This window comes from Marinobacterium sp. xm-d-564 (genome assembly GCF_013283345.1).
Taxonomy (GTDB): Bacteria; Pseudomonadota; Gammaproteobacteria; order Pseudomonadales; family Balneatricaceae; genus Marinobacterium_E.
Genome location: NZ_WBYO01000002.1, coordinates 1 through 57,293, shown reverse-complemented (window position 1 = coordinate 57,293; position 57,293 = coordinate 1). Strand labels below are relative to the sequence as shown.

61 protein-coding genes (1 of these 61 running past the window's edge) are annotated in these 57,293 nt (G+C 48.4%); 18 read left to right on the top strand and 43 right to left on the bottom strand.

Translation table 11 applies throughout. The annotated features are described in order from the left end of the window. Positions 1-362 carry the start of an insulinase family protein gene (locus tag XMD564_RS02635; protein ID WP_371740243.1) on the bottom strand. The gene continues 2,545 nt to the left of window position 1, outside the view, so the window shows 362 of its 2,907 coding nt (coding positions 1-362); its start codon is at positions 360-362; its stop codon lies off the left edge, out of view. Between the two features lie 240 nt (positions 363-602). Here XMD564_RS02635 and XMD564_RS02630 point away from each other — a divergent pair, with 240 nt between their 5' ends. The 5 genes from XMD564_RS02630 (at position 603) to XMD564_RS02610 (ending at position 3,107) form a co-directional block, all read left to right on the top strand. Then, positions 603-1,283, top strand: coding sequence for a Bax inhibitor-1/YccA family protein (locus XMD564_RS02630; RefSeq protein WP_173481588.1), 681 nt, complete (start codon positions 603-605; stop codon positions 1,281-1,283). A gap of 433 nt (positions 1,284-1,716) precedes the next feature. Next, complete coding sequence (tusD, locus tag XMD564_RS02625) at positions 1,717-2,115, top strand: sulfurtransferase complex subunit TusD (protein WP_173495395.1); 399 nt, start codon at positions 1,717-1,719, stop codon at positions 2,113-2,115. Next, positions 2,112-2,468, top strand: a complete 357-nt coding sequence (gene tusC / locus XMD564_RS02620; protein WP_173481590.1) for a sulfurtransferase complex subunit TusC — start codon at positions 2,112-2,114, stop codon at positions 2,466-2,468. Before tusD ends, tusC begins: the two co-directional genes overlap by 4 nt. Further along, on the top strand, positions 2,461-2,766 hold the full coding sequence (tusB, locus tag XMD564_RS02615; RefSeq protein ID WP_173495394.1) for a sulfurtransferase complex subunit TusB: 306 nt from the start codon (positions 2,461-2,463) through the stop codon (positions 2,764-2,766). The genes tusC and tusB overlap by 8 nt, the downstream gene beginning before the upstream one ends. After that, positions 2,766-3,107, top strand: coding sequence for a TusE/DsrC/DsvC family sulfur relay protein (locus XMD564_RS02610; RefSeq protein ID WP_173481592.1), 342 nt, complete (start codon positions 2,766-2,768; stop codon positions 3,105-3,107). The genes tusB and XMD564_RS02610 overlap by 1 nt, the downstream gene beginning before the upstream one ends. Before the next feature lie 5 nt (positions 3,108-3,112). Here XMD564_RS02610 and XMD564_RS02605 read toward each other — a convergent pair whose 3' ends face one another. From XMD564_RS02605 to XMD564_RS02550, 12 genes are all read right to left on the bottom strand, one after another. Further along, complete coding sequence (locus tag XMD564_RS02605) at positions 3,113-3,892, bottom strand: TatD family hydrolase (RefSeq protein ID WP_173495393.1); 780 nt, start codon at positions 3,890-3,892, stop codon at positions 3,113-3,115. A gap of 27 nt (positions 3,893-3,919) precedes the next feature. Then, the gene (locus tag XMD564_RS02600) at positions 3,920-4,273 is read right to left on the bottom strand and encodes a PilZ domain-containing protein (RefSeq protein WP_173481594.1); all 354 of its coding nucleotides are present in this window, start codon (positions 4,271-4,273) and stop codon (positions 3,920-3,922) included. After that, positions 4,273-5,259 (bottom strand): DNA polymerase III subunit delta', encoded by a 987-nt coding sequence (locus tag XMD564_RS02595; RefSeq protein ID WP_173483196.1) that lies wholly within the window; start codon positions 5,257-5,259, stop codon positions 4,273-4,275. The genes XMD564_RS02600 and XMD564_RS02595 overlap by 1 nt, the downstream gene beginning before the upstream one ends. Beyond that, a complete protein-coding gene (tmk, locus tag XMD564_RS02590; RefSeq protein ID WP_173483197.1) occupies positions 5,256-5,882 on the bottom strand; it encodes a dTMP kinase in 627 nt (208 codons plus the stop codon). Before tmk ends, XMD564_RS02595 begins: the two co-directional genes overlap by 4 nt. After that, positions 5,882-6,919: an endolytic transglycosylase MltG gene (mltG, locus tag XMD564_RS02585; RefSeq protein ID WP_173481597.1), complete on the bottom strand. Its 1,038-nt coding sequence runs from the start codon at positions 6,917-6,919 to the stop codon at positions 5,882-5,884. Before mltG ends, tmk begins: the two co-directional genes overlap by 1 nt. 67 nt (positions 6,920-6,986) lie before the next feature. Then, positions 6,987-8,225 carry a beta-ketoacyl-ACP synthase II gene (fabF, locus tag XMD564_RS02580; RefSeq protein ID WP_173481598.1) on the bottom strand — a complete coding sequence of 413 codons (1,239 nt, stop codon included), beginning with the start codon at positions 8,223-8,225 and terminating at the stop codon, positions 6,987-6,989. Between the two features lie 82 nt (positions 8,226-8,307). Then, positions 8,308-8,541: an acyl carrier protein gene (gene acpP / locus XMD564_RS02575; protein WP_173481599.1), complete on the bottom strand. Its 234-nt coding sequence runs from the start codon at positions 8,539-8,541 to the stop codon at positions 8,308-8,310. Between the two features lie 175 nt (positions 8,542-8,716). Then, positions 8,717-9,460, bottom strand: coding sequence for a 3-oxoacyl-ACP reductase FabG (gene fabG / locus XMD564_RS02570; RefSeq protein ID WP_173481600.1), 744 nt, complete (start codon positions 9,458-9,460; stop codon positions 8,717-8,719). 10 nt (positions 9,461-9,470) lie between these two features. Further along, entirely contained in the window at positions 9,471-10,412 is a 942-nt protein-coding gene (gene fabD, locus XMD564_RS02565) for an ACP S-malonyltransferase (RefSeq protein WP_173507741.1), read from the bottom strand. An 83-nt stretch (positions 10,413-10,495) separates the two neighbouring features. Continuing rightward, positions 10,496-11,509: a phosphate acyltransferase PlsX gene (plsX, locus tag XMD564_RS02560; RefSeq protein WP_173481602.1), complete on the bottom strand. Its 1,014-nt coding sequence runs from the start codon at positions 11,507-11,509 to the stop codon at positions 10,496-10,498. Positions 11,510-11,518: 9 nt separating this feature from the next. Continuing rightward, the gene (gene rpmF / locus XMD564_RS02555) at positions 11,519-11,698 is read right to left on the bottom strand and encodes a 50S ribosomal protein L32 (RefSeq protein ID WP_173481603.1); all 180 of its coding nucleotides are present in this window, start codon (positions 11,696-11,698) and stop codon (positions 11,519-11,521) included. 32 nt (positions 11,699-11,730) lie between these two features. Beyond that, complete coding sequence (locus tag XMD564_RS02550; protein WP_173481604.1) at positions 11,731-12,237, bottom strand: YceD family protein; 507 nt, start codon at positions 12,235-12,237, stop codon at positions 11,731-11,733. 130 nt (positions 12,238-12,367) lie between these two features. On the opposite strand from XMD564_RS02550, the gene XMD564_RS02545 reads away from it, so the two are divergent. Further along, positions 12,368-12,964 carry a nucleoside triphosphate pyrophosphatase gene (locus XMD564_RS02545; RefSeq protein WP_173481605.1) on the top strand — a complete coding sequence of 199 codons (597 nt, stop codon included), beginning with the start codon at positions 12,368-12,370 and terminating at the stop codon, positions 12,962-12,964. Positions 12,965-12,978: 14 nt separating this feature from the next. On the opposite strand, the gene XMD564_RS02540 is transcribed toward XMD564_RS02545, so the two are convergent. After that, entirely contained in the window at positions 12,979-14,034 is a 1,056-nt protein-coding gene (locus XMD564_RS02540) for a S49 family peptidase (protein WP_173481606.1), read from the bottom strand. A gap of 1 nt (position 14,035) precedes the next feature. Then, positions 14,036-14,683 carry an HAD-IA family hydrolase gene (locus tag XMD564_RS02535; RefSeq protein ID WP_173481607.1) on the bottom strand — a complete coding sequence of 216 codons (648 nt, stop codon included), beginning with the start codon at positions 14,681-14,683 and terminating at the stop codon, positions 14,036-14,038. 23 nt (positions 14,684-14,706) lie between these two features. Here XMD564_RS02535 and XMD564_RS02530 point away from each other — a divergent pair, with 23 nt between their 5' ends. Further along, positions 14,707-15,333, top strand: a complete 627-nt coding sequence (locus XMD564_RS02530) for a lytic transglycosylase domain-containing protein (RefSeq protein WP_173481608.1) — start codon at positions 14,707-14,709, stop codon at positions 15,331-15,333. 287 nt (positions 15,334-15,620) lie between these two features. Here the strand turns inward: XMD564_RS02530 and rraA are convergent, their stop codons facing one another. The 3 genes from rraA to ppsA form a co-directional block, all read right to left on the bottom strand. Beyond that, complete coding sequence (rraA, locus tag XMD564_RS02525) at positions 15,621-16,106, bottom strand: ribonuclease E activity regulator RraA (protein WP_173481609.1); 486 nt, start codon at positions 16,104-16,106, stop codon at positions 15,621-15,623. 19 nt (positions 16,107-16,125) lie between these two features. Continuing rightward, entirely contained in the window at positions 16,126-16,956 is an 831-nt protein-coding gene (locus XMD564_RS11550) for a S1-like domain-containing RNA-binding protein (protein WP_173507740.1), read from the bottom strand. A gap of 100 nt (positions 16,957-17,056) precedes the next feature. Then, positions 17,057-19,426 (bottom strand): phosphoenolpyruvate synthase, encoded by a 2,370-nt coding sequence (ppsA, locus tag XMD564_RS02515; RefSeq protein WP_173484298.1) that lies wholly within the window; start codon positions 19,424-19,426, stop codon positions 17,057-17,059. A 161-nt stretch (positions 19,427-19,587) separates the two neighbouring features. Between ppsA and XMD564_RS02510 the strand changes: the two genes are divergently transcribed. Genes XMD564_RS02510 through XMD564_RS02500 form a run of 3 tightly spaced genes read left to right on the top strand, consistent with a single transcriptional unit; the run spans position 19,588 to position 21,515 of the window. Continuing rightward, positions 19,588-20,406, top strand: coding sequence for a pyruvate, water dikinase regulatory protein (locus XMD564_RS02510; protein WP_173481611.1), 819 nt, complete (start codon positions 19,588-19,590; stop codon positions 20,404-20,406). A 9-nt stretch (positions 20,407-20,415) separates the two neighbouring features. Then, entirely contained in the window at positions 20,416-20,958 is a 543-nt protein-coding gene (locus XMD564_RS02505) for a DUF2889 domain-containing protein (protein WP_173481612.1), read from the top strand. A 5-nt stretch (positions 20,959-20,963) separates the two neighbouring features. Further along, positions 20,964-21,515 (top strand): hydrolase, encoded by a 552-nt coding sequence (locus tag XMD564_RS02500; RefSeq protein WP_173481613.1) that lies wholly within the window; start codon positions 20,964-20,966, stop codon positions 21,513-21,515. Positions 21,516-21,573: 58 nt separating this feature from the next. On the opposite strand, the gene XMD564_RS02495 is transcribed toward XMD564_RS02500, so the two are convergent. Continuing rightward, a complete protein-coding gene (locus tag XMD564_RS02495; RefSeq protein WP_173481614.1) occupies positions 21,574-21,900 on the bottom strand; it encodes a hypothetical protein in 327 nt (108 codons plus the stop codon). Between the two features lie 52 nt (positions 21,901-21,952). Beyond that, on the bottom strand, positions 21,953-23,755 hold the full coding sequence (gene dsbD, locus XMD564_RS02490; protein WP_371740242.1) for a protein-disulfide reductase DsbD: 1,803 nt from the start codon (positions 23,753-23,755) through the stop codon (positions 21,953-21,955). A 186-nt stretch (positions 23,756-23,941) separates the two neighbouring features. Between dsbD and XMD564_RS02485 the strand changes: the two genes are divergently transcribed. Continuing rightward, on the top strand, positions 23,942-25,009 hold the full coding sequence (locus XMD564_RS02485) for a 3-deoxy-7-phosphoheptulonate synthase (RefSeq protein ID WP_173481615.1): 1,068 nt from the start codon (positions 23,942-23,944) through the stop codon (positions 25,007-25,009). A 58-nt stretch (positions 25,010-25,067) separates the two neighbouring features. Here XMD564_RS02485 and dld read toward each other — a convergent pair whose 3' ends face one another. After that, positions 25,068-26,789 carry a D-lactate dehydrogenase gene (dld, locus tag XMD564_RS02480; RefSeq protein WP_173481616.1) on the bottom strand — a complete coding sequence of 574 codons (1,722 nt, stop codon included), beginning with the start codon at positions 26,787-26,789 and terminating at the stop codon, positions 25,068-25,070. A 194-nt stretch (positions 26,790-26,983) separates the two neighbouring features. Here dld and XMD564_RS02475 point away from each other — a divergent pair, with 194 nt between their 5' ends. From XMD564_RS02475 to XMD564_RS02465, 3 genes are read left to right on the top strand one after another with little or no spacing between them, the layout of a single operon-like run. Continuing rightward, entirely contained in the window at positions 26,984-27,925 is a 942-nt protein-coding gene (locus XMD564_RS02475; RefSeq protein WP_173481617.1) for a TauD/TfdA family dioxygenase, read from the top strand. Next, positions 27,925-28,410, top strand: coding sequence for a MarR family winged helix-turn-helix transcriptional regulator (locus XMD564_RS02470; RefSeq protein WP_173507739.1), 486 nt, complete (start codon positions 27,925-27,927; stop codon positions 28,408-28,410). Before XMD564_RS02475 ends, XMD564_RS02470 begins: the two co-directional genes overlap by 1 nt. A 15-nt stretch (positions 28,411-28,425) precedes the next feature. Then, the gene (locus XMD564_RS02465; protein WP_173483206.1) at positions 28,426-29,214 is read left to right on the top strand and encodes a class II aldolase/adducin family protein; all 789 of its coding nucleotides are present in this window, start codon (positions 28,426-28,428) and stop codon (positions 29,212-29,214) included. Positions 29,215-29,255: 41 nt separating this feature from the next. Here XMD564_RS02465 and XMD564_RS02460 read toward each other — a convergent pair whose 3' ends face one another. The 6 genes from XMD564_RS02460 to XMD564_RS02435 form a co-directional block, all read right to left on the bottom strand. Beyond that, on the bottom strand, positions 29,256-30,725 hold the full coding sequence (locus XMD564_RS02460; protein ID WP_173507738.1) for an NAD-dependent succinate-semialdehyde dehydrogenase: 1,470 nt from the start codon (positions 30,723-30,725) through the stop codon (positions 29,256-29,258). 233 nt (positions 30,726-30,958) lie between these two features. Further along, a complete protein-coding gene (gene prpF, locus XMD564_RS02455) occupies positions 30,959-32,137 on the bottom strand; it encodes a 2-methylaconitate cis-trans isomerase PrpF (RefSeq protein ID WP_173481621.1) in 1,179 nt (392 codons plus the stop codon). Between the two features lie 63 nt (positions 32,138-32,200). Beyond that, the gene (gene acnD, locus XMD564_RS02450) at positions 32,201-34,810 is read right to left on the bottom strand and encodes a Fe/S-dependent 2-methylisocitrate dehydratase AcnD (protein WP_173499052.1); all 2,610 of its coding nucleotides are present in this window, start codon (positions 34,808-34,810) and stop codon (positions 32,201-32,203) included. 22 nt (positions 34,811-34,832) lie between these two features. Beyond that, positions 34,833-35,963 (bottom strand): 2-methylcitrate synthase, encoded by a 1,131-nt coding sequence (gene prpC / locus XMD564_RS02445; protein WP_173481622.1) that lies wholly within the window; start codon positions 35,961-35,963, stop codon positions 34,833-34,835. Between the two features lie 62 nt (positions 35,964-36,025). Next, entirely contained in the window at positions 36,026-36,919 is an 894-nt protein-coding gene (gene prpB / locus XMD564_RS02440; RefSeq protein ID WP_173481623.1) for a methylisocitrate lyase, read from the bottom strand. Between the two features lie 12 nt (positions 36,920-36,931). After that, positions 36,932-37,618 carry a GntR family transcriptional regulator gene (locus tag XMD564_RS02435; RefSeq protein WP_173481624.1) on the bottom strand — a complete coding sequence of 229 codons (687 nt, stop codon included), beginning with the start codon at positions 37,616-37,618 and terminating at the stop codon, positions 36,932-36,934. 133 nt (positions 37,619-37,751) lie between these two features. Between XMD564_RS02435 and XMD564_RS02430 the strand changes: the two genes are divergently transcribed. Further along, entirely contained in the window at positions 37,752-38,336 is a 585-nt protein-coding gene (locus tag XMD564_RS02430; protein ID WP_173483207.1) for a MarC family protein, read from the top strand. On the opposite strand, the gene XMD564_RS02425 is transcribed toward XMD564_RS02430, so the two are convergent. The 5 genes from XMD564_RS02425 to rluC all read right to left on the bottom strand — a co-directional run bounded on the left by XMD564_RS02425 (position 38,330) and on the right by rluC (position 43,141). Then, positions 38,330-39,202: an alpha/beta fold hydrolase gene (locus XMD564_RS02425; protein WP_173507737.1), complete on the bottom strand. Its 873-nt coding sequence runs from the start codon at positions 39,200-39,202 to the stop codon at positions 38,330-38,332. The two genes, XMD564_RS02430 and XMD564_RS02425, sit on opposite strands and share 7 nt — an antisense overlap. A 56-nt stretch (positions 39,203-39,258) precedes the next feature. After that, positions 39,259-39,876, bottom strand: coding sequence for a bifunctional phosphoserine phosphatase/homoserine phosphotransferase ThrH (gene thrH, locus XMD564_RS02420; protein ID WP_173481627.1), 618 nt, complete (start codon positions 39,874-39,876; stop codon positions 39,259-39,261). A 100-nt stretch (positions 39,877-39,976) separates the two neighbouring features. Beyond that, positions 39,977-40,951 carry an HTH-type transcriptional regulator CysB gene (cysB, locus tag XMD564_RS02415; protein ID WP_173507736.1) on the bottom strand — a complete coding sequence of 325 codons (975 nt, stop codon included), beginning with the start codon at positions 40,949-40,951 and terminating at the stop codon, positions 39,977-39,979. Between the two features lie 134 nt (positions 40,952-41,085). Next, the gene (locus XMD564_RS02410) at positions 41,086-42,186 is read right to left on the bottom strand and encodes a DNA-binding protein (protein ID WP_173484303.1); all 1,101 of its coding nucleotides are present in this window, start codon (positions 42,184-42,186) and stop codon (positions 41,086-41,088) included. A gap of 28 nt (positions 42,187-42,214) precedes the next feature. After that, on the bottom strand, positions 42,215-43,141 hold the full coding sequence (gene rluC, locus XMD564_RS02405) for a 23S rRNA pseudouridine(955/2504/2580) synthase RluC (RefSeq protein ID WP_254443911.1): 927 nt from the start codon (positions 43,139-43,141) through the stop codon (positions 42,215-42,217). A 487-nt stretch (positions 43,142-43,628) separates the two neighbouring features. Here rluC and rne point away from each other — a divergent pair, with 487 nt between their 5' ends. Further along, a complete protein-coding gene (gene rne / locus XMD564_RS02400) occupies positions 43,629-46,436 on the top strand; it encodes a ribonuclease E (RefSeq protein ID WP_173507735.1) in 2,808 nt (935 codons plus the stop codon). 64 nt (positions 46,437-46,500) lie between these two features. Here the strand turns inward: rne and murB are convergent, their stop codons facing one another. The 8 genes from murB to XMD564_RS02360 form a co-directional block, all read right to left on the bottom strand. Further along, positions 46,501-47,517, bottom strand: coding sequence for a UDP-N-acetylmuramate dehydrogenase (gene murB, locus XMD564_RS02395; protein WP_173506834.1), 1,017 nt, complete (start codon positions 47,515-47,517; stop codon positions 46,501-46,503). Further along, complete coding sequence (locus XMD564_RS02390) at positions 47,517-47,993, bottom strand: low molecular weight protein-tyrosine-phosphatase (protein ID WP_173506835.1); 477 nt, start codon at positions 47,991-47,993, stop codon at positions 47,517-47,519. Before XMD564_RS02390 ends, murB begins: the two co-directional genes overlap by 1 nt. Before the next feature lie 31 nt (positions 47,994-48,024). Beyond that, positions 48,025-48,792, bottom strand: coding sequence for a 3-deoxy-manno-octulosonate cytidylyltransferase (gene kdsB / locus XMD564_RS02385; RefSeq protein ID WP_173483214.1), 768 nt, complete (start codon positions 48,790-48,792; stop codon positions 48,025-48,027). A gap of 5 nt (positions 48,793-48,797) precedes the next feature. Further along, positions 48,798-48,983 carry a Trm112 family protein gene (locus tag XMD564_RS02380; protein WP_173483215.1) on the bottom strand — a complete coding sequence of 62 codons (186 nt, stop codon included), beginning with the start codon at positions 48,981-48,983 and terminating at the stop codon, positions 48,798-48,800. Position 48,984: 1 nt separating this feature from the next. After that, positions 48,985-49,974 (bottom strand): tetraacyldisaccharide 4'-kinase, encoded by a 990-nt coding sequence (gene lpxK / locus XMD564_RS02375; RefSeq protein WP_173507734.1) that lies wholly within the window; start codon positions 49,972-49,974, stop codon positions 48,985-48,987. A gap of 1 nt (position 49,975) precedes the next feature. Continuing rightward, positions 49,976-50,386 (bottom strand): biopolymer transporter ExbD, encoded by a 411-nt coding sequence (locus tag XMD564_RS02370; protein WP_173507733.1) that lies wholly within the window; start codon positions 50,384-50,386, stop codon positions 49,976-49,978. Between the two features lie 8 nt (positions 50,387-50,394). Then, a complete protein-coding gene (locus XMD564_RS02365; RefSeq protein ID WP_173489098.1) occupies positions 50,395-51,015 on the bottom strand; it encodes a MotA/TolQ/ExbB proton channel family protein in 621 nt (206 codons plus the stop codon). 67 nt (positions 51,016-51,082) lie between these two features. After that, positions 51,083-53,287, bottom strand: a complete 2,205-nt coding sequence (locus XMD564_RS02360; RefSeq protein ID WP_173506837.1) for a DNA internalization-related competence protein ComEC/Rec2 — start codon at positions 53,285-53,287, stop codon at positions 51,083-51,085. Between the two features lie 119 nt (positions 53,288-53,406). On the opposite strand from XMD564_RS02360, the gene XMD564_RS02355 reads away from it, so the two are divergent. Further along, positions 53,407-53,928 carry a DUF2062 domain-containing protein gene (locus XMD564_RS02355; protein ID WP_173483220.1) on the top strand — a complete coding sequence of 174 codons (522 nt, stop codon included), beginning with the start codon at positions 53,407-53,409 and terminating at the stop codon, positions 53,926-53,928. Here XMD564_RS02355 and XMD564_RS02350 read toward each other — a convergent pair. Both XMD564_RS02350 and XMD564_RS02345 read right to left on the bottom strand, forming a co-directional pair. Then, complete coding sequence (locus XMD564_RS02350; protein WP_173507732.1) at positions 53,925-54,605, bottom strand: ABC transporter ATP-binding protein; 681 nt, start codon at positions 54,603-54,605, stop codon at positions 53,925-53,927. The two genes, XMD564_RS02355 and XMD564_RS02350, sit on opposite strands and share 4 nt — an antisense overlap. Then, positions 54,598-55,845: a lipoprotein-releasing ABC transporter permease subunit gene (locus XMD564_RS02345; protein ID WP_173494318.1), complete on the bottom strand. Its 1,248-nt coding sequence runs from the start codon at positions 55,843-55,845 to the stop codon at positions 54,598-54,600. The genes XMD564_RS02350 and XMD564_RS02345 overlap by 8 nt, the downstream gene beginning before the upstream one ends. A gap of 107 nt (positions 55,846-55,952) precedes the next feature. Here XMD564_RS02345 and XMD564_RS02340 point away from each other — a divergent pair, with 107 nt between their 5' ends. Then, complete coding sequence (locus XMD564_RS02340; protein ID WP_173483130.1) at positions 55,953-56,288, top strand: hypothetical protein; 336 nt, start codon at positions 55,953-55,955, stop codon at positions 56,286-56,288. A gap of 172 nt (positions 56,289-56,460) precedes the next feature. On the opposite strand, the gene XMD564_RS02335 is transcribed toward XMD564_RS02340, so the two are convergent. After that, positions 56,461-57,030: a hypothetical protein gene (locus tag XMD564_RS02335; protein ID WP_173482299.1), complete on the bottom strand. Its 570-nt coding sequence runs from the start codon at positions 57,028-57,030 to the stop codon at positions 56,461-56,463. Positions 57,031-57,293: the final 263 nt, after the last annotated feature.

Sequence of the window (57,293 nt, the reverse complement as noted above, 5' to 3'; positions counted from 1 at the left end):
ACATCCAAGAGATTGAAAAAGTCTTTACGGTTCTGGCTGGCAAAGGGGTACGCAGTCCAATCGCTGCTGGTAAACGCGTTCATGAAGGTATTCAGTGAACGGCGAGTCATCATGAAGAAGGGATCACGAACAGGAAAACGCTCACTACCACAAAGCGCTGTATGTTCGAGGATATGAGCCACCCCGGTTGAATCTTCAGGCATGGTTCTGAAGGCCACTAAAAAGACGTTTTCATCATAGTCAGTTGCAAGGTGGAAGTGCTTAGCCCCTGTCGCCTTGTGCTCATACTCACTCATCTCGATACCGAGCGAGTTGATCATTTCTGAACGGATAAATTGAAAACTCTCGTGTGCTTGTGCCAAACCGAACAACCCTTTAATAAAAATTTATTGCAGAATTGTACCGACATTGAAGCATTTAAGCATCCACTTCGAACCATTCGATATTACTTAAAAGCCCCATATTTACTGGGGGTTAAGGTTAAAAATCATAACTAAAAACTTGAAATCTTGAGTAAAATGCTCAACATTATAGATAGCTATAAAACTAAAGCGTTCAGGTTGAAATAAACCGAACCAAACCAGCAACGAGAAGAGGACATTATGGCCACTTACGACAGTATCAACACACAAGCACAGGGTGCCGTACGCGATACCAATAAAATGATTCGCAACACATACATGTTGCTTGCGATGACCATGGTATTCAGTACCGTCACTGCCGTTATCTCTATGGCGATCAACCCACCGTTTATCGTCTACCTAGGAAGCATCATTGTCAGCTTCATTATGCTTTTTGTCATCAACAAGAAGCAGAATACAGCCGCTGCACTCCCACTGACCTTCCTTTTCACAGGTCTAATGGGTTTTGGTCTAGGCCCTATCCTTAACTCCTACCTAGCACTTCCTAATGGCGGTCAAATTGTAGCGACGGCTCTGGGTATGACTGCAGTAACCTTCTTCGGTCTAACTGGCTACGTCATGTCTAGCCGCCGTGATTTCAGCTTCATGGGTGGATTCCTAGCTGCGGGCTCTATCGTACTGATCGTAGCGATGCTTGCGATGTTCATTCTGCCTCTGTTCGGTGTGGATGTATCAGGCATGCAGCTTGCCTTCTCTGCCGCGGTTGTATTCCTAATGGCAGGTTTCCTTCTGTACGATACAAGCAACATCATCAACGGTACCTACACTAACTACATCATGGCGACGGTGGGTCTCTACCTAAACGTCTACAACTTGTTTGTTCACCTACTGAGCCTAGTGGGTGCGTTTAACGACGACTAATTTGTTGTTTGAGTTTCTTTTAAAATCCCCGCAATAGCGGGGATTTTTTGTTGGAGGCATATCGAAGATGTGGCGATCTTTTCGGTGGCAGTAATTTGCTCCTGCAATGACTGCATATAGACCATCCCTGGACTTAACTGGCCTTCAGCCTGTCAACCGCTGGTAGACTTTACTGCCAATCTGGAAAACACCGATAAAGCAGATGACAGGCTGAAGCCAGTCACTGGTGCCGTTAGCTAAATTCACGTTAATACACATCGCGGCCTTTTCAAGACCGCTCCAACATTGCCAGATTCGAACTTCATGCCAGTCGTCCACGTCCGATCGAGAGTGCCAATGGCCAGCCTTTAGGCTGGGTATTCGCTTTTGATCTTCAATAACAAAACACCCACAAAGATGTGCCTATCAAAAATAAGTTGTTAGAATTCTCTCCATGAAATACACCCTCATCATTCAATCCGCGCCGATCGATCATCAGAGCAGCTATACCGCTTTGCGCTTTGCTCGTGCGCTTTTGAAGGCGGGTCATAGCATTGAGCGCCTATTTTTTTATGGTGCTGGGGTTCACAATGCGACCAGTCACAGTGTTGCTCCGCAAGATGAGTTAAACCTGCCTGAGCAGTGGCAGCAGTTTGTTACTCAACACTCACTGGATGCTGTTGTCTGCATTGCGGCGGCGGTACGGCGTGGGGTTATTAACTCAGCGGAGAGTAGCCGCTACAGCAAGACGGGTGACAATTTAGCGGACGGCTATGATCTATCGGGTCTGGGGCAGCTAGTCGCCAGTGCGGTGGAATCTGACCGTGTCGTTACCTTTGGGGCTGGTTCATGAAACAGTTTCTTGTGATCACCTCTTCAGCACCTTATGGAAGCGCTCAAGCCCGAGAGGCAACTGACCTTGCACTGGCTGCCGCTCTGTTTGATCAGAAGGTCTCTCTTCTGTTTCAGGGTGATGGCGTGTTCCAACTGCTACCGGATCAAAACCCAGCAGTGATAGAGCAGAAAAACCTTTCCGCCATGCAGCAGGCGCTTCCGCTCTACGATGTAGAGGATCTGTTCTATTGTGCTGACTCTTTAGAGGAGCGAGGCATTACTCAAGACAAGCTTGCTCTGCCGGCAAAAGCGTTGAGTCGTTCTGAGATCGCACTACTCATTCGCCAACAGGATCATATTTTCCATGTCTAGCTCCAACGACAAGATCAGAGGCACTCTCTACATCGTCAATACACCGCCTAACAGCCCCAACAAGCTTCAGGCATGCCTTGAGCTACTGCAGGCTGATGATCATCTACTTCTTATCGAAAATGGCGTCTACTGGGCTTCTGAAGGCTTAAGCCGTTCATTACAAGAACTACCCTGCCCCGCGACGGTTTTAGAGTGCGATTGCCAGGCTCGTGGGGTCGTTAGTTCATTACCGACCTGTAGCGATGGTGGGTTTGTCGATCTGACGATTCAGTATCCGCGCTCTGTGAGTTGGTTCTAATGAGTGATCTGCTGGTTAACGGTGTTAGCTACCCATTGGATGCCGAAGGGTACCTAGAAAATTTAACTCAGTGGAATGTTGAGCTGGCTGAGTCCTTTGCAGAGAGCATTGATCTAGAGCTTACAGAAGCTCACTGGGAATTGATTGACCTGATGCGTCAGTTCTATCAAGAGTTTGAACTATCCCCTGCGATGCGTCCGTTCATCAAATACACCACACTGCATCTGGGGGCTGATAAAGGGAAAAGTATCTACCTAATGCAGCTCTTTCCTGGCGAGGGTAGCCCGGTTAAACGTATTGCCCTGATTGCAGGACTGCCTAAACCGGACAACTGTCTGTAGGTTATCTAAACCGCTTTTTTGAACAGGCGGTGGAAGTTAGCCGCTGAACGTTCAGCCACCTCTTCTACTCGTAGCCCTTTAAGATCAGCAACGCACTGTGCGACTTCTGCGACGTAACCTGGTTGGTTCGGTTTACCGCGATAAGGTACAGGCGCTAGATAGGGTGAATCGGTCTCAATGAGGAACTTATCCAATGGAACCGCTTTAACGACCTCGCGAAGATCTGCGGCGTTCTTAAAGGTGATAATGCCTGAGAAAGAGATCATAAAGCCGAGCTCAATTGAGCGCATCGCCATCTCCATCGTCTCTGTAAAACAGTGCATCACCCCAGCAGTCTTTGGATCCGCATGCTCCTGCATCACCTCAAGCGTCTCTTCTCTCGCTTCACGTGTGTGAATGATGACGGGGAGATCCAACTCACTTCCCAGCTTTAAGTGGTTAGCAAAACTCTCTACCTGCTGCTCTTTGGTATCCGTCTTATAGAAGAAATCGAGTCCAGTCTCACCTAAGGCAACGACACGCTGATTAGCCGCAACGGCATGGCGAATCTGAGCTTCATCCCAAGGACTCTCTTCGACGTGGCATGGGTGAATGCCAACCGAAGCGTAGACATCAGACTGTCCCTCTATCGCCTCCAACATCGCAGGGTAGAGATTCATATCGATACCGACACAGAGCATTTTAGATACACCGCGTTGACGCGCATCATTAAGCAGCTCAGTCAGTGAATCGTTATGTTTGGAGAGATCTAAACGGTCTAAGTGACAATGAGAATCGATGAACATGATTGTAAACTTTGAAAACGATGAAAATTAAATGGTAAGGGTTTGACGGCCCGATTCGTGTGCACCCGCAAGGTAGGTATCAATCTTCTTAAGCAGCTCAGTCTCGTCAGATGAGAGTTGAATGCCAATCCCCGGCACTTTACCGCCCTGCGCATTCTTGGGTGTTTGCCAAACCACTTTGCCGGTGACAGGGATCTTATCAGGCTCCCCCATTAACGATAGTAGTAGAAAGATCTCTTCGCCTAGCTCGTACTGATCTTTGGTTGGTATAAACAGACCACCACGCTCTAAAAACGGCATGTAAGCACGATAGAGATCCTCTTTCGTATGTATAACGAGACCGAGGATGCCGTGATTTTCTGATTTAACTGTCTCAACCATTACTTAACACTCAACTCTTTCCAATCAAAAAACAGTTTCTCTAATAGTAGCTGCTTATTGGGGTTTAGGTGGCGTTGGATCGCGTTTAATTCAACTTGAACTGACTCATAGAGTTTCAGTACACGGCTTGCATTCGCCTGTTTTGCAACTGAATCCACCATCTTACGCATATCCAAGTTGATACGAGGCTGTTCATCCTGCGCCATCTGAATTCTAACAATATCACCCAACAGAGATTGCCACCAAATTAGAGGCAGACGCAGATCCTCTTTTTGGTATTTCTCTGCCAAGGCGACTGGGCTGACTCGTGCACGCAACAGATCGGCCAAGCCACCCAGAAAATTGGCACGAAGATCAATCGCACCGCCGGACTTCCATTCGTAAGCTGTTAATGGAGCTCCTTGCGCTAACCCCAAGTAACCTTTGGCTTTTTCCGGTGGTAGCTGAAGCTTTTCGGCCAACCAATCGGTCGCCAAACCGGCTTCAGGCAGGCTAAATTCAACTCTTTGACAACGACTACGAATGGTCGGCATCACTTGACCTAACTGGTGAACAATCAACAGAATGAGTGTGTTATTGCCAGGTTCTTCGAGGGTTTTCAACAGAGCATTGGCCGCAGAGATATTCATCTCTTCTGCAGGATCGATGATCAAGACGCGATAACCACCCTGCTGCGCAGTGCCGTGCAAGCGATCAATGGTTTCGCGCACCTGATCAACTTTGATCACCTTGCCGGCCTCTTCAGGTGAAAGGTGAAGCAGATCCGGATGCGTTTCGTGCTGAATCAGCTCACAGGTTTTACACTGACCACAGGGTTCTGAACCCCTAGGGTTATTACAGAGCAAGCGTTTAGCGAGGTGCTCAGCAAACGCACGTTTACCCACCCCTTTATGCCCAGCCAATAGCAGCGCATGAGGTAATTTATTATCAGCGATCAACTGATCAATACGCTGCCAATACTCTGCCTGCCAAGGAAGAATGCTCACAAGGCAACTCCAAACTCACGCAGCACCGCCGCAATTTGGGCTTGAACCTGAGGAATGGAAGGCTCTGCATCAATAATTCGAATGCGTCCGTTTGAAGCCGCTGCACGCTCTAGGTAACGATCGCGTACCCGACCAAAGAAGCTCATCTCCTCTTGCTCGAAGCGATCGAGCGCAGCTCGTGCACGCGCACGGCTCATACCTACCTCAACCGGTAGGTCTAGCAGTAGGGTTAAGTCGGGTTGAAGATCGGACAACACCAACGACTCTAGCTGATCAATAGTCGTTTGATTCATCGCTCGGCCACCACCCTGATAAGCATGAGTCGCATCGATAAAACGATCACAAAGCACCCATTTACCTTCAGCCAAAGCGGGTTTAATGAGGGTCTCAACATGCTGTGCTCGAGCAGCAAAGACAAGAAGGAGTTCTGTCATCTCGGACATCGATTCAGATCGCGGGGTCAAAAGCAGCTCACGAACCTGTTCAGCCAATTCAGTTCCACCCGGTTCACGTGTCACGACCAGATCGATACCCGACGATTCGAGACAGTCTTGAATGTAGTCTAAGTTGGTCGTTTTACCGACCCCTTCACCACCTTCGAGTGTAATGAACTTGCCTTGCATTAGTTGGCCTCTGGTGTAGAACGATAATCTTTGCGACGTTTCAATTGATACTCTCTTACGGCGCGATTGTGTTGCTCTAGTGTATCTGAAAACTGGTGCGAACCGTCACCTTTGGCGACAAAATAGAGCGCCTTACCAGGCTCAGGATTAAGCGCTGCGACAATCGCATCCTCCCCTACCAATGCAATTGGCGTAGGAGGGAGCGCTGGAATTCTATAAGTGTTATAGGGTGTCGACTCTTTTAAATGCTTACGTGTCAGATTGCCCTGATAACGCTCACCTAAGCCATAGATCACGGTTGGATCGGTCTGCAGTCGCATACCCCGATTCAGACGACGAATGAAGACACCCGAGATCTGCCCCCGCTCACTACTCAAACCCGTCTCTTTCTCGATGATAGATGCCAGAATAAGGGCTTCGTAGGAACTCTCAAGCGGCAATGTTATATCACGACTCTGCCAATGCTTATCTAACACATCATTAAGCATTCTGTGTGCACGAAGCAGCAGTTCTTTGTCCGTTGTACCCCGCTCAAAATAGTAGGTCTCGGCTAAAAATAGGCCTTCAGATGAATCGACATTGAGGCCCAGTTCAGTCGACAAACTGGCGGCATCCGTAGCACTCAATGTTTTCTCAAGCAGTTCATTGTCTGCAAGAGAGGCCAGCATCTCTTTAACGGTTGCCCCCTCAATAAGGGTCACTCGATACTGCACAGATCGACCCGATATGAGACGATCAAGCAGGGTCTCTAGGGTATCACCCACCCTTACCTCATACTCGCCGCTGCGCAACTTGGTGAGTTCTGGCTGAAGCTTAAACAGTAACTTAAGTTTGAACGGCTCATCCAACCAGTGACGATCGGATAGCTCTTGAACCAAGCGTGAGGCCGTATAGCCAGTAGGAACCGTCAAGGTGGTTGGTTGCTGGAGCGCTAGACGCTGTTTAGGAAGATCAAGAACGGACTGATATTGGCTCCACCCAACAGAGGCAAGCACCATAAAAAAAGCAACAAATACTATGACTGTTCGTTTTAACAAACCTAAACCCAATGAGTATTAGCAATCAGTATGAGTCGGGGCCGATAGGCACCCGACTCAACCGTCGCTAGATCTTGTTAAAGACGAGTGTACCGTTGGTACCACCAAAGCCAAATGAGTTGGACATAGCGGCAAATAGCTTCGCCTCTTGGGCCGTGTGAGCCACATAGTTAAGGTCACAGCCTTCACTTGGGTTATCCAAGTTGATCGTAGGCGGCGCTACTTGATCACGAAGAGCCAGCACACAGAAGGCTGCTTCGACAGCACCTGCAGCCCCTAAAAGGTGACCAATCATAGATTTAGTCGAGCTCATACGGACATCTGAAGCAGCGCTTCCCAATACCGCTTTAGCCGCATTGGATTCCGCAATATCACCCGCCGGAGTCGATGTGCCGTGTGCATTGATGTAGTTGATTTGATCGACGTTCAGACCGGAATCTTTAATCGCATTAGTCATCGACAGAGCAGCACCGGCACCATCCTCTGGTGGTGAAGTCATGTGGTAGGCGTCATCACTCATACCAAAGCCACTCAACTCACAGTAGATCTTCGCACCACGCGCTTTAGCATGCTCATAGGACTCAAGTACCAACATTCCGGCACCATCACCCAGCACAAACCCATCACGATCACGATCCCAAGGACGACTTGCTGCTTGTGGATCGTCGTTACGACTCGACAAGGCACGCGCAGCGGCAAAACCACCCAAACCAAGTGGCGTTGTCGCCATCTCAGAGCCACCTGCGATCATCACATCAGCATCACCGTATTGAATCATGCGCATCGCATGACCAATGTTGTGGGTACCGGTTGTACAGGCGGTTGTGATCGCAATATTCGGTCCACGGAAGCCATATTTAATGGCTAGGTTACCTGCGATCATATTGATGATACTGCCAGGAACGAAAAATGGAGAGACTCGACGAGGGCCTGACTTATTCAGTATGTCGTGTGTGTTTTCAATCATTGGTAGACCACCGATGCCGGAGCCAATGGCACAACCAATGCGTGGTGCATTCTCTTCTGAGACTTCAATACCGGAATCTTCAACTGCTTGAATAGCAGCCACCATGCCGTATTGAATGAACAGATCCATCTTACGAGCCTCTTTAGGGTTGAGGTAAGGCTCTAGTTGAAAATCTTTAACAGATGATGAGAAACGTGTGCTGAAAGCCGAAGCATCAAAATGCTCAATTGGGCCTGCACCACTCTTTCCCGCAAGAATATTTGACCAAGTGTCATCGACCGTTTGACCAACAGGTGTTAATAGACCAAGACCTGTGACTACAACTCGATTGCGCGACATCTAAAACTCTCCGATGGGCTAATAAAAGAAAAGCCGCAACTACTCTAGGCAGGTGCGGCTTTTCGAACGTACGTAGAACCGATTACTGGTTAGCGTTAACGTAGTCGATTGCTAGCTGAACTGTAGTGATTTTCTCAGCTTCTTCATCAGGAATTTCAGTTTCGAATTCCTCTTCAAGAGCCATTACTAGTTCAACAGTGTCAAGTGAATCAGCACCGAGGTCTTCTACGAAAGAAGCTTCGTTAGTCACTTCTTCTTCTTTAACACCAAGTTGCTCGGCGATAATTTTCTTAACGCGATCTTCAATATTGCTCATATCGATTCCTATAATGTTTCAACGCCCACTGTATCTATACTGACACTTTGGGAATTTTAGAAAACCGCTGCTTACATAAAAGATAAGCAACAATTGTTAACTGGGTGCAATTATCCGCTATCTGATGGAAATTACAACCTTTTATACGGTAAAAAACCACACCTAAACGGGGGTTTTAACCCATGTACATACCACCGTTGACCTGGATCGTTTCACCGGTCACATAACCGCCAGATTCGCTGCATAAAAAACCAACGACTGCTGCGATCTCTTCAGGCTTACCTAGACGTGACAGTGATATCTGAGACTGCAGCATCTCTTTATGTGCTTCAGGTAGATCAGCCGTCATATCGGTATCGATGAAACCAGGCGCAACACAGTTGACCGTCACGTTACGACTACCTAATTCACGAGCCAATGCACGTGAGAAACCTTCCATACCTGCTTTAGCTGCTGCGTAGTTTGCTTGACCCGCGTTACCCATAGAGGCCACAACAGAGCTGACGCTGACCACACGACCCCAGCGCGCTTTTGTCATGCCGCGTAGAACACCTTTAACCATGCGGTAGACTGACGAAAGATTGGTATTCAGCACAGAATCCCACTCATCATCCTTCATACGCATCATCAGGTTGTCTTTAGTAATACCAGCATTGTTGACCAGAATGGTAACCGCACCGAACTCCTCTTGGATCTGTGCCAGTACCGCATCAACCGACTCTTTATCAGAGACGTTTAGTACATAACCTTTACCCGCATTACCGGCTGCAGCTAAGTATTCAGTGATTGCACTAGCACCACCTTCACTCGTTGCTGTTCCAAGAACGGTAGCGCCCTGTGCAGCGAGATTCTCTGCGATCGCTTTACCGATACCGCGGGTAGCACCTGTTACTAGCGCAACTTTATTTTCTAAACTCATCTTTTAATCCTTAGCTATTTTGTGCTTCTAGGGCTTTGTCTAGACCCGCAGAATCACCAATATTCAAAACGGTTAATGCGCGATCGACTTTCTTATTCAGACCCGACAGAACTTTACCTGGACCACACTCAACGGTGCGATCAACACCCAGTGCTAACATTGCTTGTACGCTCTCAGTCCAACGCACTGGACTGTACAGCTGCTGCACCAACAGATCACGCAATTCAGCAACATCTTCACAGGTCGATGCATTGACGTTGTGAATGAGTTTAATCGCTGGCAGTGTAATCTCAATCTTTGCCAATGCTTCAGCCAACTTCTCAGCTGCTGGCTGCATCAAAGCACAGTGAGAAGGCACCGATACAGGTAGCTCTATTGCACGTTTAGCACCCGACTCTTTACAAGCTTCCACACCACGCTCAACCGCTGCTTTCTCACCGGCAATTACGACCTGACCTGGGCAGTTAAAGTTAACTGCAGAGACCACTGCACCTTGAGCGGCTTGCTCACAAGCAGCCACAACAGCCGCGTCATCAAGACCAAGAATTGCCGCCATCGCCCCAGTACCAGCAGGAACCGCAGCCTGCATCAATTCGCCACGAAGGCGAACTAAACGCACACCGTCAGCCAAAGAGATAGCACCAGCACAAACTAGTGCAGAGTATTCACCCAACGAGTGGCCTGCGACTACTGATGGAGCTTCACCACCCTGCTGTTGCCATAGACGCCACAGAGCAACACTCGAAGTCAGCAGAACAGGTTGTGTATTCTCAGTGCTATTAAGAACCGCTTCAGGCCCCTCTTGAGCAATAGCCCAAAGATCCTGACCTAAGGCTTCAGAAGCCTCTTTAAACGTATCCGTGATAATAGAGTGCTGTGCAGCTAGATCACTCAACATACCGAGTGATTGTGAACCTTGGCCTGGGAAGACCAATGCAAGTGATTGAGACATGTTGTCCTCGATTAACTAGCGGAGATTAACTCCATAAAAAATCCTAGTACGGAGTTTACATCATATGAGGAATATCTGAACCCTTAAGGGGAACTGTTTAGATCGCGAGCAACCTGATCCGCTAACTGCTTAGACAGATTGGCTTTGAGCATATTCAAAGTGTTTTCCAAAGCCGCCTTAAAGTCATTAGCGTTCGCAGCACCATGACTTTTAACGACCAGACCATTCAAACCTAAAAACAGTGCACCATTTCTTTGACCTGAATCGAGCGATTTAGTCAGGGCTGTCAGCATTGGGCTAGCCAGCCATGCGATGACTTTACTGTAGAGTGAACCTGCAAACACCTGGCGCAGTCGATGAGCTAGCAGCTTAGCGACCCCTTCGCTACTCTTTAGGGCCACGTTACCGACCAGACCATCACAGACGATCAAATCCGCTTCACCAACAAACAGATCAGCGCCTTCAACAAAGCCGATGTAGTTCACCTCTGGAAGTTCCGCTATCTGAGCACTCGCTTCACGAAGCGTCTCGTTGCCCTTGGTCTCTTCAGAGCCTACGTTAAGCAGACCAATTTTTGGATCTCTACTTGTTGTAACCCGCACCAAAGCGCGCCCCAACACAGCAAACTGCTTTAGCATCTCTGGGGAAGAGTCTAAGTTAGCGCCCAAATCGACGACCTGACACTCGCCTTTCAAGGTCGGCATAGCTGCAGAGATAGCGGGACGATCGATCCCCTGAATCATTCCCAAGGTGCGTCTCGCAAGGGCCATCAAAGCCCCCGTATTGCCAGCACTCACAACGGCACAGGCCGAACCTGATGCGAGCTGATCCAGAGCTAACTGCATTGAGCTGTCCGAGCCTTCACGCAGAGCGGAAATTACCCTCATATCGGCCGTAATAACCGATGAAGCATGCACAAGGCTTAACTGTGAATTAGCGTCTTTAGGAAGATAGGGAGCGATCTGCTCTTGATCACCCACAAGGGTAATCGATAGATCAGGGTGATCTTTAAGAACTGCGAGGGAGGCCTCAACAGTAATACGGGGACCGAAGTCCCCGCCCATTGCATCAACAGCGATGCAATAACTGTGTTGCACGGCTAAGACTTACTCGTCGCCTTTTGCAACAACCTGACGACCGCGGTAGAAACCGTCAGCTGTCATGTGGTGACGACGGTGAGTCTCACCAGTAGTCTGTTCAACTGAAAGAGTTGGGTTGCTAAGTGCATCGTGTGAACGGCGCATATCGCGACGTGAACGAGACTTTTTGTTCTGCTGTACTGCCATGGTTTTTACTCCTGGATCTTACTTTACTAGCGCTACTTCTTAAGGCTCGCTAGCACACTAAATGGATTCGGTTTTTCAATCTGCTCCGCAGGTATCTCATCTTCGCCGAAGGACATTTTTACTGAACAGTCATCATGATAACAGACGGCTGGTAAACTCAGTATCAACTCTTCTCCGACCAAATCTGCAAGATTTACATCATCCTCTAACAGTAGAGGATCATAGTAACGGGGCAAATTCTTGGCCTGCTCTTCGTTTAACACAACGGCTAAACTGAACTCTGCTTCCAATTGCAATGTCACTGGCTCCAAGCAACGTTGACACTGTTGCTGAACTTCAACGTTCGCTTGTCCGGTCACAGTTCTTAGCTTCTGCTCATCAAGGGCAAAAGCCAGTTCTACATTGACATCACCACAGGGACTGACCAGCAAGGAGCAGAGCTGAGGCATAGATTGCAATGCAATAGTGCCTGTTAAAACTGCTTCCCGCTCGGCAAGTTTCCGAGGGTCGACTTTTTTCGGAAGAGGGCCGTTCGACATAAGCGCGCAATTCTAGGGATCTGAAGCCCAACTGTAAAGGAATATATGCCATTAATTGAGGATATTTGTTAGGTTAGAGCCTCTTTAGCTAACAAAAGCCCAATCTGCACAAAATCGCAGCGGAATATCGATGAAAAGCCACCAATTACCGATCGTTTTAGCCTCAAGCTCAAAATATCGCCGCGAACTACTGTCTCGCATTTTAAATGAGTTTGAACACGCCTCTCCCGACATCGATGAGACGCCAATAGCCGGTGAGTCTCCAGAGGCTTGTGCGGCTCGTTTAGCCCAACTGAAAGCCAAGGCGTTAGCTAAAGAGTTCCCTGCACACTGGATTATAGGGTCTGATCAACTGGCTACGCTTGACCAGCTGATTCTTGGCAAACCTTTAACCAAAGAGAGAGCGATTACCCAGCTCTCTTTGTGCAGCGGTCGGCGTGTCAGCTTTCTAACCTCTTTGGCGCTTTTCAACAGCCAAACTGAGGAGACTAGAGAGTATCTAGAAGAGGTTGTCGTGACCTTTAGAGAACTGTCAGACGCAGAGATCACAGCTTACATTGATCGCGAGCAACCGCTGGACTGCGCAGGCAGTTTTAAATGCGAGGGGTTAGGTATCACTCTGTTTGAGTCGATTGAGAGCAGAGACCCTAATACTCTAATTGGCCTGCCACTGATTGGGTTAAACCATCTATTACTAGAAGCGGGCATCAACCCGCTTCTAAAATAGACGCTATTAGCGATCTATTTGAACTGGATAGAGCTCGTTATACCGAGAGTGTTCATAACCTGACTGGCCACCCCAACACCTAGACGCTCTGCCAAGCGTTCAACCGCGTTTGGACGGTAGCTGTAATCAATTAGATGATCGGTATTAAACTGTTCGCGAGCAACAGAGCTAGCACTGCCTAACCCATCAATCAAACCCAATTCAACGGCCTGTTCACCTGTCCAGATTAGTCCAGAGAACAGCTCAGGGTTATCAGCAAGACGATCACCCCTACCCTGCTTCACAGCGTCAATAAACTGTTGGTGAGTAGTATCCAACACAGATTGCCAAAAGCGCTTCTGTTGATCCGAGAGCGGCTGGAAAGGGTCTAGCAGTGCTTTGCTGTCGCCTGCGGTAAGAGCACGGCGTTCAACCCCTAGCTTCTCCATCAAATCGACAAAACCAAATCCACTTGAAATGACCCCAATTGAACCTACCAGGCTGGCTTTATCCGCATAGATAGCGTCCGCGGCACTGGCTAGGTAATAACCGCCACTGGCGCCAATATCGGTAATAACGGCCATCACCGCCTTATCAGGATAGAGTGCACGGAGTCGAACAATCTCATCATAGACGTAACCGGCTTGAACAGGACTACCACCCGGGCTGTTAATACGCACAATAACACCGAGACTGTCAGATGCCTCAAACGCATCGCGCAGAGAGGTGATCAACAGATCAGCACTGGCTTCGCTGCTGTCTGAAATAACGCCACGCACTTGAACCACTGCCACATGTGGCTTAGAGATCTCCTCAATGGAGGCGAACTTCTCACTCCACAGAAAAAAGCCTGCGATACCAAACAGATAGATAAAGGTCAGAGACTTGAAGAAGATGCCCCAACGGCGAGATCGGCGCTGCTCACGGTTGACGTTATCAACCAGCTTTTCAAGCAAGCGCCAGCTTTTTGAATCGGTACTGTCTACAGCAGGCTGATCACTCTTCTCATTAGTTTGCACAACCGTTCCACTAGCCTGCTCAATACTCTCTTTTGAATCACTAGGCTTTTCACCCCAAGGATTGTGTTCCACATTAACTCCTTAACCAATCCACTAACTCATTAAAATGATCAAACACCTGCAACGGTTCAAAGGCATGCAGATCATCCACCTCATGCACCCCATAGCTCATAGCCACTCGATCAATACCCGCACTGCGCGCCATCTCCAAATCATAACTGGTGTCACCAATCATAAGGACTTCGCTAGCATCCAAACCTGTCTCTTCTAGGATCTCATGCAGCATCAAAGGATCTGGCTTGGATGCCGTCTCATCAGCACACTTGGTCAGTTCAAAATGGCCCGCCAACTCTGTATCAGACAGGACGCGATCCAAACCACGGCGGCTTTTTCCAGTCGCGACCGAGAGTCGATAGCCATGCTGTTTGAGTAGCCCCAGTCCATCAAATGCACCGTCAAATAGCGCCGTGGGTGTCTGATCAACCTCTAGATAGTGTTTACTGTAACCCTGCCGAATGAGCTCTCGCGTTGCGGCATCACATTCAGGCATGACTTTAAGAATAGCCTCTGGCAAGCCAAGGCCAATAATATCTCGCACTGACTCATCACTGGGGATTCTTAGACCTAGCTCACGCGTAGCGCCCTGAAAACTGGATACGATACGCGCTTGAGAATCGATTAAAGTTCCATCCCAATCGAAAATAAGTAGCCTATACTTCACGTAAACCTCAAAGTTTGAGCATTATGTATTTAAACAAGCGTCTAACACTGCTGTCGACACTGCTGATAGTCAGCTCAGTCTACAGCACCTCTGCGAAAAGTGAGAGTTCGCAGACCATCTATAAATTTCGCAACGAGTCAGGCGTGCTCTCGTTCAGCGATCGACGCCCTAAACAGACCACTCATTATGAAATACTCAAATTTGACTGTTATGCCTGCCGGTCAAACCCATCAATCGATTGGCACACTGTGCCTCTAAACACTCGAGACTTTCGCAGCATTACACAAATCGCCGCCAACCAAGTCAAGGTTGACGAATCTCTTATTCGCGCCGTGATTCATGCGGAGTCGGCATTCAAAAGCAACGCGCTCTCTTCACAAGGGGCAATGGGTTTGATGCAGCTAATGAAAAAGACAGCACTCTCCCTAGGTGTCGAGAACCGACAGGATCCTAGCGCGAACATCTTTGCCGGGAGCCAATACCTAAAAGAGCAGCTAGAGCAGTTTGGTGACACAAAATTGGCCCTAGCAGCCTACAACGCAGGGCCAACGGCTGTGAAACGTTACCAAGGCATACCACCCTATCCCGAGACAGAGCGCTACATTGAACGTGTAATGATTCTTAAAGCACGCTACGACAAGGTTCTTTAAGGCAATAAAAAACCGCAGGCCGGATAAAGGGGGAGTTCCAGGCTGCGGTCAGCAGTAATAACTGCTCATTTAGAGGCTTTCAAGCTGGTGATTTACCAAATAGGGCTTAAAAAATGCCCTGCTTGTAGAACAGTAGACCCTCTGTGAAGTCTTTTAGTTCCGTGAATCTGTAACTTTTTTTGAAAAAATTTTAAATCTTTTTAAAAACAACAACTTATAAGATATAAAAAATTACAGCCGCTCAACTAAGAACGGGCTGTGGATAATAGACCTAAGCTGGTTAATTTTCAATCAATCGTTAACTCTTTTTCGCTAACCAGCAGACCGTTGTTATCAGCGTAGAGATATTCACCCGGAATGAAATCAACACCGCCAAAACGAAGCGTGACATTTAATTCGCCCGCCCCTTTTTTCTCGGTCTTCAACGGGTGGCAGCCCAACGCTTGAACACCTAGGTCAAGATCACCAATGGCATTCACGTCACGGATACAGCCGTAGATAACAATACCCGACCAGCCATTCTTGACTGCTTTCTCAGCCAGCATGTCGCCCAACATCGCGCGACGCATAGAGCCACCGCTATCAACTACCAGCACTCGACCTTCACCAGGTAGAGCAACTTGTTCACGAACCAAGGAGTTATCTTCAAACGCTTTGATCGTCACGATCTTTCCGCTAAAGCGTTCACGACCGCCAAAGTTACCAAACATCGGTTCAAGAATGCGCACATCATCTTCATAGCGATCGCACAGTTCGGGTAGTAGATCTTCCATCGATTTCTCCTGATAGATTTTAAGATTTTAAACGAAGGCCATCCGCTTCAATTTGGATCTTGCCCTCTTTCAACAGCTGACCAATCGCCATTTTGTAGGCTTTTTTACTGCAACCAAAACGGGCATTAATCGCTTCAGGCGGACTCTTATCACCCAGTGGACAGAAGCCGCTGTTCGCCTCCAACTCAGCCAACAGCTTATCGGCAACAGACCCGACTCGTTTATAACCAGGTGGCGTCAGCATAAGGTCAATCTGTCCATCCTCACGAACCTGCTTAACATAGCCCGTCAGACGCTGACCCAATTTCAAATGCTGAGTGAGGTCTTGACGATGGATAAGGCCTTCATAGCGATCATTGATGATGCAGAGCATGCCTAAGTCAGTCATACGCCAGGGCAGCATTTCAACCAGCATCTCTTTGTTTAGGTCGGTTGGGTTGGACTCAAGATAACGATCCGTTTTCATTGAGGCCGCGATACGGTTCGAGTTATCAATGTAGATGAAGACATTCACCCACAGACCTTCCGTCACATCACGCTGCTGCCCTGAGAAAGGCATCAGCAGATCTTTAGATAGTCCCCAATCCAGGAAAGCACCTATCGGCGTGGTCTCTTTAACACGCAGTCGAGCGAATTGACCCACTTCCGCTTTGGGATGCGCCAAGGTCGCGATCTCTTGATCTTGGGAGTCAAGGTAGACAAACACACGCAGCTTATCGCCAGGCTTAGTACCTTCAGGCACTTCACTTCGAGGGAGCAGTATGCCGCCACCATCACCTGTCTCTAAATAGACACCGTATGGACTCTCTCGCAACACCGTTAATTGATTGCGCTTACCGAGTTCAAACACGCCTCTCTCCCAATATTAAAAACCCTATGATAACCGGTTAGGCCAGAACGAAAAACGGCCAGGGAGTGAATCCTGACCGTTTTTAAGGATTTAGCCTCTTTTAGGCTTTGTCATTCGCCAAGTAGAACCAGGTATCCATGACTGAATCAGGGTTGAGTGACACACTGTCGATACCCTGCTGCATCAACCAACGGGCAAGATCAGGGTGGTCCGAAGGTCCTTGTCCACAGATACCCACATATTTACCCTGCGCCTTACAGGCGGTAATCGCCATCTCAAGAAGACGCTTAACCGCTTCGTTTCGCTCATCGAACAGATGCGCGATAAGACCCGAATCACGGTCCAAGCCGAGTGTCAGCTGAGTCAGGTCGTTCGAACCAATTGAGAAGCCGTCAAAGTACTCAAGGAACTGGTCAGCGAGTAGTGCGTTGGATGGGATTTCACACATCATGATCAACTTAAGACCGTTCTGTCCGCGCTGAAGCCCATTCTCCGCCAACAGATCTACGACCTGTTTTGCCTCGCCTGGTGTGCGTACGAACGGCACCATGATCTCAACATTGGTTAGACGCATCTCATCACGGACACGTTTCAATGCACGACACTCCAGCTCAAAACAGTCACGGAAGTCTTCAGAGATGTAGCGAGCAGCACCACGGAAACCAAGCATTGGGTTCTCTTCATGCGGTTCGAACGATTGACCACCGATCAGGTGACCGTACTCATTGGATTTGAAGTCCGACATACGAACGATCACTTTCTTAGGGTAGAAAGCGGCCGCAAGCGTTGAGATACCCTCAGTCAATTTATCAACGTAGAAATCAACAGGCGATTTGTAACCTGCGATGCGGCGTTCAATAACCTGACGCACATCACGTGGTTGCTCCTCTAGATTAATCAACGCTTTCGGGTGAACACCAATCATTCGGTTGATAATGAACTCTAAACGCGCCAGACCAACACCAGCATTCGGCAGTGATTGGAAGTCAAAGGCACGGTCTGGGTTACCCACGTTCATCATAATGTCGAACGGCAGCGATGGCATCTGTTCAACATTGTTTGTAGTGTGTTCAAAGTCTAGACAACCCGCGTAGACGTAGCCTGTATCACCTTCTGCACAGCTAACAGTCACCTCTTGGCCGTCAGTCAGTGCAGAGGTTGCATCACCACAGCCCACGATAGCAGGAATACCTAACTCACGTGCAATGATCGCCGCGTGACAGGTACGACCACCACGGTTCGTTACGATCGCTGATGCACGTTTCATAACCGGCTCCCAATCTGGGTCGGTCATATCCGTTACCAACACATCACCATCCTGAACGGTGTGCATCTCATCAAGTGACTTAACAAGACGAACAACACCGGCGCCAATTCGGTGACCAATCGAACGACCTTCAACGAGGACCTGACCCTTCTCTTTCATCAGGTAGCGTTCGATCACGGTTTTTTGTGTCTGACTGCGAACCGTTTCTGGACGAGCCTGAACGATGTAAAGCTGACCATCATCCCCATCACGAGCCCACTCGACATCCATTGGACGGCCGTAGTGGTTCTCAATGATGACGGCAATGCGCGCCAACTCTTCTACCTCTTCATCCGTCACACAGAAACGGTTGCGATCCGCATAAGAGACATCGACCGTCTCTACCGCCTTACCCGCACTGTGCTCATCCGTGTAGATCATCTTGATCGCTTTAGAGCCCATGGTACGACGAAGAATCGCAGGAGCGTTCTGCTTTAGAGTGGGTTTGTAGACGTAGAACTCATCAGGGTTAACTGCGCCCTGAACAACGGTTTCGCCCAAACCGTACGCGGCGGTGATGAAGACAACGTGCTGGAAACCTGATTCTGTGTCCAATGAGAAGAGAACGCCCGATGCGCCGGTCTCACTGCGAACCATGCGTTGAATACCCGCAGATAGCGCTACTTCAGCGTGAGTAAATCCTTTGTGAACTCGGTAAGAGATGGCGCGATCGTTATATAGGGAAGCAAACACCTCTTTGATCGCGTGTTTAACATTATCTAGGCCTTTAATATTTAGGAAGGTCTCTTGCTGGCCAGCAAAAGAGGCATCTGGCAAATCTTCTGCAGTCGCCGATGAGCGCACTGCGACACTGATCTCAGCTTGGCCATCCAACATCTCTGCGTAAGCTGTTTCGATCGCAGCATCCAATTCAGGTTGAAAATCCGCATCCATAATCCACTGACGAATCTGACCGCCAGTTTCCGCCAATGCACGCGTATCATCTGCATCCAGCTCATCAAGACGTGCATTAATACGATCCGCCAAACCACCATAGGCTAGGAACTCTCGATACGCTTCGGCAGTCGTGGCAAAGCCACCCGGTACACGCACACCGGCTTCACTCAATTGACTGATCATTTCACCAAGAGAGGCATTCTTACCACCTACTTTTTCCACATCGGTCATGCGCGCCTGATCAAGACGAATCACGTATTCTGTCAAAGCACTATCTCCTAAACTTTGGTCGTTAAACTGAGTATTTACTACCCAATACACGCCATACTAGAGGAAGAAAAGAGAAATAAAACCCCCTTTTAAAAATGTAATTTCGCTACAAAAACTCTAGTATAGGGCATTGAATTTAGTCGAATTGAGTATCCAAAATGAAGCGCACCGCTTTCTTTATATCGGACGGAACCGGCATCACAGCTGAAGTTCTTGGTAACAGTCTGCTTAGCCAATTTGAGTCGGTAGAGTTTGAAGAGATCACCCTTCCCTACATCGATACACCCGAAAAGGTCGAAGCCGTTATTCAACGCATTAACGAAACAGGCAAACAAGACGGACATCGTCCAATTGTGTTCGATACCTTTGTTAATGCAGAGTACCGCGCAATGATCGCTGATGCTGAGTCCTACAACATCGACATCTTCTCGACCTTTTTAAAACCGCTTGAATCCGAGCTCGATACCGCATCGACCTACACGGTTGGTAAATCACACGCGATTAACCAAATTGATCGCTACAAGGCCCGTATCGATTCGGTTAACTTTGCGTTGGATAACGATGACGGCGCCAGAACTCAGCAGTACAAAGAGGCTGACATTATCCTAGTAGGTGTCTCCCGTTGCGGTAAAACACCCACCTGCCTCTACATGGCACTGCAGTACGGTATTCGCGCCGCCAACTACCCACTGACCGAAGAGGATATGGGCGGTGAAGATCTACCCGATATTCTTAAGCAGCACCGTGAAAAGCTGTATGGATTGACCATCGATCCGTTCCAGCTTGCCGCGATTCGTAATGAGAGACGCCCAAACAGCCGATACTCGTCACTCGACCAATGCGATCTTGAGACTCGCACGGCTGAGCGCTATTTCCGCCAGAACAATATGCAATCGATCAATACCACCAACTTCTCGATTGAAGAGATCAGTACACGCATCATGGCCGATGCTAATCTCAATCGACGCATTGTTTAGGAGCCTATCATGCCACTACCCACACCGGCTGCGAGGACGCATCGCCATACACGACAGGTCACCTGCACTGGCTATCAGCGTGAAGATGGGCTTTGGGATATTGAAGGCCATCTCGTCGATACCAAAGCTGATGAGATGCCATTAAGTGAATTTATCTTAAAAGCGGGCGACCCACTGCACGATATGGCGATCCGCCTGACTGTTGATCTTGATCTGAACATACACGCCGTTGAAACCACGATGGATGCCACCCCCTACACAATGTGTCCAGGTATCGCACCGGTATATAAACAGTTAGAGGGAGAGTCGATTAGACCCGGCTTTACCAAAAAGGTGAGAGATCTGTTTGGCGGCATTCAAGGCTGTACACACCTGGTTGAGCTATTAGGTCCAGTAGCGACAACGGCCATACAAGTCACCTTTCAAGAGCGCCATCGATTAGCAAAAAGCACGGCTGAATCACCGGTTTCCGCGCAACTCAACAGCTGCCACACCTACGCTGAAGACTCGCCTGTCGTCGAACAATATTGGCCCGAACTCTATAAAGGTTAACCAGTATGGCACTGATCGACAGAGATAACTGCACGCTATTCGTAATTGATGTTCAGGGGAGGTTGCTACCGGCTGTGCAATCACCAGAACAGACCCTCGCTAATACCGTCGCACTGGTTGAGGTGGCGCAACTTCTTGAGATACCCATCGCCTACTCTGAACAGTATCCACAAGGTCTTGGAGCCACTGAAGAGTCGCTACTATCGCTTCTTGAAGGTAAGGCTGAGCGGTTCGAAAAACAGAGCTTTTCATGCGTAAGTGAACCACAGATAAAAACCGCGTTGAATCAGTGGGAGCGCAAACAGATCATCATTGCAGGCATGGAGACACATGTCTGTGTTCTTCAAACAGTCTTAGAACTTAGTGAAATGGGATTTCAGGTTTTTGTGGTCGAAGACGCTGTCAGTTCACGAAAGGCCGAGGATAAAGTGCTGGCTCTTAAGCGAATGCAACAAAACCAAGTGACCCTGGTTTCAAAAGAGATGGTGATGTTTGAGTGGTTAAAGCGTGCCGATCATCCTAAGTTTAAAGAGATCAGTAGAGAGTTCATTCGATAGATAGCTAGAAACAGAAGAGCCAGCTATTTGCTGGCTCTTTAGCAACTAAAATTAATGACTACTCTTGTGGGAACTTGTAGTAGGTCTTGTTGAGGTAAGCCGTAACATCGGCAACCTCTTCCGGGAACCAGCCGACATTCATCTTGTCGTTACAGCCCTGAACCCAGGCCTGTTCAAGATTTTTATAGCTGGAAGCCATACGGTCTGAACGAGTGTAAAAGGCAGGTTCGTGACAGGTTGCGCAGGTCACATCATCACGCATTTCGCCGTTAATCTCTCGCTCAAAATAGGTTTCATCATAAAGCTCCTTGCCGTTATCCGCGTCGGCAGCAAGTGCTACGACAGGGGTCAACAGAAGGGCTGCAAACAGAGTACTTTTTTTCATTTTCATCACTCCAAAGAGCAGGACAATTGTCTTGCCTAAGCTCAGTTATTGCTTAAAGTTGATTGCTCATTTGTAAAAACTGTTCTGGCGAGGGTACACCCACCAGAGTTAACTCTTTTCGATACTGACCAAGTCCATCATAAAAGATAAGCGTTGGCGGACCAAGTACTTCATAGCGCTTTGTAAGCTGCTTCGACGCGTCATCATTAGCCGTCACATCTACTTTTACCAGCAACATTTGCGCCATCCTGTTCTGAACGGCTGAGTCAGCGAAAGTGACGTAATCCAGCTCCTTACAGGAGACACACCAATCCGCGTAGTAATCCAGTAAAACAGCCTGTCCTCTCGATTTAGCCAGGCTCAATTGAGCGTCTAAATCGGTTGGATTGGTCACGGTTACAAACTCAATCTTCGCTGCAGTCGTGGCTTCACTTGTCGATACGAGGCCTTTCAATGGGTAGATCAAACTCTTACCACCGGACAGAAGTCCTAGAGTTAAAGAGGCACCGTAAACGAGCAGGATAACCCCTACCCCTTTGGCGATCTTCTTAACACCATGAACTTCTGAGGCGTGGCTTTCAAAGACACCCATAAAGACAGAGGTGATGATTAGGATCAGCGCGACCAATCCCATCGTCACCTCAACCGGCACGATGCGATCTAACATCCAAACCGCCATCAAAAGAAGAACGACACCAAAACCGGCTTTGACACTCTCCATCCAAAGACCCGCACGTGGCATGTACTTGGCTGCAGAGGTGCCGATCAATATCAGAGGAATACCCATACCAATCGACAGTGAGAATAGTGCTAACCCGCCAATAACAGGATCACCCGTTTGACCAATATAGATCAAAGCGCCCGCCAACGGAGCAGCCATACAGGGACCCACAATCAGTGCAGAGAGGAAGCCCATAACAGCCACACCAACATAACTGCCACCTTTCTGTTTATCAGAATTGCGACTCAACCAGGTTTGAACAGAGGACGGCATCTGCAGCTCGTAAAAGCCAAACATAGAGCCTGCTAACAGAACAAACAGAAGACTGAAGAGAGCAATTACTGCAGGAGCCTGAAGTGCCGCTTGCAGATTCGCTCCAAACACTCCTGCCAGCACCCCAGCGATTGTGTAGGTCACCGCCATAGCCAGCACATAGATGATCGACAGGGCTAATCCATGCTTAGCATTAGTGTTGTGACCATGACCGGCAATAATGCCCGACAGAATGGGAATCATCGGAAATACACAGGGCGTCAACGACAGAGCCAAACCCGCTAAAAAGAAGACGCCAATCAAAGTCCAAGAGGAGCTACCTGATAGGGTTTGTAAGAACTGATCCTGCTCACTGACAATCTCTGTCGTAGTTGCGTCAGCTGAAGCTGTTTTTGTAGCCTGTAAAGCCTCCGATAGACCAGTGTAGGCAACCACACCAGTCACCGGTGGATAACAGATTCCCCCTTCCCAGCAACCTTGGTAGCTGACATCAAATTGACCCTCAGCCGATGCAGCGGTTTGACGCGCCAGCTCAACGGTCACCTCAGCGCGATCATGAAAGACCTCTACAACACCAAAGACAGGATCCTCTTTAGTATCAGTCGCGGAATCGGATCGGCTAACTTGGCTAACCCCTTCTGGAAGGGTTAACTCGATTCGATCTTGGTAGAGGTAGTAACGAGGCTCAATATCCCATACCAATAGAAAGCGGTTAGCATCCAGTTGCTGAGCACTGAATTTAAACGCCTGTTCAACCTCTAACGGCTCATCACTGTTACCACCAAACAGAGACGCATTGGCGCCTGACAGTGACAATATGAACGCCATTAACAGGCTGAGTGTGAATTTGATAGAACGCACAAAGTCCTCGCATTAAAACTTATCTATCGCAATAACGAAGATTTAAATTACACAGTTAGAGCTATTATTCCGTTTTGTCGGTCATAGATCACTAAAATTCGTATTTTATACTGACAGAGCCCTTAAACCAGACCATTGACTGTGTTACAAACGCTCTTCTTTCAAAGGATTATTCGGATTTAACCCATGACCGATACTCGTATTGACGATTTAAACGTCGAATCAAATGACCCACTGGTCACACCCAATCAGCTTAAAAAAGAGTTACCTCTGTCTGATAAAGCTGCCGCGAGCGTGATGGCCGGCCGCAACACCATCAAACAGATTCTTAAGCGCGAAGATAAGCGCCTGTTCATCGTGGTAGGCCCTTGCTCTATTCACGATCCAGAAGCCGCGATCGAATATGGTCGTCGCCTATTGAAGCTGCAAGAGCAAGTAAAAGATTCACTCTACCTAGTGATGCGAGTTTACTTTGAAAAACCACGTACCACCGTCGGTTGGAAAGGGTTGATCAACGACCCTCATATGAACGACAGCTTTGAGATTGAAGAGGGTCTTCGCATTGGTCGTAAGTTACTGCTTGATCTAGCTGAGATGGGCCTTCCTCTGGCGACTGAAGCATTGGATCCAATCTCACCACAGTACATGCAGGACCTTATTACTTGGTCAGCCATTGGCGCGCGTACCACTGAATCGCAAACCCACCGTGAAATGTCCTCAGGCCTATCTTGTGCCGTTGGCTTTAAAAACGGGACTGACGGAAGCTTAGATGTTGCTATTAATGCGATGCAATCGGTCAGCCACCCTCACAGTTTCTTGGGGATCAACTCAGAAGGTCAGGTATCCATCGTCCGCACTCGTGGTAACCAATACAGTCATGTCGTACTTCGTGGTGGTGCGGGACGTGCCAACTACGACACCGTCAGCGTCAATCTAACAGAGCAAGCGTTAGAGAAAGCGAAGCTGCCACAGAACATTATGATCGACTGTAGCCATGCTAACTCAAACAAAGATCACAACCGCCAGCCACTGGTGGCTAAGGATGCAATGCATCAGATCGTTCAGGGCAACCGCTCAATCATCGGTCTTATGATCGAGTCGCACATTAATGAGGGCAACCAGTCGATCCCTTCAGATCTCAGTGAATTGAAATACGGTGTATCGGTGACGGATGCCTGTATCAACTGGGAGACGACCGAAAGCTCACTGATTGAGATGAATGATCAGCTTGCTGAGATTCTAAAAACTCGATAAGCATCGATCGGATACAAAAAAGGGAAGCCATTGGGCTTCCCTTTTTCAATTCAACGGATCAGTGATGATCGCTGCCACAACCACAGGATGACTCACCCCAGTACTTCAACTTACTGGTTTGACCAATACCTGCGTTGAATCCATTGGTTGGATCCAGACTGCGGTAGAACTCTTTAAGCGCCTCTTTCGCAGCGTATTCATGACCAACGTTATGTTCCGCTGGGTATTCAGCACCACGCGCATCAAAGGTATCCAAAATCTGGTTCTTAACCGCTTTGGCATCAACACCGGGCTTCATGATGTAGTTCTGGTGCATGACGTGACAGAAGAAGTGACCATAGTAGACCTTAACGGCAATTTGATCCGCTAGCTCTTGTGGCAGCGTTTCAAACCAGTCGCGCTCATTACGCGGGAAGGCCACATCGATGGTCATAACCGCACCTAGTTTGTCGCCTTCCATGATCTTGTTACGTCCAATCGCACCACCCGCGACAAAACGGTGCAGAATCGCCTGCTCTGCTTCGCGCTCAGTACACTCGAAATACTCACCCTCATTCGTTTTAAAGAACTCATTGAGGTAAGCGCGCATCTCATCGACACACTCATTGCCTGTTTCGAGAATCCAGTGGTGTTCAAAGCGATCACGATACTCTTCCATGCTAGCCGGCAGATGATTTGGCCATAGGTAGCTCATCCACTGCAGCATCTTGTCCGAGAAGTTTTTCGGTAAAAAGCCTAGCTTATTGGTCCAACGATCAACCGTGCGTTTAATCGCGAACATCTTAGGCATGTAGGAAGCACCGAGTTTGTCGATCACGATGAACGAATCTTTACCGTACTTCTTAGAGACGTCATAACAGGTACGGTGAATGTACTCACCGGCGATAGGCAGATTCTTAAAGGTCGACAAGATATCGCGACGCATCTGCTCCATAACCGCAGGGTCATTAGTACCAACGTAGAACACCTGCTGTTTCTTTGGAATCTCGAAGGTATCCATACGCACAGCAAAGACGGCCAATTTACCGGCACAACCAGACGCTTCGTGCAGACGACGACCATCATTGTTGTAGCGAGAGGGTGTCTCAGCATCAATATCACGAATACGATCGTTGTACTCGTTATCGGAACCCAGCAGATCTGGGTACTGGACATCATCAGCGCGATAACGCTCGTACTGAAGATTTTCGAGCATCTCCTCAGGTGTATCACCCAAGTTGATTCCTAGATTGTTCACCAACTCCAACTCACCGTCGGCATTGATCTGAGCAAAGATAGACATCTCTGTGTAAGCAGGACCACGCTGAACCAGCGCACCGCCAGAGTTGTTACAGATACCGCCAACAATTGACGCACCGATACAAGAGGAACCGATAACAGAGTGAGGCTCACGACCGTATGGACGCAGGCGATCTTCCAGACCAAAGAGCGTTGAACCCGCAAGACCAACAATCTGTTTGCCCTGATCAATCAGGTGAATAGAGTCGATGCGCATGGTGCTGATGATCACGATAGGACGATCGTAATCGTCACCATTGGGAGTAGAGCCACCGGTCAAACCGGTATTCGCGGCCTGCATAATGACAATCACATCCGCTTTGACACAGGCTTGCAGACAGTGCCAAACCTCAACCAAGGTTCCAGGACGAACGACAGCTAATGCACTACCACCACCCAGACGAAAACCGGTAGCGTAAGGCGCCACACGATCAGATTCGGTTATTGCGTACTTCTTACCAACAATGGTTTGTAACTGCGAAATAAGTGCCTGAGTCGACATTATTCAAAGCCTCTATCTTGAAATCAGATGCGGATTATAGCGGATCCTGCGGGGAATTAAATTTAGCTTTCGCAATGCACAAAAAAAGAGATCACTTTTATCTGCCCTCATTATGTAAAAACCAAAAAGTTGACATATCAACTTTTTGGATCTATTGTTAATTTCACAATAAATAACACCATCGGAGAGAAGCAATGAGTTCAATGGATACCGATCTAATTCATGACGATCAGCCTTACAAAAACCACCCATATCAAGGTAAACAGATCAAAACACTACCCCTGGCTTCATCGATGGGCGCCGAGGTGCTGGATGTTCAATTAAAAGATCTTGATGACGAAGCCTTTGAGGAGCTCAAAGAGGCGCTTTGGCACCACAAGATGATCTTCTTGCGTAAGCAGAATCTCTCCCCTGCTGATCAGTTGGAGTTTACAAAGCGCTTTGGCGAGTTAGGTACCGATGCTTACACCACAGGTCTTCCTGGCTTCCCAGATGTACAACCTGTTATCAAAGAGGCTGATACCAAATCTAAAATCATCTTTGGCGGTGGCCACCATACCGATTCAGCCTTTCTAGAAAGACCACCATCAATCAGTGTACTTCACGGCATCGAAATTCCACCCTATGGTGGTGATACCATCTGGTACAACTCAGTGATGGCGTATGAGAGCCTGTCTGCTGGCATGAAAAAGATGCTAGCGCCGCTAAAGGTTCATATGGCTGCTGACCGCGTTATAGGCTCGATGAAAAAAGTGGTTGAACAGACAAAGAATATGACTTCAATGACCGATATCGAGTTAGAAATTGATATCGACGCGATGATGCGCGGAAACTTCCATCCGATGGTTCGCAAGCATCCAGAATCTGGTCAAGTGTCACTCTATGTTGATGGTGTCTACTCAGTCAATATCGAGGGAATGGAGCGCCGCGAGTCAGAACCTCTGCTTAAATTCCTACACGAGCACGCAACGCAAGAGTTCTTCTGTTGTCGTTTACGCTGGGAAGAGGATACTGTCGCCATTTGGGACAACCGCATCTGTCTTCACCGCGCGTTTAATGATTACGATGGGTTCCGTCGTGAACTGCATCGCACAACAGTCATGGGCGAAAAACCTCAGGCTGCGTTTGAAAGTTAATGTCAGATAAATTGGACATTATTCGACACAGAGAGGGGCATGAAGTTCTCGACTATGATCGATACCTTCAACACCTTATCTCTGTGATCGCCAATAGGCTGACAAGCTACTCATCAAGCCAGTACCTATCGCAATTTGGTTTGGGCTCAGTTGAGATGCGGGTTATCGCATCTCTGGCTTATCAGCCAAACCAAAAGGCAGCTGAAGTCTGCTCCCTGATCAGCATAGATAAGGCAGCGGCCAGTCGAGCCATGGCTAAACTGGACTCACAAAATCTGCTCATTGGTGAAACAGCCACACCCAAAGGCAAGCAAAAACGCTGGTCACTTAGTGAAAAGGGTTGGGCACTACATCAACGCTTCTTGGACGTGGTGCTTGATCGTCATGAGAGAGTCGTAAAAGAGATTGATGAGAGTGAATTAGTTCAATTTGTTGGGACCCTTCACAAATTGATTAACAATATTGAAACGCTCGACACCGAATAAATAAAAGGACAGAACATGAGTAACGATCCAAGATTTCAGGTAGATCTACCCGATGCACCTGAAGGAATGAGTGACACTGAATGGCAAGCCCGCCTTCAACTCGCAGCGACCTACAGAATGGTTGATCACTTTGGCTGGACATTCATTGTCTACAACCATATCAGCCTGCGTATTCCTGGAACTGATGAGTTTTTAATCAACCCGTTCGGGGTTCGTTATGATGAAATGCGCGCATCAGACCTGATTAAGATCGATATTGATGGTAACGCCCTTTCTGAAAGTGAGTGGAACGTCAACAAAGCAGGCTACACCATTCACTCAACGATTCATAAAGCCCGCCCTGATCTGCACTGTATATTACATACACACGAGCCAGTTTCGCAGTCACTGTGCGCGCTGGATTCACCATTAATTCCTGTTACGCAAGAGGGTTGTCAGTTCTTCGAACGCACTGGCTATCATGACTTTGAAGGGATCGTTCTGGATGGCTCTGAGGGGCCGCGACTAGCGGCGGCAATGGGTGAAACCAACCACACGCTTGTTCTCAAGAACCACGGTCTTCTCACAGCAGGCCCAACTTGTACCTGGGCCTTTGTAAGACACTTTGCTTTCATTAGAAATGCAGAGGTGCAATTGGCTGCTATGGCAGCAGGCAACCTGAACCCAATTGATGAAGAGATCATTCGAAAAACTCGTCATCAGTTCGAAGGCGGCGAAGCTCAAGCCAATGCAAAAGTTAGACACCCTGAGTGGCCGGCGTTGATCCGTTTGATCGATCAGAAAGATCCTAGCTGGAAACTGTAAAAGAAAAAGCCCTCTGACAAGAGGGCTTTTAGTGGGCATAATTATATGCCACCCATACAGAGGTATTTAATCTCTAGGTAGTCATCCAGACCGTACTTAGACCCTTCTCGACCTTGGCCACTCTGTTTAACCCCACCAAAGGGTGCCATTTCTGAAGAGATAATCCCTTCATTGATGCCCACAATCCCAACATCCAGTGCTTCAGCAACACGCCAGACACGGCCAATATCGCGACTGTAGAAATAGGCTGCCAAGCCGAATTCTGTGTCATTTGCCAGTGCGATGGCCTCCTCTTCTGTTTCAAACTTGTAGATAGGTGCCACAGGACCAAAGGTCTCTTCGTAAGTCACACACATATCGGTTGTGATGTCAGCCAGTATGGTCGGCTCAAAGAAGGTGCCACCCAGTGCATGGGGCTTTCCACCTAATACAATCCGAGCCCCCTTCTCTACCGCGTCTTTGATGTGTCGTTCAACCTTGTCGACCGCAGCTTGGTTGATCAGAGGACCTTGAACAGCGTCGTCCACTTCAAGACCGTTACCCACTTTAAAGGCTGAAACACGCTCAGCGAGCTTTTGAAGGAATGACTCATAGATACCGCTTTGGACAATAATACGGTTGGCGCAGACACAGGTTTGGCCAGTGTTTCGATACTTAGATGCAATCACACCTTCGATAGCCGCATCCAAATCAGCATCATCAAAAACGACGAAGGGGGCATTTCCTCCCAGCTCCATACTGACTTTTTTGACGCTGTCGGCGGCTTGTTTCATTAGAATCTTGCCGACCTGCGTCGAACCAGTGAAGGAAATTTTACGAACTTTATCTGAACTCGTAAGCGCACTGCCTACGGCAGCCGCTTTAGCTCTCGAGCTTGTCACAATGTTGATAAGACCCGTAGGGATACCTGCTCGTGCTGCAAGTTCTGCCAGTGCGAGAGATGAAAGCGGTGTATCTTCTGCCGGTTTAGCAACCACTGGACATCCCGCTGCTAGCGCTGGTGCAATCTTGCGCGCAATCATGGCATTCGGGAAGTTCCAAGGAGTGATTGCACCCACTACACCGACTGGCTGCTTGATAACAACTAAACGCTTATCACCCGTAGCTGCAGGAATGGTATCACCATAAACACGCTTGGCCTCTTCAGCGAACCACTCGATGTAGCTCGCGCCGTAAGCGACCTCACCACGCGCTTCTGCAAGAGGCTTACCCTGTTCTGCTGTCATCAAACGCGCTAGATCTTCCTGATTCTCCATGACCAAATCAAACCAACGGCGGAGAAGATTAGCTTTCTGTTTACATGGAAGGGTTTTCCAATCGGCCCAAGCAGCATCGGCCGCGTCGATCGCTCGTTGAGTATCAACCTCATCCATATCGGGGACTTCAGCAAGTAACTCTCCAGTAGCGGGATTGGTCACGGCGAATGTTTCGCCGGAATGTGAGTCTACCCACTGACCATTAATAAACGCTTTAGAGATAAGAAGAGAGGTGTCGCTAAGTTGAAGTGGCATGATCAAAAGATCCTGTGGTCTGGTTATAAACGTTATTCAATATAAACAATACGTTAACCCGATGGAAAGGATCAATTATATGCTGTTTTGCGGAGTGAAATTCACTTGTTTAGTGGTGAATGAAGAAAGGGCGGATGACAGGCTGAAGGCCTGTCACCTGGGTACTAACCCACTACGCAGTTACCGTGCCAGGCCTTCAGCCTGACATCGGCACTTTCAGCATTTTCCAGAGACTAAAAGGTATCCCCTGGAACATGCACAGAACCCGTCATTAGAAGACGCGCACTTCGGCTCATGATGGCGGCTTTAGCAGTCCACTCACCATTCACCTCTTCCGCTTTTGCACCGACACGCAAGGTACCCGATGGGTGACCAAAGCGAACGGCATCGCGCTCTCCGCCACCGGCAGCGAGGTTAACCAGCGTACCCGGTACTGCTGCTGCCGTTGCGATAGCAACTGCCGCTGTACCCATCATCGCGTGATGAAGTTTACCCATAGACAGTGCACGAACTAGAACATCTACATCATCCGTTGTGATCTCTTTACCACTAGACGCTGTGTAGTTCTTTGGTGGTGAGACAAAAGCAATTTTAGGGGTATGTTGACGCGTCTCAGCCTCTTTAAGATCCGTGATTAGACCCATCTTTAGCGCACCGTGGGCACGCATGGTTTCAAAACGCGCTAGCGCTTCAGGATCATTATTGATCGCTTCACGAAGCTCAGTACCTTGGTAACCAATCTCTTCTGCATTGAGGAAGATGGTTGGGATACCTGAGTTGATCATTGTCGCTTTAAAAGTACCCACACCAGGAACTTCAAGATCATCGACAAGATTACCTGTTGGGAACATAGAACCTTCGCCATCGGCTGGATCCATGAACGACACTTCAATCTCAGCTGCGGGGAAAGTGACACCATCAAGCTCGAAGTCACCTGTCTCTTGTACCTGACCATTAGTGATCTGGACTTTACCGATGATGGTCTTCTTGATGTTGGCCTGCCAAATTTTGACTTCGCAGATGCCGTTTTCAGGAATCTTAGCTGGGTCGATTAGCCCTTCATGAATAGCAAAAGGGCCAATAGCCGCCGATAGGTTACCGCAGTTACCTGACCAATCCATAAATGGACGATCGATCGCGACCTGACCAAAAAGGTAGTCAACATCATGATCTGGCATGGTGCTTTTTGAGACGATAACCGTCTTCGATGTCGATGAAGTCGCACCACCCATACCATCAATTTGAGCACCGTATGGATCTGGGCTACCAATGACACGCATTAACAACTTATCGCGCGCTTCACCTGGAACCTGACACGCATCTGGTAAATCCTTCAGATTGAAGAAAACACCCTTAGATGTACCGCCACGCATGTAGGTAGCGCGAACCTGAATTTGAGGAACAAATGCCATTTCAAACATCTCCCTTAATTTAAAAAAGGGCCGCGATGCGACCCCTTGTAGTTAGCCAATTGCTTATGCATTGCCCTCAAGAAAATCTTGAGCAAAGCGTTGCAACACACCACCAGCTTTATAGACACGAACTTCTGCAGCCGTATCAAGACGACAGGTCACTGGTACGCGAACCTGTTCACCGTTACGACGATTGATGATCAGCGTTAGATCTGCACGTGGCGCGATCTCACCTTCCACATCGTACGACTCAGTACCATCAATACCGTAAGTATGACGTGTTTCGCCCTCTTTGAATTGAAGAGGTAGTACGCCCATACCGACTAGGTTAGTACGGTGAATACGCTCGAAACCTTCAGCAACGATCGCTTCAACACCCGCTAGGCGAACACCTTTAGCCGCCCAGTCACGTGATGAGCCCTGACCGTAGTCAGCGCCAGCAACGATGATTAGGTTCTGCTTGCGCTCCATGTAAGTCTCAATCACTTCCCACATGCGCATCTGTTCACCCTGAGGTTCTAGACGAGCTAGAGAACCCTGAATGATCTCGCCGTTCTCATCACGACACATCTCATTCAACAGTTTCGGGTTAGCGAAGGTTGCGCGCTGTGCTGTTAGGTGGTCACCACGGTGAGTTGCGTATGAGTTGAAGTCCTCTTCTGGAAGACCCATCTTAGCAAGGTATTCACCCGCTGCAGACGACGCAAGAATCGCATTCGATGGCGATAGGTGGTCAGTTGTGATGTTGTCACCTAACACTGCCAATGGAAGCATACCTTTTAGCGTACGCTCACCTGCCAACGCACCTTCCCAGTATGGAGGGCGACGAATGTAGGTCGACATTTCACGCCAGTCGTAAAGTGGGCTTGGCGCTTTCTCAGCTTCACCTAGGTCAAACATAGGGATGTAGATCTGCTGGAACTGCTCTGGCTTAACGGCCTTAGCGACAATCGCATCGATCTCTTCATCTGATGGCCAGATATCTTTAAGCGTTACTGGGTTACCGTTGGTATCCGTACCCAATACATCGTTTTCGATATCAAAACGCATCGTACCGGCAATCGCGTAAGCAACGACAAGTGGTGGTGATGCTAGGAATGCCTGCTTAGCGTATGGGTGGATACGGCCGTCGAAGTTACGGTTACCCGATAGTACAGCTGTCGCGTAGAGGTCACGATCAATAATCTCTTGCTGAATCACAGGATCAAGCGCACCCGACATACCGTTACAGGTTGTACAAGCGTATGCCACGATACCGAAGCCCATCTTCTCAAGTTCTGGAAGAAGACCCGCCTCTTCTAGGTAAAGTTTTGCAACTTTTGAACCTGGAGCAAATGACGATTTAACCCAAGGCTTGCGCACAAGGCCAAGCTCGTTAGCACGTTTAGCAACAAGACCTGCAGCAACAACGTTGCGGGGGTTTGATGTATTGGTACATGAAGTGATCGCTGCGATGATCACTGCGCCATCTGGTAGCAGGCCATCAGCCTCTTCCGCTTTCGCAACAGCCAATTTCGCTTCGTCAGCGATACCGCGATTGGTTAGATCCGAAGTTGGTAGACGACGGTGTGGGTTTGATGGACCAGCCATATTGCGCACAACAGTCGATAGATCAAACTCAAGAACTCGCTCGTATTCAGCCGTAACAAGATCGGTCGCCCATAGGCCAGTCTCTTTAGCGTACTGCTCAACCAGTGCAACCTGCTCTGGTTCACGACCGGTCAGTTTTAGGTAGTCGATCGTCTGGCCATCGATGTAGAACATCGCAGCCGTTGCACCAAACTCTGGAGTCATGTTCGAGATAGTCGCACGGTCACCAATCGATAGTGAATCAGCGCCTTCGCCGAAGAACTCAAGGTATGCACCAACGACACGCTCCTGACGTAGGAACTCAGTCAGAGCCAATACGATATCAGTCGCAGTGATTCCTGGATTACGTTTACCCGTTAGCTTCACACCCACGATGTCTGGAAGACGCATCATTGATGGGTGACCCAGCATAACAGTTTCAGCTTCAAGACCACCGACACCGATCGCGATAACACCCAGTGCATCAACGTGAGGCGTGTGCGAGTCAGTACCGACACAGGTATCAGGGTAGGCAACCCCATCACGCGCCTGAATAACCGGAGACATCTTCTCAAGGTTGATCTGGTGCATGATGCCGTTACCGGCTGGAATTACATCAACGTTTTCAAACGCAGTCTTGGTCCAGTCGATAAAGTGGAAACGGTCTTCGTTACGACGATCTTCAATCGCACGGTTCTTATCGAACGCTTCTGGATCAAAGCCTGGTGCCTCTACTGCCAACGAGTGGTCAACAATCAGCTGAGTTGGCACGACAGGGTTAACCTTAGATGGGTCACCACCCTGATCCGCAATCGCATCACGCAGACCTGCTAGGTCAACCAGTGCTGTTTGACCAAGAATGTCATGACAGACAACACGCGCTGGGTACCAAGGGAAATCGAGGTCACGCTTACGCTCGATTAGCTGTTTTAGCGAATCAGTTAGAGCGTCCGGCTCACAACGGCGAACCAACTGTTCTGCCAATACACGCGATGTGTAGGGAAGCTTCGCATAAGCGCCAGCTTCAATTGCTTCAACCGCTGCACGAGTATCGAAGTAGTCGAGCGTCGTGCCAGTTAAAGATTTACGGTATTGAGTATTCATCATTTCAAGTTCCTACTCTTAATTAGGCACGGTCTTCAATCGCAACCCACTCAGCCGACTCAGGGCCAGTGTAGTCTGCAGAAGGACGGATAATACGGTTGTTTGCACGCTGTTCGATGACGTGAGCAGTCCAACCCGCTACGCGCGAACAGACAAAGATCGGCGTGAACAGTTCAGTAGGGATACCCATGAAGTGGTAAGCCGATGCGTGGAAGAAGTCCGCGTTACAGAAGAGTTTCTTCTCACGCCACATGACCGCTTCAACACGCTCAGAGACAGCGTAAAGGTGCGTATCACCTACCTGTTTAGAGAGTTTTTCAGACCACTCTTTGATGATCGCGTTACGTGGATCTGACTCGCGGTAGATCGCGTGACCAAAGCCCATGATCTTATCTTTACGAGCCAACATACCCATGATCGCTTCCTCTGCTTCGTCAGCAGATTTCCAGTTTTCGATCATCGCCATCGCCGCTTCGTTAGCGCCGCCATGCAAAGGACCACGCAGTGAACCGATGGCACCGGTCACACAGCTGTGAATGTCAGACAGCGTTGACGCACAGACACGAGCCGTAAAGGTTGAGGCATTGAACTCATGCTCTGCGTAAAGGATCAAAGAGGCGTGCATAACATCGACGTGCAGCGGCTCTGGTTTTTTATTGTGAAGCGTCCATAGGAACTGCTCTGCAATAGAGTCTGCGTCCGTCTCTGTCTCAACTCGGATGCCTTTGTGAGCAAAGTTGTACCAGTAGTTGATGATGCCAGGGAATACCGCCAGCATGCGATCGATGTGATCGTGCTGTTCGCTAAAGTCCATCTCTGTCTCAAGGTTACCCAACATAGAGACACCGGTACGCATCACATCCATTGGATGAGCATTTTTAGGGATGTTCTCTAGAACCGTTTTAAGCGCTGCTGGAAGTGCGCGCATGCCTTTCAGACGTGCTTTATAAGCATCCAGTTCCGCTTGGTTAGGCAGTTTGCCGTATAGAAGAAGGTAGGCAACCTCCTCAAACTGCGCATTGTCAGCCAACTCTTTAATATCGTAGCCGCGGTAAGTAAGACCAGCGCCCGATTTACCAACCGTACAGAGTGCCGTTTCACCCGCAGATTGACCACGCAGACCTGCACCACTTAATTTTTTTGCTTCAGCCATCTCTTTCTCCTTGAATGACATGGACCTGCGACAGAACAACAGATCCGAGAGTTAGGGATTAGTTACTTGTTTTTACCTTCTTGGAACAGAGCATCTAGCTTCTGTTCAAAGTCGTGGTAGTTCAAGAAATCGTAAAGATCCATGCGAGTCTGCATCGTATCCACAACGGCTTTCTGATCGCCATCACGCAGTAGCGCTTCGTAAACGTTCAAAGAGGCTTTGTTTGCTGCACGGAAACCAGACAGTGGGTAAAGAACCATCGTACAACCGTTCTCTGCCAACTCCTCTTTATTGAATAGAGGTGTCGCACCAAATTCAGTGATGTTCGCAAGTAGGTGTCCACCGTTAATACCCTGAGAGAAGGCTTTATAGTCTTCAAGCGTATGAACCGCTTCAGCGAAGATACCGTCAGCACCCGCTTCTAAACAGGCTTGTGCACGTTCAACGGCTGCGTTAAGACCTTCCATCTGGAATGCATCGGTACGGGCAATGATAAAGAAGTCATCGTCTGTTTTAGCATCAACGGCCGCTTTAACACGATCAACCATCTCTTCTAGAGAGACGATCTCTTTGTTTGGACGGTGACCACAACGCTTCTGAGCAACCTGGTCTTCAAGGTGACACGCCGCTGCGCCACCACGAATCATCTCTTTAACCGTACGTGCGATGTTGAATGCACCACCCCAACCTGTATCGATATCAACCATCAGAGGCGTATCACAGGCTGCTGTTACACGACGTACATCTTCCATCACATCGTTCAATGAGGTCATACCTAGATCAGGTAGGCCGTAAGAGGCGTTTGCAATACCACCACCAGAGAGATAGATCGCTTGGTGACCAACACGTGTTGCCATCATTGCGTTGTATGCGTTGAAAGTACCCACAACTTGAAGTGGCTTGTTATCGGCTAGTGCCTTACGGAACTTAGCGCCTGGGGACATCGACTGAGTCATCTCTATCTCTCCTTAGGGTTGATTTAATTTAGATTCGATATTGCGTCTTGATGCACTGATGTGACGACGCATTAAAAGTTCGGCCAGCTCTTCATCACGCGCTTCAATGGCATCCAATATTTGATGGTGCTCACGTAAAGCCATGGTGGGACGAGAACTGGAAAGACTGAATTGGAAACGATACATTCGCACCAAGTGGTATAGATCGGCCGCTAATAACTCTTGAAGTTTTGAGTTACCAGACGCCATCACAATTCGGTAGTGAAAATCGAGATCGCCCTCTTTCTGAAAGTAGGCCTGTCCCTCTTGCTCTTCGATACCTGACTGATGCTGATCTAGCAGAGCACGAAGCTGGTTGATCTCCTCTTGCGGCATAACGGTCGCGGCTAAACGGCACGCCATACCCTCTAGCGCTTCACGAACGCGATAGATTTCCAACAGCTCTTTGACACTTAACTGAACAACACGCGCGCCAATATGAGGCTTTCGCTCAACCAGACGCAGCCCCTCTAAACGACGTATCGCTTCACGAAGTGGGCCTCGCGAAATACCGTAGGTTTTAGCCAGTTCTGGTTCAGAAATTTTAGCGCCCGCTGGAATTTCACCCTTCACAATCGCAGTAATAATTTCATGACACACTCGGTCTGCAAGCGTGCTACTCTGTTGTGATTCTGAAGCGTAAAGCGGTTCAATGGTCATAAATATTGTCGACAATCTGATTGTGCAATGTAGAATAACCCGCTTTATATAGGCTGACAATCAACCAAAAGGCTAACATTGTCGACAATTTTGTTATCTCGACTGATCAGTCGGATATAAGCAGGAGTGAAATATGGATACCTACGCTGCAGCATTGATGCTCTTCTTAATCATGGATCCGTTGGGCAATATCCCTGTGGTGTTATCCATTCTTAAAAAGGTCGACCCCGCCAGACGTATCAAGGTACTACTCAGGGAGTTAGTGATCGCCTTAATCCTAATGCTGATCTTCTTATACAGCGGCTCGGCACTGTTAAAACTGTTATCGCTCTCTAAAGAGGCGGTCTCTATCTCTGGCGGTTTAGTACTACTGATTATTGCAATCCGAATGATCTTCCCATCCCGTGGTGGCGTTATGGGCGATGATGAGGATGATAGCGAACCGCTAGTGGTCCCCTTGGCTACGCCAATGATCGCAGGCCCTTCAATACTGGCCACTCTGGTACTTTTAGCAGAGAGCGAACCGAGTCGCAGTATAGACTGGTTAATCGCCCTTCTGATCAGCTGGGTGGCGACCGCTATTATTTTAATCGCAGGACAATCACTCTATAGAATACTCGGCAAACGTGGCTTGAAAGCGATAGAACGTCTGATGGGTATGATATTGATCTCGATCGCTGTTCAGATGCTAATCAATGGATTTTTAGCAATTCAGTAGCCTTTTAAATAGCGCTTTAACTCATCATTCATGATACGGGCGATCTGACGAGGCTTTTGATAAGGTAGGGAGTGATCTGTCCCTGCCACAAAATGGTAGTGCCAATTACGCATACTGTCTGACAGGTGCTGATGCAGTTGATGCATCGGCTCGACACTCAATCCACCTATAAAACTGCTGACATCCCCTTGAGCCGCTAGCAGTCTCTCTCGATCGATGAACAGGGCCGCATTGGTAACGGCGTCTAGAGAGTTAGCAAAACCCAGTCGACGCTCGCCCAAACGCTGCAAAGTCATTTTTTCAACCGCTTCACTCACCTTACGATTGGGCGAAATGGTATCAAGAAAGGTTCGAATCCCTTCATCACCCTCTGTATTGCGTAGGCTTTTAGCCGCGGCAGAGAAGGATTGACGAATGGAGACGGTCTCTTGCCAATCATGACGATCGAGCAGCGCACTCTCAAGCAGGAACTGTTTGCGCACCCGATCTCTGAGGTTCTGTTTTAACAACAGTGACACCAAGCCCCCAAGAGAATAGCCCGCTAGATCGAACTCATGCCAGCCTAAATGATCCACTAGGTGGGTCATATCCGACACCAGGTCATTGACACTGAAGGGGTGCTCTACTCCATCATCACTGACGGTCTCACCTGCCCCTCGTAAATCAGGTACAAGGATTTCACCCCAGCCATCAAGAAAGTGCTGCATCGCTTCCCAAGTATATCGACCCGCCACACCAGCGCCGTGGATTAACAGCAGTCGGCGACCACCTTCAGATTCTGGGTGACGATAAATGCGATAAGCGTGCTGATAACCTGCATGGGCTAGAGTGTCTGAATGACAGTGACTATCTGATAGTCGACTCATGGTAAGCACTACTCGGGATAAGTAGGGGCAGCTAATGCTACCCCCAATAGGCAGTTTTAAAGGGAGAGATTGCGGTTACTTGCCGCTAGAAACTCTTTCTTAAGATCTTCGTAGGTGTGTACCGCTGGGAATTGCGGGAACTCTTCAATGACGTTCTGCGGAGCATGGAAAAGAATGCCCTGCTCAGCTTGAGCCAACATAGTCGTGTCGTTGTAAGAGTCGCCTGCAGCGATAACACGGTAATTAAGCAGTTGGAAAGCACGCACTGATTGACGCTTAGGGTCGCGCTGACGAAGCGTGTAGTCAGTTATACGACCGTTTTCGTCTGTCTCAAGTCGGTGACAAAGCAGCGTTGGGTAACCCAATTGAGCCATCAACGGTGCTGCAAACTCATAGAAGGTATCGGAAAGAATCACCAGCTGGAAACGCTCACGCAACCAATCGGTGAACTCTTTAGCGCCTGGAAGTGGGCTCAGCTTAGCAATGGTCTCTTGGATCTGAGGAAGGGTTAGACCGTGCTCATCAAGAATACGAAGGCGTTGCTTCATCAACACATCGTAATCAGGGATATCACGAGTCGTTGCTTTTAACTCCTCGATACCAGTCTCTTCGGCAAATGCGATCCAGATTTCAGGGATTAGGACCCCTTCAAGATCAAGACATGCTAGTTCCACGCTAGGCTCTCCTTTAAAAATTGAGAGGCTACTCTAGCGATTTAGTCGCCGCCTTTCAAACGAAAGACGACAATATTAGAGGTTCATTAGACCTATGGCCTTACATCGAAGGGATCTGTATATCCTGGAACAGCTCATCCACTTCAGCACGACCGCTACAGGCTTGAACTTTTTCAAGAACGTCGTGAGTAATGTGTGGAGCAAACTTCTGAATGAAGTCGAACATGTAACCGCGAAGGAAGGTGCCACGACGGAAACCGATTCGAGTGATAGAGGGCTCAAACAGATGAGATGCATCGATCGCTACCAGATCCTGATCTAGCTGCTGATCGACCGCCATGCTGGCAATGATACCTACACCCAACCCTAGGCGAACGTAGGTTTTGATAACGTCCGAATCCACCGCAGTGAAGACCACTTTAGGATCGAGACCTTGCTCTTTAAACGCTTCATCCAACTTGCCACGACCGGTAAAACCAAAGGTATAGGTAACAATTGGATAAGAAGCTAACTTCTCTAGAGTTAACTCGCCACCTTGCGCAAGCGGGTGATCTTTAGGTACGACCACTGAACGGTTCCAGCTGTAGCAAGGCATCATAATTAGATCTGAGTAGCTGCCCATCGCTTCCGTCGCAATCGCGAAATCGACAGTACCATCGGCGGCCATCTCAGAAATTTGAGTAGGTGTACCCTGGTGCATATGAAGCGCAACTTCAGGATACATTTTGATGAATTCATTAATCACAGGAGGCAGAGCGTAACGTGCCTGTGTGTGAGTGGTGGCTACCGATAGGCTGCCTTTACGCTCATTGCTGAACTCTTGAGCAATCTGGCGAATAGAGTCCACTTTCTGGAGAATCTCTCCTGAGATCTCAAGAATCGCTTTACCAGCAGGTGTAACGCGCGTCAGGTGCTTACCACTACGAGCGAACACTTCAACACCCAGTTCATCTTCTAGTAGACGGATCTGCTTAGAGATACCTGGTTGCGATGTGTATAGGCTTTGTGCCGTAGCAGAGACATTGAGGTCGTGTTTAGAGACTTCCCAAATGTAACGCAGCTGCTGAAGTTTCATCTATTGCTCCAATTTATAGCCAATTATTAGCCAATTATTAGCCAATCGCCCTTAGTCGGCGTTGATATCTATTAATAAGCCAAATATAACACTAGAGAATAAGCTAAAGCAAAAGGCTATATCCTTATACACGACTAAAGGCGAGCATTGAGTCGGCGAATCTGATCTTCCTGCTGAGTAATACGCTTCTCCAGTGAGTTCACTCGAGCGGTAGCGCGCGTCAGCGATTCATCTTTCTCTTTGAGCTGCTGACGAAGCACGCTTTCGCGCTTTGCAGCTTCCGTTGCTGCGACCGTCAACTTCTGATTCAGTACACGAACCTGATCATCGCGCTCTTTAATCTGAGCTTCCAAACGACGGTTGGCGTTAGTTTCACGCAGCAGCTTAGAGTTGATATTCGAGATATCACGACTGGCCGATGTCATGTTCTCTTTTAGTTCGTTCAGATCACGCTCCAGATCGCTGATGGTCTTCTCTTGCATCTCAAGACGTGCATCTTTCTTCGCTATCTGAGCCTGGTTTTCATGAACTGAACGCGTCAGCTCTGACTCTGTTCGAGTGCCCTCATCACGAAGCTTTTCAAGCGCATTACGATAGTGACGAGCTTCAACCTCAGCACGGGTAACGTTCTCCAATGCCTGCTGCTGCTCCGCTTTGATACGTGCATCAAAGGTTTTCTTGGCATCTTCGTGCATCTTACGAAGCTGGTTCAATTCGGTCTCTAGGTTAGTACGAACCTGTTCAGCCTTTTTACGTTGATTGATCTCACTGGCAATGTTGGCTTTAAGCACGCCCATTTCAGCTTCAATCGCTCGAAGAGCCTGCTCACTCTTATCCATCTGCTGAGTTTGCGCGCGGTATTTCACTTCCAAGTCACGATAGAGTGCTTCCGCGTCACGAACCATGTCGCGAGTCGCCTTGCGATCCTCTTCATCACCCGCTCGTTCACTCTGCAACTCAACTCGCAGCTCGGCCATCGCCTCTTGCAACGCAAGATCCCAGATCTGTTCAATGCCTTTACTCAGTGACTCGGGCACAGAGTTATGTAACTTTGCACTGGCATGCACCTCAGGCAGTCGGGCATAACTCAAACTCTGCGCCCACTGACTTAATGCCGCACTGGCTTCATCTCTAGAGAGACCCAGTCGTTCAGAGATCACAACCTCAGTCGGCAATTGGCCTTCGGCCAACAGCTCTTCTGCTAACTCAACTACTTTAAGATCTAACTCGCTCATCTTTACCTTTTCGTTCCACTGCAACGAACTACAAATTGTCCATCAATCTTAACAAACTATCATCTAACGGAGCACGCACTTCTAGCTCTTCGCCATCAGGCAGGATGAACCTGAGGCCGGCTGCATGAAGCATCAATCGTTTAAAACCCAGCTTTTTAAATTCAGCGTTGTTCTCATCCGAAGTGTACTTAACATCACCCACAATCGGATGACCCGTATATTGGGTGTGCACTCTAATCTGGTGAGTGCGACCCGTTTTAGGCCGAGCTTCCACTAGGGTGGCAAGATCACCAAATCGACGCAGCACTGAAAAGTTAGTAACCGACGGTTTGCCCTCAGGGGAGACGCGGACGGTTCGTTCACCTGATCGGTGCTCATCTCGCAGCAGAGGTGCATTGATCTGTTTGTGCTTAGCATCCCAACGACCAACAACCAGTGCCTGATAGATCTTATGCACTCGACGCTCCCTAAACGCATCGTGCATGTAACGTAACATCGAGCGTTTTTTAGCAATCATGATGCAACCTGAGGTGTCACGATCGATTCGGTGAATCAGCTCTAAAAAACGCGCATCTGGGCGCAATTTTCTAACCGCCTCAATCAGCCCTAATGAGACGCCGCTACCACCATGCACCGCTATACCCGAGGGTTTATTGATGATCAGCAGTGAGTCAGTCTCATAGACCACTGAACGCTCTAGCAATTCGAGCAACTGATCACTGACAGGGGCACTCTCCCCTTTTTCGGGCAGGCGAATCGGTGCGATGCGTATTTGATCCATCGCTTGAAGCTTATAGTCAGGTTTAGTGCGTTTTTTGTTAACTCGAATCTCACCCTTGCGCAACAGCCTGTAGATCAGCGTTTTTGGCGCCCCTTTAAGAAAGGTCCGCAAGAAATTATCGATACGCTGACCCGCTTGATCGGCATCGATATCAACAAACTGAACTTTATTCAAAGAGCCGGACTTAGGGGGATTTGAAGGCATGATGTGTGGGTAAAATAAATTGCTGAAAAACCAGTAAGTTGCTATATTCTACCGCTGCTGGATGAAGAAGGCTTCATTTTTATTTACACCCCACTAGAGCGAACAGTGATTCACTCACAATTTGGCGGTAGTTACCCAGCTTGAATAGCCATGTAATGGCTGAAGAAATTTATAAATAGCGACGTATTTTTCACGAGTGCTGAACAACAGCCCTCGGCTGAAGGATGGAGACGCACATCAACCAGGAACCTGCAGCCTCCCACTCCACGTTGAGTAAATTGGGCAGAGCAGCAGCCACAGCTAGAATCGATAACGATATTGGTTGATGTTTCCTTCATCGCTGAAGAGACCCTAATTATCCGGTGCAGAGCGTACTGGAGATTAGTTATTGCTTCGATAAAGCCAGGACACAGGTTTGTTGCCCGTCAAAGATGCGTTGCGTTAAGAGAACGTCAAAATGAAACGCATGTTAATCAACGCGACTCAACAAGAAGAGTTGCGTGTTGCGCTTGTCGATGGACAGCGCATGTTCGATTTGGATATTGAATCCAACTCCCGCGTGCAGAAGAAGGCAAACATCTACAAAGGCCGTATCAGCCGTGTAGAAGCCAGCCTTGAAGCTGCATTTGTCGATTACGGTGCCGAACGTCACGGTTTCCTACCCCTAAAAGAGATCGCTAAAGAGTACTTTGTCTCATCGCCTGAACGCGGCCAGCGTCCAAGCATCAAAGACCTTGTAAAAGAGGGTACCGAAGTCATCGTTCAGGTCGATAAAGAGGAGCGTGGCAATAAAGGCGCCGCTCTGACAACCTTTATCAGCCTTGCCGGTCGTTACATGGTTCTAATGCCTAACAACCCTCGTGCAGGTGGTATTTCGCGCCGCATCGAAGGTGATGAGCGCTCTGAACTGAAAGCGGCCATGAACGGCTTGGACATTCCTAAAGGCATGGGCGTCATCGTTCGTACCGCCGGTATTGGCCGTTCGACTGAAGAGCTGCAGTGGGATCTTAACTACCTAGCAACGGTTTGGACTGCGATTACTGAAGTTGATGATCGCCCTGCTCCATTCCTGATCTACCAAGAGAGCAACGTCGTTATTCGTGCTATTCGCGACTATCTACGCGATGACATCGGTGAAGTGCTAATCGACGAGCCGAAAGTATTTGAACAAGCTCAGCTTTTCGTTCGTCAGGTAATGCCAACTTACGAAAACCGTATCAAGCTTTACAAAGAGTCTGTACCACTGTTCAACCGCTTCCAGATCGAGACACAGATCGAATCAGCATTTGAACGTGAAGTAAAACTCCCTTCTGGCGGTTCGATTGTTATCGACCCAACAGAAGCTCTAGTTTCAATCGATATCAACTCCGCTCGCGCAACTAAGGGCGGCGATATTGAAGAGACCGCTCTGAACACCAACCTTGAAGCGGCTGATGAGATTGCTCGCCAGCTTCGCCTTCGCGACATGGGTGGTCTGGTAGTTATCGACTTCATCGATATGACGCCAATCAAACACCAGCGCGAAGTTGAAAAACGCCTTAACGATGCACTCAAGCTTGACCGCGCACGCGTTCAGATGGGACGCATCTCGCGCTTTGGTCTTCTAGAGATGTCACGTCAACGCCTGCGTCCATCGTTGGCAGAGAGTCGCGGTCACGTCTGCCCTCGCTGTAATGGCCAAGGCTACATTCGTGATATTGAATCACTGGCACTCTCTATTCTGCGTATTCTTGAAGAGGAAGCGTCTAAAGATCGCACCTCTCAAATTCGCGCGATTCTTCCAGTCAGCGTAGCGACCTTCCTGCTTAACGAGAAGCGTCATCAAGTGCACGCTGTTGAGCTGCGTCAAAACGTTCGTATCGTTGTGGTTCCTAATCCAAACATGGAAACACCACACTACGAAGTGGTTCGTTTGCGCGATGATCACACCATCACTACGGTGAATGATGCGAGCTACACGCTTCAACCAGAACAGCCAGTCGAAGATCCTACCGACAAACCACTTCCGGTCGTTCCGCGTGAGCAAGCTGCTGTGCAGGGGGTTCTTAACTCATCTGCGCCACCAGCACCTAAGAGCGAGAGCTCTGAACCAAAAGCAGAGCCAGCTCGCCAACAAAAACGTCAGCAGAATAGTCGTAAGCCTGTCGCTAACAAATCATTGGGCGAGCGTATTATTGCAGCGATTAAAGGTCTGTTTGGTCTATCCGATTCTGCCAAAGAGGACGATAAAAAGAGCACTCGCCGTGATGACAAGAAAGGCTCTGACCGCGATGGCAACCGTAACAACCGTCGTCGTAACAATAACCGTAACGATCGTCGCCGTGGTAACAATCGCCGTAACGATCGTCGTGAGCGTCGTGATGCAGACGAAGTCATTACGGTTGAGACGGAGAACAACCTGCCGACCATAGGTGATAACGATAAGAGTTCATCGAATGACGAGCAGCGCTCTGGCCGTTCACGTCGTCGCCGTCGCGGTGGTCGTGATCGTCGCTCTGAAAACGGCAATGAAGAGTTCAACTCTGGAAACAATAGCGAAACGGAACTACCACCTCGCAGTAAAAACCGTGGACGTCGTCGTCGCGCCAATGAGGAGCGCAGTGCTGAACGTAGCAATCCTATCCCAGAGGAGTTGCTCAATGCACCGCTAGAAGCCGTTTCAGAAGAAGTTGCTGCGGAAGCCTCAACTGAAGCTCCAAAAGCATCTGAAACAGCGACCACTACTGAAGCGCCAGCAGCTAACGAAGTGTCAGAAGCAACAGCAGAGCAAGCCGCGGCTACTGAAACAGAGAGCCAAGCTACTGAAGTGACTACCGAAGCTACTGCTGAAGAGTCTGCAGAAAATACACCGGTTGTTGAACAAGAGCCGGAAGTCGTTGCAGAAAAGTCAACTGAAAACACAGTAACTGAAGTTGAAGCTACGGCTGAAACAGTCACTGAGACACAGGTTGAGTTGGATCTGACTCCTGCTGTAGAGCCCTCAGCTAGTGAAGAGCCCTCAGCGAATGAAGAACCTTCAGCTGATGAAGAGCCTTCAGCTAATGAAGAACCTTCAGCTGATGAAGAGCCTTCAGCTAATGAAGAACCTTCAGCCAATGAAGAGCCTGCAGCAGAAGCAACTGAAGAACCTACTGCTACTGAAGAGACTGTTGAAGAAGCACCTGCTGAAGCAGAAGCGAGCGAAGAGGAAGCAAAACCTCGTCGTCGCCGTCGTGCTGCAAACGATCCTCGATTGAAGCGTCGTCAAGCAGAAGCCGCTGAATAACAGCACGCCTCCAATAAAAAAGCAGCCTATGGGCTGCTTTTTTTTGGTTTAATTTCTGATCACGCTAGGGATAGGCGATCGGCTCTTGCTCTAGGCGAACAGAGAAACGATCAAACACGCTCTGTTTAATATCATCGGCTAGCTCATCAATATCCTGACGCGAGCCACCGGCATGATTCACGATCACGAGCGCCTGATCTTTATGAACACCGACTCGTTCACGATAGAGACCTTTCCATCCGCACTGATCGATCAACCAACCCGCAGCAAGCTTGACTCCAGAAGCATCTGGATAGTTAGGAATCTCTGGATAGATTTGACGTAAACCCTCAAAGCAGTCGTTTGAGACAACAGGATTCTTAAAGAAACTACCCGCATTAGGGAGCACTTCAGGATTCGGCAGTTTAGATTGGCGCACAGCGACCACTGCGTCAAAAATCGCTTGAGCGCTCAGCTCTTTAATCCCTTGCGTATCTAACCAACCCTGAAGTGCCGCATAGGAACATTTAGCTTCAAATTGTTTTGAGAGGCTGAATCGCACTGAAGTGATAATGAAACGGCCAGGGTTTCGCTTGAACAGCGAGTCACGGTAGGCGAACTGACAGTCCGCTTTCTGCATGACGTTAAAGGAGTTGGATAGCGTATCAAACACCTCTACCTGATCGATCAGATCCGCTACTTCAACACCATAGGCTCCGATATTTTGCACAGGGGATGCACCAACCGAACCTGGTATCAGTGCGAGATTCTCTAAACCATACCAGCCATTTTCAAGACAGTGAGTCACTAGGCCGTGCCAGCTCTCTCCTGCAGCCACTTTAATCAAAACCGACTCTTCTGAGTCTGATTGGATCTCAATACCTTTCGTTGCAATATGAACAACGCAACCTGGCACTTCATCTGCCAACACCAGGTTACTGCCACCGCCTATCCAAAGAGAAGGAAGATCCTGCTGAGCAATAAAATCGAGCAGTTCAGGAAGGTCATTTAAGTCAGATAACTCAGCAAAAAATTGAGCTTTAGCCGGCATCGCCAAAGTGTTGAACGCCGTTAAATCATGCCACGAGTGTATGGTGAGCATTAGGCGAGTCTCACCTCTAACTGCTTGATTAAGCCATCGGATGCCGCTTCAATCAGATCAACCACCTCATGAAAACCTGAGTCGCCCTCACCATAATAGGGATCTGGCACTTCTGCTCCGCTTTTCCCTGAAAAATCGAGAAACAGGCTCAGGTGGCCAGAGTAGTGATTCGGCGCAATGGCCTGCAAGTTATCCAGATTGGTCTCATCCATTGCAAGGATGTAGTCAAAGCGTTCAAAGTCAGCAGCAGTCGCTTGCCGTGCACGTAAAGGCGTTAGATCGTATCCACGCTCAGCCCCCACTCTGACCGAGCGAGGATCTGGCGGGTTACCCACATGCCATGCTGCGGTTCCAGCTGAATCGACTTCAACTCGATTGGCTAACCAAGGGTGATCATCCAATTTTTTACGAAAAATAGCATCGGCTGACGGTGAGCGGCAGATATTACCTAAACAGACAAACAACACTCTTATCATTGCACACGACACTCTTATTACTGCAACCGACCTACTGGCCTTCCATTATCCGTTTAAGCCTTTCAAGGTCTTCAGGGGTATCAACACCCGCTGGAGGAGCTTCGACGGCATTGGCTACATGAATCGAAACACCATTGAATAGAGCACGCAATTGCTCAAGGGATTCAGTCTTTTCAATAGGTGCAGGTGACCATTGAACATATGCATTAAGAAAGCCTACACGGTAGGCGTAGATACCAATATGACGGCGCCAAGCAAATAGAGAAGGCAGAGTCTCAGGCAGCTCATCATTGGTCATCATATCTCGCGGCCAAGCGATCGGAGCTCGCGAAAAATAGAGCGCCATGCCGCGAATATCCGTCACAACCTTGACCACATTTGGATTCAAAAGATCGGTTTTCGTCTCGATAGGCTCGGCTAATGTTGAGATGCCTGCATCTTGATGTGCCGCAAGGTTATCGGCGACTTGATCGATCAGCTTTGCTGGAATTAGAGGCTCATCACCCTGAACATTGACGACAATTTCATGATCCGCCAAACCAATCTTATTAACGACCTCTTGGAGTCTATCAGTGCCTGAAGGATGATCCGCAGAGGTCATACAGACCTCTGCACCAAAACCTTTGGCTACCGCCTCAATTCTTGGGTCATCGGTTGCGACAATGACACGACTAGCACCACTCTCAAGTGACCGTTCATAGACGTGTTGCACCATCGTTTTACCGGCCAGCTCAACCAAAGGTTTACCTGGGAAACGGGTAGATGCATAGCGCGCCGGAATAACAACAGTGAAACTCATCAAGCTTACTCCGGAAGGCGCTCTTCACTGGTTAAAGTGCGAGCTTCGCTCTCAAGCATCACAGGAATACCATCACGGATAGGATAGGCTAAACCACTGGTGCGACAGACTAGCTCATTACTCTCCTTATCCCACTCCAATGGGGCTTTGCTGACAGGGCAAACAAGGATATCGAGTAGTTTAGGATCCATTTTATTCTCCGTTAGGGTTAACAACACGTTTCAGTAATCGGGCCAAATGCTCCGCCTCTTTGGGTGCAAATTCCGCCTCTACTGAAAGCGCCCAACAATTATCTGGGGCGATAGAGTGACATTTTACTGCATCTTTATCGGTCATCACCAATGGCAATGAGCGGTATTGATCGAGCAGCTCTTTAGTAATCGGTGCGTGATCTCTTAAAGGGATGGTTTTAAGCTCTAAGCCCAGCCCCATTAGGGTATCAAAAAACCGTGAAGGGTTACCGATACCGGCCAATGCATAGACTGTTTTGCTACCTAGCTCATCAATCTGAAGCGCTTTTTGTTCACCCGATGCTAGGTGTCTAAACGCAGTAGGACGTAGACGATAGGAGAGCGCACCCGGATAGCTAAAGGAGCCCTCACCATTCAACACAACCAGATCAACTTCATTTAAGCGCGACAGCTCTTCTCTTAAAGGCCCTTCCGGCATCAACTGTTGGTTACCTAACCCTCGCACAGAGTCGATCACCGCAATTTCGAACTGGCGTCCCATTTGATAATGCTGCAATCCATCATCACTGAAGATGATATCGACCGAGTGTTGGTCTAGTAGGTGTTGGCACGCAGAGACTCGATTCGGATCAACAACGACAGGCACTCCTGTCTTTTCAAAGATCATCTGCGGTTCATCCCCCACCACCTCAGGCGAGGTCTGGTTAGAAACCTGCATAGGATAACTTGTTGCCTGACCACCGTATCCACGACTGACCACACCAGGGTTGAACCCCAAGGATTTAGCCAGGGTCACCAAATAGATTAAGAGGGGTGTTTTACCCGTACCACCGACACTGATATTACCGACCACGACAACCGGCACATCCATTGTGACCGCCTGTTCGGTCAGAAGAGCACGGCGGCGTCTAGAGATGAAACCATATAGCAGTGATAAGGGACGCAGTAGAACTAGCCAGCCTGCTTTCTGATACCAAGCTTTCTCAATCAACTTAGTCGATCTCTCTGGTCGTAAGACTCAATTGAGAAAACCCTAAGTTTGCTGCTACATCCATGGCGGTAATGACCGCTTGATGAGGAGTCGATGCATCGGCGGAAATCTTTAGAGGGGTTGTAAGATCACCACTACTCTCTTTTAGCAGTGCCGCCCTAAGAGTTTTAGATTGCGCATTGACCAATGCTTTATCATTGATTGCATAGCTACCATCGGCCTTGATTATGATCTCAAGCATATCGACCTGAGCCACTTGCTCTGTCGTTGCTTGAGGGAGGTCCACTTTAAGCTGGGTCTCTTTAGTAAAGGTGGTCGACACCATAAAAAAGATCAGCAGCAGGAAGACCACATCAATCAACGGGGTTAGGTTGATCGATATCTCTTCCGATTGAGGTCTTGGAAAATTCACAGAGCGCCCTATTTCAGATCCACTTTGCGATCACCATGGATAATATCGACCAACTTGACCGACTCCTGCTCCATTGCCAACACCAGTGTCGATACACGACGTTGCAAGAAGCGGTGCGCTACCAACGCAGGGATGGCAACCGTCAAACCGGCTGCTGTTGTGATCAGGGCTTCGGAGATACCTCCGGCCAAAAGGTTAGCGTTGCCCGTGCCAGAAATCATGATCTGGGAGAATACTTTAATCATGCCGATCACTGTCCCTAACAGACCCAACAGAGGGGTAATGACTGCGACAGTCCCCAAAGCGTTTAAAAATCTCTCCATCTGATGGATGGCGTCACTGGCGGCATCGGTAATGGACTCTTTCATCACATCTCGACCTGAGCCTGCGTTACTCAATCCGGCGACAATCAGTGATCCTAATGCACTCGCCTCTCTTATCTCTTTAAGACGCTCGTTAGTTAGCTGCCCACCTTTATAGAGCCCCCAGACATCGGCCAGAAGACCCGGTGGCAAAATCCTATCAGCCCTCAGGGCCATTAAACGCTCAACCGTGATAGCAAGTGCAAGAATTGAACAGGCTAAAATCGGCAGCATCAACCAACCACCGGCGGAAATTAACTCTAACAACGAAAAACCTCAAAAAGACAGATTAACCAGCCAAGACGGCCGATAAAAAACCCATAGTATCGCAGCATTAATGAGTTCGCCAATAACGGGGATATAAGTTTGCAAAAGAGTCACTTAGACACTGATCTTGGGTCGCAGTTAACACTATTTCACCCTGCTCCGCTGTATCCAAAAGGGTGACACCTCGATCGGCCAAACGCTGTTTTACAGATTCATTGGGATGCCCAAAGCGATTGTGTTTACCTCGCGATGCGATCGCAGCCACCGGCAAAAGTTGATCAAGCCAGACACCTGAGGAGGAGCTATGGCTACCGTGGTGGGATAAGACCAACCAAGTCACAGGGGTTAATCTCTTTTGATTCAACAGCTCGATTTCAGCACGACTGGACATATCTCCTGCGATCAATATTGAGCAACGACCATTTTCGACGTGCAGAACACAACTTTGATCATTATCGGATTGCTGGTTCTGTAGCGCGTAGAGCTGAAAACGGACCTCTCCTTTTTTCCAGTTTTGTGATGCACAGGCAGTGCCTCCCGTTAAAGAGGGCTGGCCAGAATAGAATCGCTTAACTAAAAACTGATCTAACGTTCTATCCAAGCCTCCACTGTGATCAACGTCTGAATGACTAACAACCAGATCTAACTCTCTATAGCCCAGTGCTCTGAGAGTTGGAAACAGAGTAGCTTGGGCTGCGATCCAACCGCTTCGACTTTTAGCCGCCAAATCATAGACCGTCACTCCCTCTCGAGTCTCAATCAAGATTGATAGACCCTGCCCCACATCCAGAAGACGAACGACATACTCACTTGCATCGGGCCGATTCTGTTTGGGTATGAGCAACGGCAGTAGAAGCAGTAGACTCATCACTTTGAGGCGTCCAGGTAGAAACAGCAACACCAGAGCGGCCAAGCCCACAAAGAGCCCAAACATCGCGGGAGTTTGCCACTGAGCATGCAGACCGATCACTGAGTGAAAATAGAGTCCATGCCAAAACCCTGAAGCCCAAATTTCATAGAACGCTAAGATCGGCTCAAATACTCCAACCAGTGCTAGCGTTAGGGGTAACAGCGCAACAAAGAGTGAGACATAGGGAATCGCCCAAAGGTTGGACAGTGCACCGCCTAAATTAAACTGCCCTAATCCAAAAAGTAATATAGGCAACATTGAGAGGGTTAAAAAGAGCTGTACTGCGAAGATCTTTATCAGCCTTGAGTAGCCATTGCGCCAATTAGAGAACTGAATCAACAACCCTACCAGACTGAACGAAAGCCAAAAGCCGATCTCTAAAATCGATAGAGGCTCATAAACCAGAACCAAAAAGAGTGCGATTTTAAGCCGTTTCATGGGGTCTATTCGCCGTGCGAACAACTGTGGTAGCAACAAGCAGATCGCCATGATCCAAGCTCTCTGAAGCGGCACACCAAAGCCTCCGAACCAGAGATAAAAAGAGGCTAAACTGATCGCACATAAAACGGGAAGGGTTTGTATTATCGAGGTAGGCCTAACACCCAGGTACTGGATCGACACCACAACCAACCTACCCAATAGAAGGCCGGCTAGACACATCACCCCTAGATGTAATCCGCTAACAACCGCTAAATGGACGGTTCCACTGACCCTAAGAAGCTCCCACTGACTGTCATCTAGATCCCCCCTGTAACCCAAAACAAGGGCGGACATCAGAGCGGATGCCGACTGGCTCATATTATGATTCAGCCAATCATGTACCCGTTGCCGAATGGAACTGTGCTGCTCATGTTTTATCAGCTGTTTGACATACCCTGACCCACCAATCCCCTGCGCAAACTCTTTTCTGCGTCGATCCGGACTAAACTCATTTTGGTAGGCATTCAGTGGACCCACCTTGGCCAGCACTTTAATGCGATCGCCAGCCGCTATTCTCACCTCAGAGTCGTATAGCCCCAGTCGCACACGCTCGATTCCCATCAACTGAACAGGCGCACTCTCTATATCCAACATCAGTGATTGAAAGCCCTCAGGAGCCTGAGGCTGCAAGTTGATGACCTGTCCTTCAATCTCAAACTCATCTGGCACAACGCTTATTGGTAAGGTTTTAGAGAGCCCATCAACTGCGTGCCACTGGGCCACCATAAAACCGAATAGAGCAAACAGCAGATGAGATCTAAGTGTAGGAGAGCTCCACCAAAGGCCAAGCGTTCCTAGGGTTAAGATAATAAGAAAATAGGATCCCCAACTGACAGATGGGAGGTAGGCGTGCCCAAGCACTGCTAAAAGAAAACTGATCATCCTTGATCCAAGCCAAATTATTTATTCAATCTAGCAGAAGTTTCAGTAATAGCAGGTTGGTTTATTAATAATCGAAGGGCATAATCTGACTTCCAAATAATTTGATAGGTCTTTCAGGGATGCCACGTAAGCTTTTAAAGCGTTACATGCCGAAACAGGATGCTTTAAAAAGTCATAAGCATCTTAAATGGCTTGGTGAACATCTGCACAACCCAGACCTATTCCATTTGACTCGAAAGTCCGCCGCTAAAGCCTTCTTAGTGGGTATTTTCTGCGCTTTTCTTCCCATTCCTGGTCAGATGCTTGTGGCCGCTTTTTTGGCACTCTGGATTGGCTCAAACCTACCCATTTCGATCGGGCTAGTTTGGTTAACCAACCCTATCACCATGCCACCTATTTTTTATACGACCTATAAAATTGGGGCGTGGATTTTAGGAACGCCGCCGGTCAAAATCAGCTGGGAGTTACACACCATCCATTCAGAGCTGGCAACGATCTGGTGGCCCCTACTGACGGGCTCTCTTATCTGTGGAGTGCTATTTTCTGGGATCAGTTATCTAGCCATCAACCGCTTGTGGGTTTGGCAAGTGCGACGCCGTTGGCAGAAACGTTTACTAAAGGCTCGTGCTAGCAAAGACTAGTTCACCTCAACTAAACGCCCCTCTTTCAACTCAAGAACACGATCCATCCGTTTTGCCAACGCATGATCATGAGTGACGACAATCTGTGCCACGCCCTGCTCCTGATTGAGTTTCAGTAGATACTGCTCAACATCTTCGGCGGTATGAGGATCAAGATTACCGGTCGGTTCATCCATCAAAACACAGGCGGGCGTGTTTGCCAGAGCACGGGCAATCGCAACACGTTGACGCTCTCCCCCACTCAACTTAGCGGGTTTATGTTGTGCACGTGATGAGAGACCTACCTGATCAAGAAGATAAGCAGCACGCTGCTGAGCGGCGTCAACAGACGCACCGCCCAGGAGTTGAGGTATGGCGATATTCTCTAACGCAGAGAACTCAGGCAGCAGGTGGTGAAACTGAAACACAAAACCGAGTTGCGAGTTACGAAGTTCAGCGCGGCGATTCTCGGAAAGCTGACTGATCGATTCACCTGCGATAACCACCTCACCAGCGGTAGGTGTATCCAGCCCTGCCAATAGGTTGAGTAGCGTACTCTTACCACTACCTGAGGAACCAATGATTGCCAGACGTTCACCGGCAGCTACAGATAGATTCAGATCATTAATGATGATCAACTGACGCTCCGCTTCATCAAAAGAGCGGCATAGCTGATTTGCAACCAAGACATTACTCATAACGAAGCGCCTCCGCAGGTTCAACCTTAGCCGCTCGCCATGCAGGATAGAGCGTGGCTAGGAAGCTCATCGCGAGAGTCACGCCAATCACCAGCGAGACATCCCCTAATTGAAGCTCAGAGGGTAGATAGCTGATGAAGTAGACCTCCGAAGAGAGGAATTGAATGCCTAACACCGACTCTATCCAGGCCACCAGATCAGAGACAGTTAGCGCTAACGTAATGCCTAAAATAGCCCCCAGCAGAGTTCCTAGTAACCCTATAAGGGAACCTTGAATCATAAAGATCCTCAATATCATTCCTGGCTTCGCACCTAGAGTGCGCAATATTGCGATGTCGGAGCGCTTATCGGTGACGACCATGACCAGCGTTGAGACGATGTTAAAGCCGGCAACAAAGACGATCAGGAACAGCAGCAGTCCGATCATTCGTTTCTCTAACTGAATTGCTTGAAATAGATTGCCATGGGTTCGAGTCCAGTCAGAGGTGTAGACAGGATGGTTCAACTCTCGAGCAAGTTCATAGACTCGAGTAGGCGCACTGAACAGGTCATTGAATTTAATTCTAAGCCCTTCAACAGCATCACCCTTAATTCGTTTCAAACGGGCTGCATCCTGTAGATGAACATAGGCTAAATTGGCATCCAACTCAGCACCAACTGAGAAAATACCGGACACAGTAAAGCGTTTTAAGCGTGGAATCACACCGGCCACACTCACCGACGCTTCAGGCAGAACCAGATTGACCTTATCACCAATCGATACGCCCAAAAACTTAGCGAGAAGCTCACCTAAAACAATCTGATACTCTCCTGCTTGCAGGGAGTTTAGATCACCCAGGGTCATCTGACCGGCAGCTATCGAAACACTCTCTTCCAGCATTGGGTCGATACCTGATACCAATACAGGTTGTACACGACCGGAGGCGGTCAGCATCCCTTGAGCCTGAACAAAGGGTGCCACCCCTTCGACGTCTGACGCAGTCAGAAGCGTTTCACGAAGCGGTTGCCAATTATCTAACGGAGCGTTGTATCCATTGATAGTAGCCTGCGGAACCATACCGAGAATCCGTTCTTTCAATTCACGGTCAAAGCCGTTCATGACACTCAGTACTAGAATCAATGCAGCCACACCGAGCATCAGTCCGAGTGTCGAAACCAAACTGATAAAGGATATGAAGTGATTTGAGCGGTTTGCTCGGGTGTAGCGCCAGCCAACAAAGAGAGAAAAGGGATTGAACATCGACTGGCGATTTCCTGGATAATGAATTGAAGCATAAGTTAACAATTCTGACCGCTTGAGTGAACCTAAATCAGGGAGTATTTCGCGATTAACATTTAAAATCGCCGATGAAACCTCTATTCTCAGCACAGCGTATCTTTGGGGTTCTGAAAAACATGCTCGACAATAAAAAACTTCACCACATTGGAATAGCCGTTGGCTTGATTGGCTTGGGCTGCTGGTATCTAGTTGCAGAGCGACTCTCATTATTCAGCCTGATTACGGAACAGTTCCCAGAGTCTCACAAAGGCGCAGGTTTAATGGTCGCAATTATGGTAGTGATGACACCTGGCTTCTTCATATGGAAACACTACAACCGTTGGTTAGAGAAGGTACTAGCCATCAAGGGGAGGTACTATGAAGATAGCTACTATCAGAATGACTCAGAAACCAAACAGAAGTAATTAACCAAGCGAATTAGCTTCTCGCTATACTCTCCTTGGTAGGCTTAAACACTGACTCTGTAATAAATTTTCTCATTAAATGAGCGGCTGAAATCGGCACATAGCAGTCGTTTACAGCTGCGAATTAAATCAGAATCTAGCCAATTAAAACATTGGCAAGCCCCGAATCGCCTTAGATGCTTGAAAGTTGATCAAGTAACACCTTATATGATTCGTTTTCAGTTTTCTGAGTAGCAGTATCTTTCTGCATTACTTCTATAAATTTTAAATACGATTCATAGGTTTCAAATCTTTCGAAAAATGTCTGTATCAGTTCAAAGCAGTCATTTTCAATTTCATAAATATCGGAGAGCCATTTGAATAGTTTCGCCAGTTTCTGATCTTCTATCTCTTTGTACCGCCTGAAAATATTTTCATCTAGTCCTCGTTCCATCACGGCTTCCAGATAATCTTTTCTCAGGAGGCTATAATCATAAAACCTGATAGGCATTTCGTCGATCAACCCTCTATAAAGCCTGTCGGTCAGAAGATATTCAAAGGTTTTCCTTTTAGGATTAACCAGATACTCAACATGTGATGCTCCATAATTCTCGTATCGATCAAATACATAGCTGATCTCATCAGCAGCCGAATTGAACGCTACAGGCTTACACCACTGATCATCAGTAGAAAGATTTTCCCAGTCGGCAAAACTTATCAGCATTGATTTACCTTCTGTAATAGTAGAATTGATCTCCGACATTCTTTTCCCTCTGAGGAATACATCCGCATAGTAAAATAAAGATATTAAAGGTTTTTTCTAGTAACTGTATTATTTGCTGCGCACTTATATACGAAGTACGTCAGGTGCAACCCATTTGAATTGTCAGTGGCAGCTTTGGGGCGTGTTTGACCGCTAAGCGGGGCTACGTCTAACGGCACAAAGCTGCCGTCTCTGCTAATACCTCGAAGGGGCTCGCTTCAAGCCAAAACCTATAAATATTTCACCTGCCAGACGCTCAAGGC

What these genes read in the sequence shown, in the direction of transcription:
- XMD564_RS02630 (WP_173481588.1), top strand. Translation starts at nt 603, where the DNA reads ATGGCCACTTACGACAGTATCAACACACAAGCACAGGGTGCCGTACGC.
- tusD (WP_173495395.1), top strand. Translation starts at nt 1,717, where the DNA reads ATGAAATACACCCTCATCATTCAATCCGCGCCGATCGATCATCAGAGC.
- tusC (WP_173481590.1), top strand. Translation starts at nt 2,112, where the DNA reads ATGAAACAGTTTCTTGTGATCACCTCTTCAGCACCTTATGGAAGCGCT.
- tusB (WP_173495394.1), top strand. Translation starts at nt 2,461, where the DNA reads ATGTCTAGCTCCAACGACAAGATCAGAGGCACTCTCTACATCGTCAAT.
- XMD564_RS02610 (WP_173481592.1), top strand. Translation starts at nt 2,766, where the DNA reads ATGAGTGATCTGCTGGTTAACGGTGTTAGCTACCCATTGGATGCCGAA.
- XMD564_RS02605 (WP_173495393.1), bottom strand. Translation starts at nt 3,892, where the DNA reads ATGTTCATCGATTCTCATTGTCACTTAGACCGTTTAGATCTCTCCAAA.
- XMD564_RS02600 (WP_173481594.1), bottom strand. Translation starts at nt 4,273, where the DNA reads ATGGTTGAGACAGTTAAATCAGAAAATCACGGCATCCTCGGTCTCGTT.
- tmk (WP_173483197.1), bottom strand. Translation starts at nt 5,882, where the DNA reads ATGCAAGGCAAGTTCATTACACTCGAAGGTGGTGAAGGGGTCGGTAAA.
- fabF (WP_173481598.1), bottom strand. Translation starts at nt 8,225, where the DNA reads ATGTCGCGCAATCGAGTTGTAGTCACAGGTCTTGGTCTATTAACACCT.
- acpP (WP_173481599.1), bottom strand. Translation starts at nt 8,541, where the DNA reads ATGAGCAATATTGAAGATCGCGTTAAGAAAATTATCGCCGAGCAACTT.
- fabG (WP_173481600.1), bottom strand. Translation starts at nt 9,460, where the DNA reads ATGAGTTTAGAAAATAAAGTTGCGCTAGTAACAGGTGCTACCCGCGGT.
- fabD (WP_173507741.1), bottom strand. Translation starts at nt 10,412, where the DNA reads ATGTCTCAATCACTTGCATTGGTCTTCCCAGGCCAAGGTTCACAATCA.
- rpmF (WP_173481603.1), bottom strand. Translation starts at nt 11,698, where the DNA reads ATGGCAGTACAGCAGAACAAAAAGTCTCGTTCACGTCGCGATATGCGC.
- XMD564_RS02550 (WP_173481604.1), bottom strand. Translation starts at nt 12,237, where the DNA reads ATGTCGAACGGCCCTCTTCCGAAAAAAGTCGACCCTCGGAAACTTGCC.
- XMD564_RS02545 (WP_173481605.1), top strand. Translation starts at nt 12,368, where the DNA reads ATGAAAAGCCACCAATTACCGATCGTTTTAGCCTCAAGCTCAAAATAT.
- XMD564_RS02530 (WP_173481608.1), top strand. Translation starts at nt 14,707, where the DNA reads ATGTATTTAAACAAGCGTCTAACACTGCTGTCGACACTGCTGATAGTC.
- rraA (WP_173481609.1), bottom strand. Translation starts at nt 16,106, where the DNA reads ATGGAAGATCTACTACCCGAACTGTGCGATCGCTATGAAGATGATGTG.
- XMD564_RS02510 (WP_173481611.1), top strand. Translation starts at nt 19,588, where the DNA reads ATGAAGCGCACCGCTTTCTTTATATCGGACGGAACCGGCATCACAGCT.
- XMD564_RS02505 (WP_173481612.1), top strand. Translation starts at nt 20,416, where the DNA reads ATGCCACTACCCACACCGGCTGCGAGGACGCATCGCCATACACGACAG.
- XMD564_RS02500 (WP_173481613.1), top strand. Translation starts at nt 20,964, where the DNA reads ATGGCACTGATCGACAGAGATAACTGCACGCTATTCGTAATTGATGTT.
- XMD564_RS02495 (WP_173481614.1), bottom strand. Translation starts at nt 21,900, where the DNA reads ATGAAAAAAAGTACTCTGTTTGCAGCCCTTCTGTTGACCCCTGTCGTA.
- XMD564_RS02485 (WP_173481615.1), top strand. Translation starts at nt 23,942, where the DNA reads ATGACCGATACTCGTATTGACGATTTAAACGTCGAATCAAATGACCCA.
- dld (WP_173481616.1), bottom strand. Translation starts at nt 26,789, where the DNA reads ATGTCGACTCAGGCACTTATTTCGCAGTTACAAACCATTGTTGGTAAG.
- XMD564_RS02475 (WP_173481617.1), top strand. Translation starts at nt 26,984, where the DNA reads ATGAGTTCAATGGATACCGATCTAATTCATGACGATCAGCCTTACAAA.
- XMD564_RS02470 (WP_173507739.1), top strand. Translation starts at nt 27,925, where the DNA reads ATGTCAGATAAATTGGACATTATTCGACACAGAGAGGGGCATGAAGTT.
- XMD564_RS02465 (WP_173483206.1), top strand. Translation starts at nt 28,426, where the DNA reads ATGAGTAACGATCCAAGATTTCAGGTAGATCTACCCGATGCACCTGAA.
- XMD564_RS02460 (WP_173507738.1), bottom strand. Translation starts at nt 30,725, where the DNA reads ATGCCACTTCAACTTAGCGACACCTCTCTTCTTATCTCTAAAGCGTTT.
- prpF (WP_173481621.1), bottom strand. Translation starts at nt 32,137, where the DNA reads ATGGCATTTGTTCCTCAAATTCAGGTTCGCGCTACCTACATGCGTGGC.
- acnD (WP_173499052.1), bottom strand. Translation starts at nt 34,810, where the DNA reads ATGAATACTCAATACCGTAAATCTTTAACTGGCACGACGCTCGACTAC.
- prpC (WP_173481622.1), bottom strand. Translation starts at nt 35,963, where the DNA reads ATGGCTGAAGCAAAAAAATTAAGTGGTGCAGGTCTGCGTGGTCAATCT.
- prpB (WP_173481623.1), bottom strand. Translation starts at nt 36,919, where the DNA reads ATGACTCAGTCGATGTCCCCAGGCGCTAAGTTCCGTAAGGCACTAGCC.
- XMD564_RS02435 (WP_173481624.1), bottom strand. Translation starts at nt 37,618, where the DNA reads ATGACCATTGAACCGCTTTACGCTTCAGAATCACAACAGAGTAGCACG.
- XMD564_RS02430 (WP_173483207.1), top strand. Translation starts at nt 37,752, where the DNA reads ATGGATACCTACGCTGCAGCATTGATGCTCTTCTTAATCATGGATCCG.
- XMD564_RS02425 (WP_173507737.1), bottom strand. Translation starts at nt 39,202, where the DNA reads ATGAGTCGACTATCAGATAGTCACTGTCATTCAGACACTCTAGCCCAT.
- cysB (WP_173507736.1), bottom strand. Translation starts at nt 40,951, where the DNA reads ATGAAACTTCAGCAGCTGCGTTACATTTGGGAAGTCTCTAAACACGAC.
- XMD564_RS02410 (WP_173484303.1), bottom strand. Translation starts at nt 42,186, where the DNA reads ATGAGCGAGTTAGATCTTAAAGTAGTTGAGTTAGCAGAAGAGCTGTTG.
- rne (WP_173507735.1), top strand. Translation starts at nt 43,629, where the DNA reads ATGAAACGCATGTTAATCAACGCGACTCAACAAGAAGAGTTGCGTGTT.
- murB (WP_173506834.1), bottom strand. Translation starts at nt 47,517, where the DNA reads ATGCTCACCATACACTCGTGGCATGATTTAACGGCGTTCAACACTTTG.
- XMD564_RS02390 (WP_173506835.1), bottom strand. Translation starts at nt 47,993, where the DNA reads ATGATAAGAGTGTTGTTTGTCTGTTTAGGTAATATCTGCCGCTCACCG.
- kdsB (WP_173483214.1), bottom strand. Translation starts at nt 48,792, where the DNA reads ATGAGTTTCACTGTTGTTATTCCGGCGCGCTATGCATCTACCCGTTTC.
- XMD564_RS02380 (WP_173483215.1), bottom strand. Translation starts at nt 48,983, where the DNA reads ATGGATCCTAAACTACTCGATATCCTTGTTTGCCCTGTCAGCAAAGCC.
- XMD564_RS02360 (WP_173506837.1), bottom strand. Translation starts at nt 53,287, where the DNA reads ATGATCAGTTTTCTTTTAGCAGTGCTTGGGCACGCCTACCTCCCATCT.
- XMD564_RS02355 (WP_173483220.1), top strand. Translation starts at nt 53,407, where the DNA reads ATGCCACGTAAGCTTTTAAAGCGTTACATGCCGAAACAGGATGCTTTA.
- XMD564_RS02350 (WP_173507732.1), bottom strand. Translation starts at nt 54,605, where the DNA reads ATGAGTAATGTCTTGGTTGCAAATCAGCTATGCCGCTCTTTTGATGAA.
- XMD564_RS02345 (WP_173494318.1), bottom strand. Translation starts at nt 55,845, where the DNA reads ATGTTCAATCCCTTTTCTCTCTTTGTTGGCTGGCGCTACACCCGAGCA.
- XMD564_RS02340 (WP_173483130.1), top strand. Translation starts at nt 55,953, where the DNA reads ATGAAACCTCTATTCTCAGCACAGCGTATCTTTGGGGTTCTGAAAAAC.
- XMD564_RS02335 (WP_173482299.1), bottom strand. Translation starts at nt 57,030, where the DNA reads ATGTCGGAGATCAATTCTACTATTACAGAAGGTAAATCAATGCTGATA.